The organism is Marinobacter sp. UBA5687 (genome assembly GCF_002420325.1).
Lineage (GTDB): Bacteria > Pseudomonadota > Gammaproteobacteria > Pseudomonadales > Oleiphilaceae > Marinobacter > Marinobacter nauticus.
Genome location: NZ_DIHV01000063.1, coordinates 1 through 44,706, shown reverse-complemented (window position 1 = coordinate 44,706; position 44,706 = coordinate 1). Strand labels below are relative to the sequence as shown.

Annotated in this window: 37 protein-coding genes and 1 pseudogene; 16 read left to right on the top strand and 22 right to left on the bottom strand. The window is 56.1% G+C overall.

Annotation, left to right across the window (positions count from 1 at the left end; all coding sequences use genetic code 11):
* Positions 1–632, bottom strand: a 632-nt coding sequence (locus tag B3Y70_RS06790; RefSeq protein WP_422655531.1) for a putative selenate ABC transporter substrate-binding protein, incomplete at its 3' end; no start/stop codon positions are given.
* A 170-nt stretch (positions 633–802) separates the two neighbouring features.
* Between B3Y70_RS06790 and senB the strand changes: the two genes are divergently transcribed.
* A complete protein-coding gene (gene senB / locus B3Y70_RS06785; RefSeq protein WP_288589454.1) occupies positions 803–1,768 on the top strand; it encodes a selenoneine biosynthesis selenosugar synthase SenB in 966 nt (321 codons plus the stop codon).
* A gap of 48 nt (positions 1,769–1,816) precedes the next feature.
* Here senB and B3Y70_RS06780 read toward each other — a convergent pair whose 3' ends face one another.
* From B3Y70_RS06780 to B3Y70_RS06770, 3 genes are all read right to left on the bottom strand, one after another.
* Positions 1,817–2,449, bottom strand: a complete 633-nt coding sequence (locus B3Y70_RS06780; RefSeq protein ID WP_288589452.1) for a helix-hairpin-helix domain-containing protein — start codon at positions 2,447–2,449, stop codon at positions 1,817–1,819.
* Between the two features lie 46 nt (positions 2,450–2,495).
* Positions 2,496–2,894 carry a hypothetical protein gene (locus B3Y70_RS06775; RefSeq protein ID WP_014421463.1) on the bottom strand — a complete coding sequence of 133 codons (399 nt, stop codon included), beginning with the start codon at positions 2,892–2,894 and terminating at the stop codon, positions 2,496–2,498.
* 160 nt (positions 2,895–3,054) lie between these two features.
* Positions 3,055–4,575, bottom strand: coding sequence for a bifunctional GNAT family N-acetyltransferase/carbon-nitrogen hydrolase family protein (locus B3Y70_RS06770; protein WP_011784929.1), 1,521 nt, complete (start codon positions 4,573–4,575; stop codon positions 3,055–3,057).
* A 156-nt stretch (positions 4,576–4,731) separates the two neighbouring features.
* Here B3Y70_RS06770 and B3Y70_RS06765 point away from each other — a divergent pair, with 156 nt between their 5' ends.
* Entirely contained in the window at positions 4,732–6,618 is a 1,887-nt protein-coding gene (locus tag B3Y70_RS06765; protein WP_014421464.1) for a methyl-accepting chemotaxis protein, read from the top strand.
* A 24-nt stretch (positions 6,619–6,642) separates the two neighbouring features.
* Here B3Y70_RS06765 and B3Y70_RS06760 read toward each other — a convergent pair whose 3' ends face one another.
* Positions 6,643–7,557 (bottom strand): transporter substrate-binding domain-containing protein, encoded by a 915-nt coding sequence (locus B3Y70_RS06760; protein WP_011784928.1) that lies wholly within the window; start codon positions 7,555–7,557, stop codon positions 6,643–6,645.
* Positions 7,558–7,755: 198 nt separating this feature from the next.
* On the opposite strand from B3Y70_RS06760, the gene B3Y70_RS06755 reads away from it, so the two are divergent.
* Positions 7,756–8,310 (top strand): YiiD C-terminal domain-containing protein, encoded by a 555-nt coding sequence (locus B3Y70_RS06755; protein ID WP_014421467.1) that lies wholly within the window; start codon positions 7,756–7,758, stop codon positions 8,308–8,310.
* Here B3Y70_RS06755 and recQ read toward each other — a convergent pair.
* Entirely contained in the window at positions 8,294–10,171 is a 1,878-nt protein-coding gene (gene recQ / locus B3Y70_RS06750; RefSeq protein WP_288589451.1) for a DNA helicase RecQ, read from the bottom strand. The two genes, B3Y70_RS06755 and recQ, sit on opposite strands and share 17 nt — an antisense overlap.
* 167 nt (positions 10,172–10,338) lie before the next feature.
* On the opposite strand from recQ, the gene B3Y70_RS06745 reads away from it, so the two are divergent.
* A complete protein-coding gene (locus tag B3Y70_RS06745) occupies positions 10,339–11,544 on the top strand; it encodes a lysophospholipid acyltransferase family protein (protein WP_288589450.1) in 1,206 nt (401 codons plus the stop codon).
* Between the two features lie 3 nt (positions 11,545–11,547).
* Here the strand turns inward: B3Y70_RS06745 and glgP (B3Y70_RS06740) are convergent, their stop codons facing one another.
* Genes glgP (B3Y70_RS06740) through glgB form a run of 3 tightly spaced genes read right to left on the bottom strand, consistent with a single transcriptional unit; the run spans position 11,548 to position 17,491 of the window.
* On the bottom strand, positions 11,548–14,100 hold the full coding sequence (gene glgP / locus B3Y70_RS06740; RefSeq protein WP_288589448.1) for an alpha-glucan family phosphorylase: 2,553 nt from the start codon (positions 14,098–14,100) through the stop codon (positions 11,548–11,550).
* 32 nt (positions 14,101–14,132) lie between these two features.
* On the bottom strand, positions 14,133–15,599 hold the full coding sequence (gene glgA / locus B3Y70_RS06735; RefSeq protein WP_286896037.1) for a glycogen synthase GlgA: 1,467 nt from the start codon (positions 15,597–15,599) through the stop codon (positions 14,133–14,135).
* Complete coding sequence (gene glgB / locus B3Y70_RS06730; protein ID WP_286896036.1) at positions 15,596–17,491, bottom strand: 1,4-alpha-glucan branching protein GlgB; 1,896 nt, start codon at positions 17,489–17,491, stop codon at positions 15,596–15,598. The genes glgA and glgB overlap by 4 nt, the downstream gene beginning before the upstream one ends.
* A 177-nt stretch (positions 17,492–17,668) precedes the next feature.
* On the opposite strand from glgB, the gene glgC reads away from it, so the two are divergent.
* From glgC to glgP (B3Y70_RS06700), 6 genes are all read left to right on the top strand, one after another.
* Positions 17,669–18,934, top strand: a complete 1,266-nt coding sequence (gene glgC, locus B3Y70_RS06725) for a glucose-1-phosphate adenylyltransferase (protein ID WP_286896034.1) — start codon at positions 17,669–17,671, stop codon at positions 18,932–18,934.
* The gene (locus tag B3Y70_RS06720) at positions 18,924–20,636 is read left to right on the top strand and encodes a glycoside hydrolase (RefSeq protein ID WP_153740067.1); all 1,713 of its coding nucleotides are present in this window, start codon (positions 18,924–18,926) and stop codon (positions 20,634–20,636) included. The genes glgC and B3Y70_RS06720 overlap by 11 nt, the downstream gene beginning before the upstream one ends.
* Positions 20,633–22,105, top strand: coding sequence for a 4-alpha-glucanotransferase (malQ, locus tag B3Y70_RS06715; RefSeq protein ID WP_286896031.1), 1,473 nt, complete (start codon positions 20,633–20,635; stop codon positions 22,103–22,105). The genes B3Y70_RS06720 and malQ overlap by 4 nt, the downstream gene beginning before the upstream one ends.
* 105 nt (positions 22,106–22,210) lie before the next feature.
* Complete coding sequence (locus B3Y70_RS06710; RefSeq protein ID WP_014421476.1) at positions 22,211–22,573, top strand: PilZ domain-containing protein; 363 nt, start codon at positions 22,211–22,213, stop codon at positions 22,571–22,573.
* A gap of 42 nt (positions 22,574–22,615) precedes the next feature.
* Entirely contained in the window at positions 22,616–23,386 is a 771-nt protein-coding gene (locus B3Y70_RS06705; protein ID WP_286896029.1) for an SDR family NAD(P)-dependent oxidoreductase, read from the top strand.
* A 13-nt stretch (positions 23,387–23,399) separates the two neighbouring features.
* A complete protein-coding gene (gene glgP, locus B3Y70_RS06700; protein WP_278350606.1) occupies positions 23,400–25,904 on the top strand; it encodes an alpha-glucan family phosphorylase in 2,505 nt (834 codons plus the stop codon).
* Here glgP (B3Y70_RS06700) and B3Y70_RS06695 read toward each other — a convergent pair whose 3' ends face one another.
* Positions 25,905–27,323, bottom strand: a complete 1,419-nt coding sequence (locus B3Y70_RS06695; protein ID WP_121206494.1) for a TrkH family potassium uptake protein — start codon at positions 27,321–27,323, stop codon at positions 25,905–25,907.
* A 251-nt stretch (positions 27,324–27,574) separates the two neighbouring features.
* Between B3Y70_RS06695 and B3Y70_RS06690 the strand changes: the two genes are divergently transcribed.
* A complete protein-coding gene (locus B3Y70_RS06690) occupies positions 27,575–28,114 on the top strand; it encodes a porin family protein (protein ID WP_011784914.1) in 540 nt (179 codons plus the stop codon).
* 49 nt (positions 28,115–28,163) lie between these two features.
* Here B3Y70_RS06690 and nhaD read toward each other — a convergent pair whose 3' ends face one another.
* Positions 28,164–29,417 (bottom strand): sodium:proton antiporter NhaD, encoded by a 1,254-nt coding sequence (gene nhaD, locus B3Y70_RS06685; RefSeq protein WP_228223621.1) that lies wholly within the window; start codon positions 29,415–29,417, stop codon positions 28,164–28,166.
* A 171-nt stretch (positions 29,418–29,588) separates the two neighbouring features.
* On the opposite strand from nhaD, the gene B3Y70_RS06680 reads away from it, so the two are divergent.
* Together B3Y70_RS06680 and B3Y70_RS06675 are read left to right on the top strand one after the other, a co-directional pair.
* A complete protein-coding gene (locus tag B3Y70_RS06680) occupies positions 29,589–30,116 on the top strand; it encodes a hypothetical protein (protein WP_278350604.1) in 528 nt (175 codons plus the stop codon).
* Between the two features lie 12 nt (positions 30,117–30,128).
* Positions 30,129–30,620 (top strand): MipA/OmpV family protein, encoded by a 492-nt coding sequence (locus B3Y70_RS06675; protein ID WP_278350725.1) that lies wholly within the window; start codon positions 30,129–30,131, stop codon positions 30,618–30,620.
* 340 nt (positions 30,621–30,960) lie between these two features.
* Here B3Y70_RS06675 and B3Y70_RS06670 read toward each other — a convergent pair whose 3' ends face one another.
* Complete coding sequence (locus B3Y70_RS06670; protein ID WP_286896023.1) at positions 30,961–31,248, bottom strand: hypothetical protein; 288 nt, start codon at positions 31,246–31,248, stop codon at positions 30,961–30,963.
* Positions 31,249–31,889: 641 nt separating this feature from the next.
* On the opposite strand from B3Y70_RS06670, the pseudogene B3Y70_RS17590 reads away from it, so the two are divergent.
* The 3 genes and pseudogenes from B3Y70_RS17590 to B3Y70_RS06655 form a co-directional block, all read left to right on the top strand.
* Positions 31,890–32,000, top strand: a pseudogene (locus B3Y70_RS17590) (IS5/IS1182 family transposase); the annotation flags it as partial.
* A 275-nt stretch (positions 32,001–32,275) separates the two neighbouring features.
* On the top strand, positions 32,276–33,340 hold the full coding sequence (locus tag B3Y70_RS06660) for a TolC family protein (RefSeq protein WP_014420759.1): 1,065 nt from the start codon (positions 32,276–32,278) through the stop codon (positions 33,338–33,340).
* Positions 33,297–33,911, top strand: coding sequence for a substrate binding domain-containing protein (locus B3Y70_RS06655; protein ID WP_227716182.1), 615 nt, complete (start codon positions 33,297–33,299; stop codon positions 33,909–33,911). The genes B3Y70_RS06660 and B3Y70_RS06655 overlap by 44 nt, the downstream gene beginning before the upstream one ends.
* A gap of 15 nt (positions 33,912–33,926) precedes the next feature.
* Here B3Y70_RS06655 and B3Y70_RS06650 read toward each other — a convergent pair whose 3' ends face one another.
* From B3Y70_RS06650 to B3Y70_RS06605, 10 genes are all read right to left on the bottom strand, one after another.
* Complete coding sequence (locus B3Y70_RS06650; protein ID WP_011784908.1) at positions 33,927–36,977, bottom strand: efflux RND transporter permease subunit; 3,051 nt, start codon at positions 36,975–36,977, stop codon at positions 33,927–33,929.
* 1 nt (position 36,978) lies between these two features.
* Positions 36,979–38,133, bottom strand: coding sequence for an efflux RND transporter periplasmic adaptor subunit (locus B3Y70_RS06645; protein ID WP_008172291.1), 1,155 nt, complete (start codon positions 38,131–38,133; stop codon positions 36,979–36,981).
* A 23-nt stretch (positions 38,134–38,156) separates the two neighbouring features.
* Positions 38,157–38,693, bottom strand: a complete 537-nt coding sequence (locus B3Y70_RS06640) for a TetR/AcrR family transcriptional regulator (protein WP_014420756.1) — start codon at positions 38,691–38,693, stop codon at positions 38,157–38,159.
* A 64-nt stretch (positions 38,694–38,757) separates the two neighbouring features.
* Entirely contained in the window at positions 38,758–39,285 is a 528-nt protein-coding gene (locus tag B3Y70_RS06635) for a MerR family transcriptional regulator (protein WP_011784906.1), read from the bottom strand.
* Between the two features lie 50 nt (positions 39,286–39,335).
* Positions 39,336–40,139 (bottom strand): prolipoprotein diacylglyceryl transferase, encoded by an 804-nt coding sequence (gene lgt, locus B3Y70_RS06630; RefSeq protein ID WP_053115065.1) that lies wholly within the window; start codon positions 40,137–40,139, stop codon positions 39,336–39,338.
* Positions 40,140–40,178: 39 nt separating this feature from the next.
* Positions 40,179–41,063 (bottom strand): c-type cytochrome biogenesis protein CcmI, encoded by an 885-nt coding sequence (gene ccmI, locus B3Y70_RS06625; RefSeq protein ID WP_169054510.1) that lies wholly within the window; start codon positions 41,061–41,063, stop codon positions 40,179–40,181.
* 2 nt (positions 41,064–41,065) lie between these two features.
* Positions 41,066–41,554: a cytochrome c-type biogenesis protein gene (locus B3Y70_RS06620; RefSeq protein ID WP_011784903.1), complete on the bottom strand. Its 489-nt coding sequence runs from the start codon at positions 41,552–41,554 to the stop codon at positions 41,066–41,068.
* Complete coding sequence (locus tag B3Y70_RS06615) at positions 41,545–42,069, bottom strand: DsbE family thiol:disulfide interchange protein (RefSeq protein ID WP_011784902.1); 525 nt, start codon at positions 42,067–42,069, stop codon at positions 41,545–41,547. Before B3Y70_RS06615 ends, B3Y70_RS06620 begins: the two co-directional genes overlap by 10 nt.
* Complete coding sequence (locus B3Y70_RS06610; RefSeq protein WP_058089887.1) at positions 42,066–44,063, bottom strand: heme lyase CcmF/NrfE family subunit; 1,998 nt, start codon at positions 44,061–44,063, stop codon at positions 42,066–42,068. The genes B3Y70_RS06615 and B3Y70_RS06610 overlap by 4 nt, the downstream gene beginning before the upstream one ends.
* 108 nt (positions 44,064–44,171) lie before the next feature.
* Positions 44,172–44,706: peroxiredoxin (locus tag B3Y70_RS06605; RefSeq protein ID WP_288589441.1), on the bottom strand; the 535-nt coding region annotated here is incomplete at its 5' end.

The following is a 44,706-nucleotide window of genomic DNA, read 5'->3' as shown; positions in this document are numbered from 1 at the left end:
TTGCCGTTTTCCAGTTCTTTTTCCCAAACCTGGAAGTTCAGGGCGCCCACTTCATAGGTTCCGGCCTCGACCAGGCGAAGGGTACGGGTATGGTTGCCACTGAATCCAACCCGGGAGAACAGGGAATCCGGCGCTTCATTGAAGACATCTCGAATGTAGAACTCCGGCATCAGGCGGCCCGAGGTCGAACCTTTTGAACCGAAGGTAAAGGTTTTGCCGCGCAGCTCGTCTTCCAGCTCATCCAGACTGTTGGCCGGCTGAATTCCAGTGCTGGTATTGGCGATAAAGTAGGTCTCGAAGGCTTCGTCTTCAACGCCTTGGGCAATGGCTTCGGAACCCGGAACCAGTCGGCGGGCCTGAACACCAGACAAGCCCCCAAACCACGCCAGTTGTACCTGATTGTTGCGGAAGGCCGATACCGCAGCGGCGTAGGATTTCACCGGGATGTAACGCACCTCAACATCCAGTTGCGCCTCAAGATAGTCAGCCACGCCACGAAAGCGCTCGACCAGTTTGGTTTCATCTTCATCCGGAATGGCGGTGAATACGAAAGTGTCTGCCTGAACAGTGGTAGCCGCTGCCAGGGAAAGCAGGCCCGTCGCCAGCCATTTTCTGAGGTTGCTGATTGCCATCATCAATCATTCCTTTGCGAGGTGGGGGTTGGTGAAAAACGTTGCCATGTACTTGAAAACCCAGTCAGGATAACGTGATTTCCATCAAGTCTGAACCGGTATACGAGGGAAGGCTTTACCTGGCGCAGTGCCACATGCAGAATTTTTCAAAATCAGAACAAGTGACCGCCATGCGATTGACCATAGTAACTCCAGCCGGCCCGGATTCAAAAGCAGGTAATCGGGCCACCGCGCTGCGTTGGAAGAGTCTGCTGGAAGCCACCAGTCACCAGGTGGAAGTGGTGACGGAATATCAGGGCCAGGAAACGGACTGCCTGATTGCCCTGCACGCCTGGCGAAGTGCTGACGCGGTTAAGCGGTACCGGGAAACATGGCCGGAGAAACCTTTGATAGTAGTACTCACCGGCACAGACATATACCGCTTTCAGCACGAGTTTCCGGACATCACACGGGCCTCCATGGACGCCGCTGACCTGTTGATCGGGTTGCATGATCTGGTGGCCGAGGATATTCCCGAACGCTACCGCGATAAATTGCTGTGCCTGCGGCAATCGGCGCCCAAGCCGTCAGTGGCGGGCAGCGCCCGGGCAGAAAAGGACCAGTTCCACGTTTGCGTTATTGGCCATCTGCGTGAAGAAAAGGACTCTCTGCGTGCTGCCTGGGCGTGCTACCACCTTCCTGAGCAATCCCGCATCGTGGTTTCCTGCGCCGGCAAGGCTCACAACGAGTCCTGGCGGGAAAAGGCGCTGGAAGAAAGCCGGTCCAATCCTCGGTTTCATTATCTGGGTGAGTTGGACAAGCCTAAGCTGGAGCACCTGATGGCCGTGAGTAATCTTATGGTGATCAGCTCCATCATGGAGGGTGGGGCGAATGTGGTGTCGGAAGCCTGTCGGGCGGGCTTACCGATTCTTGCCTCTGACATTCCCGGCAACCGTGGTTTGCTGGGCGATGACTATCCCGGCTATTTTCCGGTTAAAGACGATAAAGCTCTGGCGAGGCTGATGTTACATGCGGAAACCGACGCGGAATTCCTGGGGGATTTGCGGGCGAAGGTAAATGTCCTCGCGTCTGGGTTTTCCCCGGAGAGCGAGCTGGAAAGCCTCGAACTCGCCCTGGTCAGATGCAAAAAAGGGTAGGCCGAGGGCCTACCCTTTATTTCAAGGCATTGGGTTGCGAGATAGGTTTCAGAGTACCTTTTTCGCTTCGGCAGACAACTCGCTGAACCCTTTCAGGCTCTTGAATGCTTCCAGTTTCTGCTTGTCCGCATCGCTGGGGTTGGCAACCTGCTCGATGGAGGTAATGCCAGCCTCTTTCATTTTCTTTGCGGTTGCCGGGCCAATGCCCTTCACGCGGGTAAGGTCAGACTTGTCTGCCGGCTTGGCCGATTTCTTCGGAGCTGCGGCCTTGGGCTTGGCAGTGCTCGTTTTCTTGGCGGCCGGCTTGGCAGCGGCGGTTTTCTTGGCCGGAGCCGCTTTCTTGGTACCACTGGCCTTCGAGGTTGATTCGCCGGACTTGGACACTGACTTGCCAGTTTCCTTTGAAGCGATACCCAGGCGCTCCAGCAATGCCGACTGCAGTTCGTGGAATTCATTCATGCGGCGCTCAAATTCGTCGTTAAAGCGCTTCATTTCACGATCACGAAGCTCATCCATGTCTTTCAGGAGCTTGCGTACCGGCTCCTGAACCTGGTTCTGCAGGTTGTCGAACTGCTTCAGTGCGTCGTTAATCAGCCCTTCGATCTGGGCGGATGTTTTCTCGAACTCTTTGTTTACTTTCTTGACGATCTTATCAACGCTTGGCTTGGCTTTCTTTGCCATGGAGTGTCTCCTTACGGAAGGGAAGTGCGGGTGAAGTGAACGGGCATCAGGCCATTTGTCGCATACCGGAAGCGGGACTCGACCCACGCCGGGATTTCAGGCTCTGTTTCTTGAGAACAACTTCTCTTATGCGCCGCAGTTTGTCAGAGAGCGGCGATTCGTCTCGAGCATTTAGCTCAACAAAATCAAGTGAGTAGAAGAAGTTGCTACAGTGTTTTCTCTTTTCGGTAACCAGGCCGGTCAGGCCTTCGGCACGGATTTCTTCAAACGGCATATCCATAACAAGGTCGAGAACCACGGTATCCCCGGGTTCAAACAGTTTGTCCGTTTTCATCACGCAGCCGTAACTGTCGAGTTCATAAAGTCGCGCTTCAACGGTTTCCTTGCGAAAAATGCCGTGTCGGATTCGGAAACGCGCGACCAGGTCCGGTAGTTCTTCGTTCATGGAACGCTTGCTCTGCTATTGAGGTCGGCCAGATATATACTGAACATTAATTAAACAATAGACGGGCCAGAAACTTTTGGCAATGCCGTCAGCTATCTACCGCAGCCCGTTCATGGAAATAATCAGGATTTGGCCCCCTGTGCGGGGCCAAATCTGCCCATTACCGGGTTTTCAGCTCGTAAAGGTCAACACGTCGATCTTTCAGATTGGTGACAGAACCTTCGTTTCTGACCAGTTTGAGCTTTTCCAGATCCATATCTGAAAACATGATCATTTCGGTGTTCGGTGTGGTTTCTGCCATCACTGCATCATGAGGGAATGCGAAATCCGACGGCGAGAATACCGAAGACTGGGCGTACTGAACATCCAGGTTTTCCACTTTCGGCAGGTTGCCCACGCTGCCGGTAATCACCACGTAGCACTCGTTTTCTATGGCCCGGGCCTGGGCACAATGGCGCACGCGCAAATAGCCGTTCTTGGTATCGGTCCAGAAGGGGACACAGATAATGTCCACATCCTGACTGGCGGCGATACGGCCCAGTTCCGGAAACTCAATGTCGTAGCAGATCATGATGGCGACACGGCCGGCATCGGTATCGAATACCTGGAATTTATCACCACCCTCAATAACCCAGTCGCGACGTTCGTGAGGGGTGATGTGGACCTTGCGCTGCTCGTCTACACGACCGTCACGGTGGCACAGGTATGAGACGTTGTAGACCCGGTCATCTTCAATCAGCGGCATGGAGCCGGTGATAATGTTGATGTTGTAACTGACGGCCATTTCCGACATTTCGTTGCGGAACTGTTCGGTAAAGCCGGCGAGGAACCGAATGGCACGGGTCTGATCCATCTGGTCGGTCAGCCCCATCAGCGGCGCGTTGAAAAATTCCGGGAACAGGGCAAAGTCGCTTTTATAATCCGACAGTGCGTCCACGAAGTACTCAACCTGCTTGAGCACCTCCTCCACCGAGGTGAATTCCCGCATCTGCCACTGCACCGCCCCCATGCGCACCTGGGTTTTTTTGACGTTGAGTACCGATGAGGGAGGCGTATAGAGAATGTTTCTCCACTCCAGCAACGTCGCATATCCGAGGGATTTCTGGTCTTCCGGCAGGTATTTGTGCATCAGCCGGGTAACCTGGAAATCGTTGGAAAGCTGGAACGTCAGGATCGGGTCGTAGATTTCCTTGCGATCAACGCGCTGAATGTATTCTTCCGGAGTGTATTGCTCGGCGTACTTGAAGTAGCTGGGAATCCGCCCGCCGGCGAGGATGGCCCGCAGGTTCATGGAACGACAGAGCTCTTTTCGTGCTTCATACAAGCGACGCCCCAGTCGATAGCCCCGGTATTCGGGGTCTATAAACACATCCAGGCCGTAAAGCGAATCGCCGTTGGGGTTGTGCCAGATTTTTTCGTTACGCAGAATCAGGTCGTCGTAGGCGTGAGGGTTGCTGAATCTTTCGTATTTCACGCATACCGTGAGCGCCACCGCCACCAACTGGCCGTTGTCTTCGATACAGATCTGGCCATCCGGGAATTGTTCTACCAGAGCCTTGATGGTTTCTTTTGGCCACGCGCCACCAATGTCGTCGTAAACCCGATCCATCAACTCTTGCAACTGGCCGTAGTCATCAAGGGTCAGGTTACGCAGATTCAGGTGGAGCTCTTCATGGGCCATAGGGTTCTCCCTGTCGTGTCTGGCGAATGTGCTGTGATCTCAGCATTCTAGCAAAGAGTGTTCAAGACTTCGCAGGATCTGCCGTTAGTAAGTATGTTTCGACTACACTAAATGATAAATGCAATTTGTTTTTGACCCTGATTGGAGGCCGTCAGCTTGAACCTATCATTCGCCCAGAAATTGCTGATCGCAATTGGCTCCCTGATCGTGTTGATTATGGGCGCCCTGACAATTTCCAACGATATTCGGCTCCGCTCAACGACTGATCGCTACGTTAGCGCGCTGATGAGCGATGCAGTGGCCCAGAGTACGTCGAGTATTGCCGATTGGCTCAATACGCGCCTGGATATGGCGGAAGCGACGGCGAAGGCGCTGGAACGGACTCGCAACGACGATAACGCCCGCGTTCTTATGGAAGCCATGACCGAAGGTGGCAACATCAAGGACGTGTACGCCGGCACCGAAGATGGCCGCATGCTGATGCGAAGTGCCGAAGTAGAGGCCACGCTTCCACCCGATTATGACCCCCGGGTACGCCCCTGGTACCAGAAAGCCCAGCGTTTGGGGCAGGCGTCGTTTACCGATCCGTACCTGGATGCAACCTCGGACGAGACCATTATTTCCGCCATGGCGCCAATCAAGCGGGGCAATTATGTTGGCGTGGCCGGTATGGATATCAGTCTCAACACAATCGATCAGATGCTATCGACCATTACCCTGGCAGAGACGGGCTATGCGGCGTTAATCAACAATTCCGGCACGGTCCTGTTTCACCCCAACAGCGAGATTGTTGGCAAGAACATCAGCGGCATGATCGGTCAGCAGCCGGTTCTGGACGGTTCTCTGCAGGGATTTGAGAGCGAGGGTGCCGAGTGGAGTGTCAGCTTTCACCCCATCAGCGAAGCCCGGGCCGTGGACTGGTACCTGGCTACGTTCGTGAATGAAAACCTGATCAGTGCTCCCATCGTCGAGGCTCGGACTATGGGCCTGATCATCGCCGGGGTAGGGCTGATTGTTGCGCTTGTCTTGCTCTACTTTGCGATTAGCTTCCTTCTTGCGCCGGTTCGCAGGCTTAATGGCGCCATGTCTCGCATCGCTTCCGGAGATGCGGATCTTACCAAGCGTCTTGATGACTCTGCGTCTGATGAGTTTGGGCAGTTGGCGCGCAGCTTCAATAGCTTTGTTGAGAACATCCAGCAGGTTGTAAAAGAAGTAAAAGAGGGCAGCGACGAACTGGAGGAGAACGTAAAGTCGCTCCGACAGACGTCCAGCGACAGTCGCTCCAGTGTTGAAAACCAGCAGCATGAGATCGATATGATCGCGACGGCAATTAACGAAATGTCCGCGGCGGCGGGTGAGATTGCCCAGAATGCCCAGCAAACTGCGGAAGCCGCAGAGAATGCAGACCAGGAAAGCCGGGGTTCCCTGGAGACCGTCACCGCCTCGCGGGATGCGGTGCAGAAGCTGGTGGGTGAGATAAACGCCGCCGCCGAGGTTATCGACACCCTTGGTAAGGATGTTTCGTCGATTACGACTGTGCTTGAAGTCATTCAGGGCATTGCGGAACAAACCAATCTGCTGGCACTGAACGCGGCCATTGAAGCGGCACGGGCAGGGGATGCGGGACGCGGATTTGCGGTGGTGGCCGATGAGGTTCGGAATCTCGCTCAGCGTACCCAGTCTTCCACTGAAGAAATCAACAACATGATCGAGCGGCTGCAGAAAGGCGCCAACGATGCGGTAGACGTTATGAAAGCTTCTACGGCGGTATCCAACGTGAGTATGGAAAAAGCGCAGGATGCGATGGAGTCTCTGAACCGGATTGTGGAGGCGATTACCGCCATCAGTCAGATGACCTCACAGATCGCCACGGCCTCCGAGGAGCAGACATCGGTGACCGAAGAGTTGAATGCGTCCATCACCCGCATTGCTGACCAGGGCCAGGAAGCGGCCAAGGCGGCCAGCGAGAACGATGTTTACAGTGGCCACATCGAGACTATCGGCAGTGTGCTGAATGACAAGGTAACCCGTTTCCGGGTGTAATTCGTGGCGGCCAGGGATGGCCCGCTAGTCTCCGACACTCAGTAGCTCAACGCGGCGCTCCAGGTTTTCCAGGGTTCGACGCCCGACATATCTGGATTCTTCACTAAGATACGGATTCTCCAACGTGATTACTGTGCGCCGATCAAGGCCCAGTGATGATACCGCTCTGCCAAACCAGTTTTTCAGATACACCGCGAAGCTGCCGTCCAGGATCGCTCGCTCCAGACCCAGTTGCAGGCGTTGCGCGGTTTCGTGATCGTCCGGGGCCACAAAAAGGTAGGATGGCATGGCGTAGGCCAGCAGGATGTTTGGCTCGATTACCAGGTCGTCGGCTTTGTTATGTTCGAGGTCGAACAGCACTTCGCTCACACCGCGGGCGTAACAGTCGAAGCGTTTATTGCGAAGCATACCAAAGAGTATTTCATAGCGGGTGTGGGTGATCACGGTAATGCCGTTAGCTTCGAGAATCGGGGTGTCTGGCCAGTGTGCGCCCTGGCCAATACGGATATCTCGCTGGCGCAGGTCGTCCAGGCTGGATACCCCCTCAAACAGACTGAGCTGTTCCGGCAACACCAGGCATACCCTGAATCCGAGCAGTCCGCCGTCCACAGGTACCGGAATGGCGTTCAGAAATGTTTCCCGCTCTTCTGATGTCGCCACGTTCGCAATATCCAGAATCCGGCTCTGAGGGTTAGCCAGTTCCCGAAGGGCGCGCCCCTGGCTTATTTCTTCACTGCGGATAATCTGGAACTCACCGTACTCCGAGGTTTTGCGCAATGCGAGTTCAACCAGATTGCGAATCGCCGGGTTATCGTAGTTGCGATACCAGAGTATGTAGTCTCGTGTGGGAGCCGATTTGGATTCGGATTCGGACGCAGCCGTTGGCTGAACGTGAATGCACGCCGCAAGCGCCAGAACTGGCCAGAGGCGCGTTATCATTTTATTGAATGTGTACAACTGCGTGCCCTTTCCCTGTTATCCGGCTGCAAGCAACGGTAACGTTACAGACATTGGCTACAGCTTAGATCAGAAAGCGTTATTCGAAACGTACAGGTTTCAAAAAAACTGTAAAAGATTCTTGAAGTAGCCGTATCTGACTGTAAAGATCGCATTTTCTGTACTTCAGGATATGGCTTTATGGCTCTTATTGATTCTCTGATTGGCACCGCCGGCCAATGGGTAAGCTCCAGTGACCCCAAGGCGACGCTGCTGCAACCGCTGGAATGGCTCAAGAAGACCGGCAGTTATGCCGCGGTTAACCGCATTATTGGTATGGCGATACCGTTCGCGCCACGTAATCACTTCAGCGTTGAGGAGCTTCGCCCGGGCTACGTCAAAGCCCGCGTGCGCCTCAAGGGCAATAAAAACCACTTTGGTAGCCTGTATGCTGGCGCCTATTTCCTGGTGGCGGAGATTCCCGGTGGGGTGTTAACCCTTTTCGACCTTGGCCCTGCCTATACGCCAATTCTGAAGGAAATGACACTGGAGTTTCTGCAGCCGGCCAATTCAGATGTGACCGTGGAATTTGAACTACCACCAGAGGCGGTGGCTGCCATCCTTGCCGATGCAGACGCCACCGGTAGGGCTAAATTTACTCTGGAAGGCATTCTGAGAGATGAAGAAGGCAACCACGTTGCCACCTCCATCGCCCATTACCGGGTGCGCAAGAAGGGGTTCAAGCCTCAGAATTGATAGAGCGTAGCGCCTGCAGGAAAACATCGCCATACTTTTCCAGCTTGGCGGCGCCCACGCCGCTGACCTCGGCCAGCTCCTCCAGGGTGGAAGGGCGGCGTTCAAGCATGTCGAACAGGGTTGTGTCGTGGAAGATCACGTAGGGCGGCACGCCCTGCTTGTCCGCCAGCTCTTTGCGGCAGGCCCGCAACGCATCCCACCCGGCGTGGTCGGTAATCTGGTCCCGCACGTTCTGGCCGCTCCGGCGGCTCGTTGATGACTTACCACCAGCGGTGTTGCGGACCACCGGGTCTTTCCGGAGTTCAATCGCCTGTGCGCCCTTGAGCAGGGGGCGGCAGCGCTCGGTTAGCTGAAGCGCGCCATAGCCCTCAGGGTCTGCCCGCAGGTATCCGTTCGCCACCAGTTGCCGGAATACCGACTTCCATTCGTTCGCTGACAGTTCCTGACCGATGCCATAGGTGGTGATCGCCTGGTGGCCGGATTGCAGGATTCGTTCATTCTCTGACCCGCGAAGTACATCAATGACATAGTTAACGCCAAAGCGCTGGCCGGTGCGGTAGACGCAGGAGAGGGCCTTCTGCACCGCCACCGTGCCATCCCAGGTTTCCGGAGGGTTCAGGCAGGTATCGCAGTTTCCGCAGGGAGTCTCCAGATTGTCTCCGAAATAATGCAACAACACTTGTCGCCGGCACTGGGTCACTTCGCACAGCCCAAGCATGGCATCCAGCTTCTGTCGCTCAACCCGCTTGAACTGATCGTTACCCTGAGAGGCCTCCAGCATCTGCCGGAGTTTGATGACATCCTGCAGGCCATAGACCATCCACGCGGTGGACGGTTTGCCATCCCGGCCCGCCCGGCCCGTTTCCTGGTAATAGGCTTCCAGGCTTTTGGGGAGGTCCAGGTGGGCGACAAAACGCACATCAGGTTTATCGATGCCCATGCCAAAGGCAATGGTTGCCACCACAATAACGCCATCTTCCCTGAGAAAGCGCTCCTGATTGCGGGCGCGGTCTTCGGCGCTCAGCCCGGCATGGTAGGGCAGTGCGGTATAGCCCTTGCTGCTCAGTAATCGGGCTGTGGCATCGACCTTGTTTCGGGACAAGCAATAGACAATACCGCAATCACCTTCATGCTCTGCTTTAATAAAGTCCAACAACTGCTTGTTTGCGTTGGTCTTTGGCGTAATCCGATACTGAATATTGGGGCGATCAAAGCCACTGATGAAATGCCGGGCGGTGGTCAGCGACAGCCGTTCCGCAATCTCTTTTCGCGTGCGCTCATCAGCGGTCGCTGTCAGTGCGATACGGGGGATGCCGGGAAATTCCTGGGCCAGCATGCTCAGTTGAAGGTAGTCGGACCGGAAATCGTGCCCCCACTGGGAGACGCAGTGAGCCTCGTCTATGGCAAACAACGACAGGGACGCGTTATGCAGCAGCTCAATGGTTCGCGGCTGAATCAGCCGCTCCGGCGCGCAATAGAGCAGGTCCAGCTTGCCGGTCGCCAGGGCGTATTCGGTGGCACGGGCCTGTTCGAAATCCATGGTGGAATTCAGGAACGCCGCTTTCACTCCAAGCTCCCGCAACGCCGCCACCTGATCCTGCATAAGCGCGATCAGCGGTGAGATAACAATAGCGGTGCCGGGCCGAACCAGAGCGGGGACCTGATAACACAGGGATTTACCACCCCCGGTGGGCATCAACACAAGGGCATCACCACCGTTGACCACTTCCCGGACAATATCCCCCTGCAGGGGCCGAAAACTCTCGTAACCAAATACCTCGTGCAGAACCTGCTCCGGATTTCGGCCCGCAGCGGTGGGTGGTTCAGTGGCGAGTTGGTCGAAGTCCTGGTCCATGTACATTCAGTGGTCGGCTCGTGGCGGAGTGATTAAGCAGCGCGATTCTACCAGATCCTTCCGGATGTTTGGTCAACTGGCCATTCGGGTGGAGGCAAACCGGCAAGAGAAAGGATACAATAGCGCCCCTTTCGTACACTGTGATCAACGCTGCGAACAACAACAGGGCTTGCATGCAGGAATTTGACGCAATCCGTCCCTATTCGGATGAAGAAACCGCGCCAACCATCCAGAGGTTGGTTAACGACCGGGAATTCCTGGATATGGTTGGGCGGTTCAAGTCGCCAACCGTTGCAAAATGGGCGCCGGGCGTTCTGAGGATGTTCATTCGCCGCTGGCTGGTCAGCCATTTCGGGCATTACACCCGGGTAGATGATATGCAGGCCGGGGTTTCGAAATACGTCGGAGAACTGGTGGAAAATACCACCACCCGCGTCACCCACAGTGGCCTGGAAAATCTCAGCAAGAACAGCGCCCATCTGTTTATTTCCAATCACCGGGACATTGTTTTTGACCCGATGGTGGTCAACTACCTGCTGTTCCAGAACGGCTTCCACACAACCCGGATTGCCATTGGCGACAACCTGCTCTCCAATCGGGTGTTTGCGGAAATGATGCGGCTGAACAAGAGTTTTGTGGTGCGCCGTAACATGACCAGCCCAAGGGAAATGCGTGATGCCTACCTCACGCTTTCCGGCTTCATCAATCACAGCATTGATACCAATCACAGCATCTGGATTGCTCAGCGCGAAGGCCGCGCCAAAGACGGCATTGACGCTACCGACCCGGCGATCATCAAGATGTTCTACATGAGCCGGAAAAAATCGGGGCTGGCGTTCGATGAAGCCATGAACCGCCTTCACATCGTGCCGGTATCCATTGCCTACGAATACGACCCCTGCGATGCCGACAAGGCCAAAGAACTGGAAGTGCGGGGCCGGACCGGCGCCTATCAGAAGACCGAAGGCGAAGACACAGACCAGATCGTTAAAGGGCTGACGGGCTTTAAAGGCCACGTTCATGTTCATTTCGGGGCCCCGATTGCCGATTCACCGGACAACCCGAAAGCACTGGCCGCACGCATTGACCATGAAATGCACGCCAATTACCACCTGCACGCCTCCAATCTGGTGGCGTACCAGATGCGGGGAGTTCATCCGGATGCCCATGAGACTCCGGGCAGTGTGAGCGAGAGCGTGGTAACCGCCGAGACCTGGTCTCCGGCCGATATGGACGCTGCCACGGCAGAAATGGAGCGCCGGCTGGAGGCCTGTGACCCGGCGATCCGCCCTTATTTGCTGGATATGTATGCCAATCCGGTGGTCAATGCACTGGCCGCGAATAACAACGAGCAACCGCTGAACTCGACTACCGACTAAGTGTCATGCCCAGAGCATGGCCCCCATCTCCAGCGGGTGGGTTAGCGCCTTGTGGTGCGGGTAGATGCGCAATCGCAGTGTTTGCAACCCCGGGTAGGGTGGCTGGACCCGGGTTTTGAACAGGGTTTTACCGTCTTTCTCTCCGCTGGCTTCCAGCACAAATGCGTCTGGCCCGGGGCCAGTGTGAGTGCCGGTGCATTCAGGCTCAACCAGGCATTCCACCCGTACATCATCGGGCGCCAGACCATTCAGAGCCACCGACACTTTCAGCTCCACGGATTCATCCCAGTGACAGCGATCTGACACGCAGCCGTCCACATGGATGGACACGCCGTTCCAGGCCTCGTGCACCCGGGCTTTCCACTCTGCCAGTTCCTGCGCCAGTGCGGCATTGTTGTCTCTCAACCGCGCGCCCTGCCGGGTGGCTGGCTGATAATAGTTGCGAACATAGTCCATCACCATACGCTGCGCATTGAACCGGGGCGTAATGGTTTTCATGGACGCTTTGGAACGGCTTACCCAGCCCTGGGAGTAGCCCTGTGAGGCTCGGTTGTAATAGAGCGGAATCACTTCCCGCTCCAACAGGTCCAACAGGTCCCGGGCTTCCTCGCGGTTGCGAAACTCCACATCCAGTTCGATGTCCCGCGGCGTAATCGCCCAGCCATTGGTTTCGTCGTAGCCTTCACCCCACCAGCCGTCCAGCACGCTCAGGTTCAGGGCACCATTAACGGCCGCTTTTTCGCCAGAGGTGCCGCTGGCTTCCTTGGGGTATTCCGGCGTGTTGAGCCAGACATCAACACCGCTCAATAACCGGCGCGCCATGGCCTGATCATAATCCTCCAACAGGATAATGTGCCCCATCAGGTTGGGCTGCATGGAGAGGTCGTGTATGACCTTGATCAGTTGTTGCCCGGGTTTGTCCTGGGGATGGGCCTTGCCGGCAAATACCAGCACAACCGGCTGCTCCGGATTGGTGAGCAGCCGTTCCAGGCGGGCCAGATCGGAGAAAATCAGCGTAGCTCGCTTATAGGTAGCAAAGCGGCGGGCGAAGCCGACCACCAGCGCGTCATTTTCCGGCGACACCAGCTTGCGGGCCATTCGCTCAGTGACTGAATGGCCCGTGCCATTGCGCTTGTGCTGGCGTTTCAGGCGCCGCACGATGAACTCGGCCATCTGCTGTTTCAGGGCCTTGTGAACGCTCCAGTAATGGTAGTCCGGGATCTTGTCGATGAACTGCCAGAACGTCGGGTTTCGCAGTTCACTTTTCCAGGTCGGCGCCTGGATATCGAATAGACTTGCCCATTCCGGCGCCAGGAACGTTGGCACGTGAACACCATTGGTGATATAGCCAAGGGGATTCTCGGCCGCCGGTATCTGTGGCCAGATATCGCCTTCCATCCGAGCGGCTACACCGCCGTGAATCCGGCTTACGCCGTTATGAAACCGGGAGCCCCGAAGGCCGAGACTCGTCATATTGAAGCTTTGATCACCATTTTTGCTGCCGAGCCCGAAAACGGCATCGAATTCCTGCCCGGAGTGGTCCAGGAAAGGCGACAGGAAGTGCTCCACCAGGTCGCGGGGGAAGATATCGTGGCCCGCCGGCACCGGAGTATGGGTGGTAAACAAGGTGCATCCGGCTACCGACTCAAGGGCGGCACCAAAAGACAGCCCTTCGGCCATGGCCATACGGCAACGTTCCAGTATCTGGAAGGCTGCGTGGCCCTCGTTGATATGCCACACCGTAGGCTGAATACCCAGGGCGGCCAGTGCCCGGGTGCCCCCAATGCCAAGCAACATTTCCTGGCTGATGCGGGTAGCGGAGTCGCCACCATAAAGCTGTAAGGTAAGTTCCCGGTCTTCATCTGTATTTTCCGCGGTGTTGGTGTCCAGCAGGTACAGGGAAATATGCCCGACCCTGGCCAGCCAAACCCGTGCATGCACTTCGCGCCCCGGGAAGGGCACAGAGACGGTCAGTGCCTTGTCATCTACCTCTACCGGCGTGATTGGCAGCTCATCGCTGGAGTGGCACTGATAACGGGCAATCTGGTGCCCCTGGGCATCAATGGTCTGAATGAAATAACCCTGCTGATACAGTAGCCCGACGGCGACAAAGGGTAACCCCAGGTCACTGGCCGCCTTGCAATGGTCACCAGCCAGTATGCCAAGGCCCCCGGAGTAGATCGGGAAACTCTCGTGAAACCCGAACTCGGCGCAAAAGTAGGCGACAAGGCTATCTTCAGGGTTCAGTGCCTCCAGCACTTCGGTGCCGGGTTCGGATTCAAGATAAGCGTCGTAAGCGGATAATACTCGACGGTATTCGGCGAGAAAGGCGCGGTCTTCCGATGCCTGATCGAGCCGGGCCTGGGCCACCCGTCGCAGGAACAGTTTCGGGTTGTGCTCCACTTTTTGCCAGAGACGGAGATCAATCCGCGCGAACAGGCTGCGCACGCCATGATCCCAGCTGTAGAACAGGTCATTGGCCAGCGTATCAAGTCGTTCCAGTGCTTCTGGTAGTCTGGGGCGGGCTTCCAGCCGGAATTCAGTTGCGGTGTGCATGGTGATGACCTCCTTGGGCCAGGGGCACCGTGTCAGTCTTCATGTATCCGGTCGTTGCCGGCAATGAGGTTCCGGTAAAGGGCCGCGTATTCGCCGGCCCGGTTCTTCCAGGAATAGTCGCCTTTCATGCCGTTTTCCTGCAATTTGCGCCAGGTTTTCCGGTCCTCCCGCGCTGCCAGCGCACGGGTAATGGCGGCATGTAATGCGTCTGGCGTCGCCTCACGAAACACAAAACCATTGGCTTGTTCCGGTGTTTCCTCATTGGGGTCAAACACCGTATCGTTAAGGCCGCCGACGCCGTGCACCACAGGTACGGTGCCGTATCTCAGGCTGTACATCTGGTTCAGGCCGCAGGGTTCAAACCGGGAAGGCATCAGGAAAATATCGGCCCCGGCGGTTATCCGGTGTGCCAGGCTTTCGTTGTAACCGAGGGTGAGTGAACATTGCCCGGGCCATTCACGAACCATGGCTTTAAGGCTTTCCTGGTAGTGGTGTTCGCCGGAGCCGAGCAGGGCAAACTGACATCCTCGTTCCAGCAACGGCTTGATGACCCCAAGCAGCCAGTCCAGCCCTTTCTGTTCCACCAGGCGCCCGACGAACCCCAGCAATGGAGCCCCGCAAACCTCCAGCCCGAGTTCCTGCTGCAGCCTTGCCTGGCATTGTGATTTGTTGGCGGGGTAGTCCGCGCCGTAGTGAAACTCCAGGTGCGGGTCGTCTTCCGGGTTCCATTGGCGGGTATCAATGCCATTGAGAATGCCCTTCAGCCTGGCGGATTTGTGGCGCAACAAGCCGTCCAGACCATTACCGAACCAGGGTGTCTGGATTTCATCGGCGTAGCTGGGGCTCACGGTGGTGATTGCATCGCTGAACACCAGTCCACCTTTGATAAAGGAAAGTTGCCCGTGGAATTCCAGGAACTCGTAGCGCCACAGGGAATCGGGCAGGCCCAGGGCCCGAAAGGTCTCATGGGAAAACAGCCCCTGGTAAGCAAGATTGTGGATGGTGAACACGGTTTTCGGGGCATCCTGACTGTCCGCCAGGAACACCGGAATCAGTGCGGATTGCCAGTCGTTGCAGTGAACGATGTCCGGGCGCCACGCCAGACCCAGTTGCCCAAGTGCCAACATAGCTCCAATTCGCCCGAACAAGTGAAACCGGTGAGCATTGTCCCACCAGTCTTCACCATTCTCATTCTGATAGGGGCTGTCGCCAGCACGATCGAAAAGAGCCGGGCAATCCACCAACCACAGAGTTACCGCCGTACCCGGCAGACGGGTTTGCCACAGGGAGACATCATACTGACCATACCGGAACCGGGTTTTCCTGCGGGCGCCACCCTCTCGCGCTGCCTTCAGTGCAGCAGGATAGCCGGGCAGCAGAACCTGACAGTCGTAGCCCAGACGGCAGAGTGCCTCAGGAAGGCTGGCGGAAACATCGGCCAGCCCCCCGGTTTTCACGAGAGGAAAAACCTCACTGGTAGCAAACAGCACCCGGGTCATGGCGCGGGCCTCAGCATAACCAGCCCAAGGGGCGGGAGTGTTAACTCCAGGGAACACGGTCGGGCCATCCAGGGTGTGGGCTCAGCTTGCAAGGGCAGGGGGTTGCCGAGGTTGCTGCCGCCATACCAGGTGGAGTCTGAATTAAAAACTTCCTGCCAGTTGCCTCCGCCAGGCAGGCCTATACGGTAGTGATGCCTGGGCACGGGTGTAAAGTTGGCAACAACCACCAGCGACCCATGCTCCGGTGAGCCGGCAATCCGTAGAAAACTGATCACGGATTGGGTGGAATCGTGGCAGTCAATCCACTCGAATCCTTCACCGGTAAAGCTTTTTCGATACAGGGCCGGGTATAGCCGATAGAGGCCGTTAAGGTCCTGGATCAGTTTTCGCAGCCCCTGGTGCTCCGGGTATTGCAATAGATACCAGTCCAGCTCACGGCGTTCGCTCCACTCCTGGCGCTGGCCGAATTCCCCCCCCATGAACAGCAGCTTCGCGCCGGGGTAGGCGAACATGTAGCTGAACAGCAGGCGCAGCGAGGCCCTCTGCTGCCAGTCATCTCCCGGCATTTTCTGAATCAGGCTGGATTTGCCGTGTACAACTTCGTCGTGGGATAGCGGCAGCACGAAATTTTCCGAAAAAGCGTAAAGCAAACCAAAGGTGAGCTTGTCATGGTGATACTGGCGATACACCGGATCCTGTTGCAGGTAATGCAGGGTGTCGTGCATCCAACCCATGTTCCATTTCAGGTTGAAACCGAGCCCGCCAATTTCCGGAGGCCGGGTCACCCTGGGCCAGGACGTGGACTCTTCCGCCATCATCAGTACACCCGGAAACCTGCTCTGGCACACCCGGTTCAGATCCTGGAGGAAACGGATCGCCTCCAGATTCTCATGGCCGCCATGTTCGTTCGGCAGCCATTCACCCTCATTCCGGGAGTAGTTCAGGTACAGCATGGAGGCAACGGCATCCACCCGTAGCCCGTCCATGTGAAAGGTATCCAGCCAGAAAAGCGCACTGCCTATGAGAAAGTTCCGGACTTCGTGGCGACCGTAGTTGTAGATGAGTGTGCCCCAATCCTGGTGACGCCCGCGGCGGGGATCTTCATGTTCATAGAGTGCCGTCCCATCAAATTCGGCGAGGGCGAAGTCGTCGTCGGGGAAATGCCCCGGCACCCAATCGAGAATCACGCCGATGTTGTTCTGATGACACAGGTCGACCAGATATCTAAGATCATCCGGGCTGCCATAACGGCTGGTGGGGGCGTAATAGCCGGTAGTCTGGTAACCCCAGGATTCGTCCAGCGGGTGCTCGGTAATCGGGAGCAGCTCAATATGCGTAAAGCCGGTTTCCAACACGTAGGGCACCAACTGATCGGCCAGCTCCCGATAGGTCAGCCAGCGCCCGGAACCGTGATGGCGCCAGGAGCCCGGATGCACCTCATAGACAGAAATCGGGCTCCGCTGCCAGTCGAACCGGTTTCTGCACTCAAGCCAGTCTCCGTCGCTCCAGGCGTATTGCCCCCGCTCGGTCACCACTGCGGCATTGGAAGGCCGGTGCTCAAAGGCCTGCCCATACGGATCGGTTTTGGTGATGTGGTGGCCGTTTCGGGTTGTGATGGCAAACTTGTAAAGGTCTCCCGGCTTTACTCCCCCAATGAATACCGACCAGACACCATAATCTTTGTTAACCGCCATGGGATGACGGCCGCTGTCCCAGTCGTTGAAGTCGCCGATCACACTCACGGCCTGGGCGTTGGGTGCCCAAACGGCAAAACGGGCGCCTTCGATTCCTCGCTGATTCCCGAGGTGGGCACCCAGAACATTATAGATATGCCAGTGCCTGCCTTCGGCAAACAGGTGCAGGTCGAACTCACTCAGGGCGGGGCTTTCCATAGACCACAGATTCCTGAATAAAAGTGGAAACCAGAGGTTAGACCATCAATCGTTTTTGCGTTTGTACAAAATATGACCTAAGACAATTGTACGTCATAATTCAATGATAGTGTTTTTCTACAAGAGCAAACGTCAAATTTGTGTCGGCGCGTATCCGGTTTAAACAGGGAAGCTGCTATGCAAACCGCCAAGCGTTTCGTCAGTCGTCTTACTCGTCAAACCCTGGCCCTGGTGCTGGCTGGCGGCAGGGGCTCACGGCTTCACGACCTCACAAAATGGCGAGCCAAGCCCGCCGTTCCCTTCGGGGGTAAGTTCAGGATTATCGATTTCCCGTTGTCCAACTGCATCAACTCCGGCATTGGCCAGGTAGGCGTCATCACCCAGTACAAATCCCACTCACTGATACGTCACATTCAGCGCGGCTGGGGATTCCTGAGGGGGGAGCTGGATGAATTTGTGGAACTGTTGCCAGCCCAGCAGCGCATTGAGACCTCCTGGTACGAGGGCACAGCAGACGCCGTGCTCCAGAACCTGGATATTATTCGCAGCCACCAGCCGGAGTACGTGCTGATTCTGGCGGGTGACCATGTCTACAAAATGGATTACGGCACCATGCTGGCTGCCCATGTGGAGCAGGAGGCGGACATTACCGTGGGCTGTATTGAGGTACCCGTTGAAGAAGCCTCGTCGTTCGGGGTGATGTCGGTAGATGAGAATTTCCGCATTATCGAATTCAAGGAAAAGCCGAACCATCCCAAGGCCATACCTGGTAAACCGGGGACAGCGCTAGTGTCGATGGGTATTTACGTGTTCAGCACGAAAGTTCTGTTTGATGAACTGCTGCGGGATCACAAGATGGACGGTAAATCCTCCCATGATTTCGGCAAGGATATTATTCCTTCGGTGATCAAGCGCCTTCGGGTGGCGGCTTTCCCGTTCCGGGACCCGGTCAACAACAAGGTGGCATACTGGCGCGATGTCGGAACCATCGATTCTCTGTGGCAGGCCAACCTGGAACTGATCGGCATCAGCCCGGAACTGAATCTGTACGATTCGGACTGGCCGATCTGGACCTACCAGGAACAGTTACCGCCGGCCAAGTTCGTGTTCGATGATGACAACCGTCGGGGCACGGCCGTCGATTCCATGGTGGCCGGCGGCTGCATCGTTTCTGGCGCTCACGTTCGACACTCGCTGTTGTTCTCCCAGGTTCGGGTGCATTCCTTCAGTGAGGTGGAGGACTCTGTAATCTTCCCGGACGTGGACATTGGACGCGATTGCCACATTCGCAAAGCGGTGATTGACCGCGGCTGCCGGATTCCGGAAGGCACCCGGGTTGGTTTTGATCGGACAGCAGATGAAAAACGCTTCCACGTGTCGTCTAAAGGTGTTGTGCTGATCACTCCCGAGATGCTCGGGCAGGATTATCCCCATGGCCTCTGACCCCCGCACGCCAGTGGTACTTTGCTGGCATATGCACCAGCCGGATTATCAGGATCACAGCAATGGGCAGTTCCTGTTCCCCTGGGTCTATCTGCACTGCATCAAGGATTATGTGGACATGGCTGCGCACCTGGAAGCCCACCCGGATGCCCGTGCGGTGGTGAACTTCGCGCCGGTGCTGCTGGAACAGATTGAGACCTATCTGTACCACATTGAGCGATGGCGCCATGGAGGGCAAACCATCGGCGATCCTCTGCTTGCGGCTCTGGTTGATCCGGCGCTGCCGGAACCTGGCTCACCGGCATTTCTGGATTTGATGGAAAAGTGCCTGAGGGCAAACGCCGAGCGGATTATCAAGCGTTTTCCCGCCTATGCTCGGTTGGCGGAAGTGGCCGATCTATACCGAACCCGGCCCGACATTCAGCGTTATCTTTCTACCCAGTTTCTTGCCGATCTGCTGGTGTGGTACCACCTGGGCTGGATGGCGGAAACCGTGCGCCGCAAACATGGCGTGGTACAAAGCCTTCAGGAAAAGGCCCATCAGTACACACTGGACGATCGCAAGGCATTGCTGGACGTGATCGCAGAATTGATGGCCAGCATAGGCCCTCGCTACCGTCACCTGGCGCATACAGGCCAGGTGGAACTGGCCATGAGCCCCTGGGCCCATCCCATCGTGCCTCTGCTGCTGGATTTCAGTGCCGCCCGAGAAGCGATGCCAGACATCGCGCTTCCGGAGCATGACCACTATCCAGGGGGGAAAGAGCGGGCCATCTGGCATCTGGCCGAGGGCAGGCGAGCCTTCAAACGCTTTTTCGGCACCGAACCTGCGGGTTGTTGGGCCTCTGAAGGTGGGTTGAGCCAGGCCACGCTGCTGTTGCTTGGCGAGCAAGGCTTTCGATGGACCGCTTCCGGCGATTCAGTCATCAATAACAGCATCAACAAGGCCAGGGCGAATAAATCCTTGCCTGAAGCTGCCAGCATCCATCAGCCGTACCGGTTTACTGATGCCAATGTAACGGCTTTTTTTCGTGACGATGGGTTATCGGATCTGATTGGTTTTACCTATGCCGACTGGCACGCCAGGGACGCGGTTGGCGACCTGGTGCATCACATGGAAAACATCGCCAGAGAAGACAAGAACCCGGTGATCTCGGTGATTCTGGACGGCGAGAATGCCTGGGAGTACTACCCGGAGAACGGCTTCCATTTTCTTGACGAGCTGTACCGGGTGCTTGAGAAACACCCGAAACTGCGGCTGACCACTTATTCGACCCTTCAGGAAGAGCATTACACAGAGCCTGTGCAACTCCCGGAACTGGTGGCTGGAAGCTGGATTTATGGAACCTTTTCCACCTGGATAGGCGACTCCGACAAAAACCGGGCCTGGGACCTGCTGTGTGAGGCCAAGCAGCATTTTGACCGGGCGCTTGATAATGGCTCCCTCAACATGGATCAGAAGCAGGCGGCCACACATCAGCTCGGATTGTGTGAAGGCTCGGACTGGTTCTGGTGGTTTGGCGATTACAACCCGGCAGCGGTGGTTCGGGATTTCGAGCAGCTGTATCGCCGGCACCTGGCCAACCTTTATGAGCGTATTGGCTACCCGGCGCCGTCCAGCCTGTTCCAGCCCCTGAGCCAGGGTGGAGGGGAGCCCGCCAAGGGCGGTGCCATGCGGCCGGGGCATGAGGCTGATTCATGACTGTAGAAATGCCATCCAATCCGGTTTTGGCAAGGCGGCGTGCCGGTGTGCTGTTGCACCCGACCGCATTACCTGGCGTTTCCGGCAAGCTGGGCGCCGCTGCCCGGCAGTTTGTGGATGTTCTGGCCGAGGCAGGCATCACGGTGTGGCAGACACTGCCATTGGGGCCCACTCATGCAGACCTTTCGCCGTACCAGTCGCTCTCGGCCCATGCCGGGAACCCCGTTCTGATCGACCTTGAGGAACTGGTGGCGCCCGGTCTTCTCGATAGCCAGGAACTTACCGCCTTTACCCGTACCGAAGCCCTGGAACATGCCAGCCAGCGATTCCATGCCGGTCGCTATCGTGAGTCAGAAGCGCTCAACGCACAGGCCTATCAGAATTTTCTGGAGCACCATCAGTGGCTGGATGATTTTGCGCTGTTCATGACAGCCAGAGAGGCGTTTCCGGGCGTGAACTGGCTGGACTGGCCCGACGACCTGCGGGATCACAAGCCGGCCGCCCTGGAAGCCCTGAGAGAATCCCACCAAAGTACACTGGAACGGGTGTGCCTGGAGCAGTACCTGTTTTTCATACAATGGACAGCGGTGCGTCATTATGCGGCCGAACGGGGCATCTGGCTGTTTGGCGACATCCCCATTTTCGTCGCTCACGACAGCGCCGATGTCTGGGCCGCACCCCACCTGTACAAGCTTGATGGTGAAGGTAAGCCCAGAGTGGTTGCCGGGGTGCCCCCGGACTATTTCTCCCCCGAGGGTCAGCACTGGGGAAACCCGCTATTCGACTGGCAGCGAATGGAGGAGGACCGATACCACTGGTGGGTGCAGCGCCTGGCCAGCCAGCAGGAACGGTTCGATCTCCTTAGAATTGACCATTTCCGGGGGCTGCAGGCTTACTGGGAGATTCCGGCGGAGAATCCGCGCCCGGTCGATGGCTACTGGGTGCCGGGCCCGGCCGATGATTTTCTGGAAACCTGCTTCCGGGAGTTACCCCGTTTGCCGCTGGTTGCCGAGAACCTCGGCATCATCGGGGAAGATGTGGAAGCCCTTCGACACCGTTTCCGGTTACCGGGTATGACCGTCATACAATTCGGTTTTGATGGCAGCGCCGCCAACCCCCATCTATTGCATAACCACAAGGAATGGGATCTGGTCTATACCGGTACCCACGACAACGACACCACAATGGGCTGGTACCAGAGCCTGGATGAGCGAACCCGGGAGCATGTTAACCGGTATCTGAGAATTAACAGCCCGGATATGCCATGGCCCGTGATACAGGCTGCGATGGGCTCGGTATCACGACTGGTGATCGTCCCGATACAGGATCTTCTGGCTCTTGGATCCGAGGCACGCTTCAACACGCCCGGCACGATCCAGGGTAACTGGAAATGGACCTTACCCGAGGATTATCGAGCGAGGATCGACCTGCCAGGGCTGAGAAATATTGTGAACCTATACGGTCGATAGCCGAGTGATCACCCTCTTGATCAGAATCAAGATGGTTAATATTTAATCAGGTGTAAAGTGGAGGAGTTGCGGTATCCACTCGGCAAGCTGACAGGAGGAAACGGCATGGAACACCGGCTAAGCCAACGGGTAGAAGGCGGGTTGCCCATTCTGGTCTACAAACGTGGCATGCCAGTAGCGACTGGTATGATCCGGGATGCATCCCGACGTGGTCTGTTTATTGCGACCGATTATTCGGATGTGAGACTGAACCAGACGATCGAGCTGTCCTTCCGGTTTCCGGAACGTTCGGAGCGGGGGCACTGCACGCTGAGCGCCCATGTGGTTAGGACTGATGATGGCGGTCTGGGGGTTGATTTTGACGGCGTTGAGAACGATGCGCTGACAATTTCTGAACTGATTGCCTGCCTGCAGGAACAGGCGTCTACAGACCTTCTTGCCGGGCGAGTTCGCAAGCAAATGCACTGACTTCAATAATGACAACAACTGATTCTGTAAGGGACGACTGACATGGCACGACTTGAAGGAAAAGTAGCTGCGGTAACCGGCGGCGCACTGGGCATTGGCAAAGCAACGGTTGAACGGATGGCAGAAGAGGGCGCTGCCGTTGGCATTCTTGACTGCCTGGATAGCGAAGGCGAGACCCTCGCCAAATCACTCAGCGACAAAGGCTACAAGGTTGGTTACTGGCACTGTGATGTGACCAATGAACAGCAGGTGAAAGCCGCTCTGGACGGAGTGGCCGGGCACTTCGGAGCGCTAAACGTCGTGGTTAGTAACGCTGGCATGTCCGGCGCCAACAAGCCGACCCACGAAGTGACCGAGGAAGAATGGGACAAGGTACAGGCGGTTAACGTAAAAGGGGTGTTTTTCTGCACCAAACACGCCATTCCTCACATGAAGAAGGCCGGCGGCGGCAGCATCATCAATCTGTCTTCCATTTACGGCCTGATCGGCGCGCCGGACGCACCTCCATACCATGCGTCCAAGGGTGCTGTCCGGTTGATGACCAAAACAGATGCGATGCTCTACGCCCCGGACAACATAAGGGTGAATTCCGTGCATCCGGGCTTTATCTGGACCCCGATGGTCGAAAACCACCTGAAAACCACCGGCCAGGATCTGGAAGCTGCCAAGCAGGCCACCGCCGCTTTACATCCTCTTGGCCATATGGGCGAGCCGAACGACATTGCCTGGGGCATTGTTTTCCTCGCCTCTGATGAGTCCAAATTCATGACCGGGAGCGAACTGGTTATCGACGGCGGCTATACCGCGCATTAACGGCTGAAGCCCCATGACTCTGGCCGCGTATACTATGAGGGCCCTGCCAGCACAGATGTCAGGGCTGATGGCGATTGCACTGGATTTGCAGTGGAGCTGGCACCACGGATGTGATGAGTTGTGGCGGCAGCTCGATGAAGAGATCTGGGAGGCAACCCATAACGCCTGGCTGGTGCTGAACAGCGCTTCGGCAGAACGGCTGCAACAGCTGGCCGAAGACCCCGAATTCCTGGCCCAGTACCAGCAACAACTGAATCGCCATGAAGCCTTCAACCAGTGCCCGACCTGGTATTCTGAAAACTGCGGCAACCAGCTGGCCACTGGCGTCGCCTGGTTCTGCATGGAGTATGGGGTGTCGGAATCCCTGCCGTTATACAGCGGCGGCCTGGGCGTTCTGGCCGGCGATTTCCTGAAGGCTTCCAGCGATCTGGGTGTGCCGGTCACAGCCGTGGGCTTGCTCTACCAGCAGGGCTATTTCCGGCAGGCCCTGAACGCTGAGGGGGAGCAGCTGGAGTTTCACCCCTATAACGATCCGACCATGCTCCCGGTTACTCCGTTACGGGACAGCAACGGAGAATGGGCAAGGGTAAACGTACCTTTTCCCGGCCGTACAGTTCGCCTGAGGGCCTGGAAAGGACAGGTGGGGCGCTGTGAATTGTTGCTGCTCGACAGCAATGACCCCCGGAATGAGCCCGGCGACCGGGGTATTACCAGCGAACTCTACAGTGGCGATCCGGAAAAACGCCTGCAACAGGAAATGGTGCTTGGAATTGGCGGCTGGCGCTTGTTGGCACAGTTGGGGCGCCAACCCGCTCTGTGCCACATTAACGAAGGCCACAGCGCATTGGCGCTGGTTGAGCGCGCGGTGCACTGGCAACAGCAGAATGAGACCAGTTTTGAAGTGGCGCGGCTGGCAACCAGAGCCACCAACCTTTTTACCACCCACACTTCGGTAGCTGCAGGTTTTGACCGGTTCCCGACGAAACTTGCCCGATTGTACCTGGAGCCCTGGTTGCAGGAGATCGGCCAGTCGCTGGAGACCATACTGACTGTTGCCAATGGCGGTTCAAGCGATTTGAACATGTCGGGGCTTGCGCTAGGTATGAGCGGTCGTTTTAACGGTGTCAGCCAGATTCACAAACAGGTCACTCAATCCATTTTCCAGCCGTGGTTCGGGCGCTGGCCGGCGGCCGATGTGCCAGCAGAATACGTTACCAATGGTGTGCATACCCCGAGCTGGGATTCTCCGGAGGCGGACGAATTATGGACGTCGGCCTGTGGCCAGGACCGCTGGCGACAGCCTATGAAGGACCTTCGCCCGCTGAAAGGGACTACTGACCATGATCTCTGGCAGATGCGCAGAAACCAGCGACACCGATTGGTGTATTACCTGCGCGCGCGATTGCAGAGCCAGCATTGTGAGCACAACTACGGCAACAGCGAGGAAGCGGCGTGTGGTCTGCTTCTGGATACTGAGTCTCTGACGTTAGGCTTTGCCCGCCGCTTTACCAATTACAAGCGCCCGGACTTACTGCTGACAGATCCGGAACGACTGATCCGACTCCTCAGCAATCGGGACCGGCCCCTGCAGATTGTATTGGCGGGGAAGGCCCACCCCCACGACAACGAAGGCAAGGACATCATCAAACGCTGGAAGCAGTTCACCCGCCTGCCGGAAGTAGAGGGGCGCGCGGTATTCATTGAAGACTATGACATGGCGGTGGCTAGCGAACTGATTCAGGGCGTGGACGTTTGGCTTAATTGCCCGCGCCACCCCTGGGAAGCCTGTGGTACCAGCGGCATGAAGGTGCTGGTAAATGGTGGCCTGAACCTGTCGCAGTATGATGGCTGGTGGGCGGAAGCCTGGCAGCCGGAGCTGGGCTGGGCCATTCGGCCGGGAGCCACCTTCGAGGAGTTGAGCCAGACGGATAAACACGATGAGGCTGATGCCGAAGAACTCTATCAGTTGCTGGAGAATCACGTTGTACCGGAATTCTACCTGCGTAATGAACAGGGTTTACCGGCCAACTGGCTGGAGAGAGTTCGGGCCAGCATGAACGAATTAACTGCACGATACTCGGCCAACCGCATGGTTCGGGAATATGTCACGGATTTCTATCTGCCCATGGTGGCCCAGGGCGCGGAGCGCACCGCTGTAGGTGCTGACGAACTTGTTTCTGTGAAAGAAACCATAGCCCGACACTGGCCACGCCTGAGGTTTGGCGCAATGGACGCCCGGGAGGAAGGCCAAAAACTGCGTTTCGATCTGGATGTGTATCTGGATGGCCTGAGCCCGGAACTGGTCGCCGTAGAGTTGGTGGCAGAATCCTCAAACTCCGGCCCACGCCTGGTGCAGTCTATGGCGTTCAGCGGGCCACTACAGGAAGCCGAACAGACGTACCGATATTACTGCACGGTGCCACCACGCCCGCTAGAGCATTTCACTCCACGCATCCGCATTCATGAACCCAGGCTAAACCTGCCCCTGGAAGACGCTCACATTCTCTGGCTGCGCTGATCAGCCACGCCAGAAGCCCGGTGAGAGCACGATCACCACGCTCAGGATTTCCAGACGCCCCATCAGCATGCCCACTGACAGAATCCACTTGGCGGCGTCGGGCAGAGGCGAGAAGTTCCCGGCGGGGCCAATGATATCGCCAAGGCCGGGACCAACGTTGGTCAGTGAGGTGAGGGCGCCGGAAAGTGCAGTGACAAAGTCGAGCTGAAGGGATGCCAGCAACACGGTGATCACCAGCAGACACAACAGGAAGATGAAGGTATAGGCAATCATCGAGGAGATGATTTCGTCGCTGACGGCACGGCCGTTGTAGTTACGGGTAAATACGGCCCGTGGGTGCAACAGCCGCATTAACTGCTCTCGCAGAATGATCAGCGATAGCTGGAACCGGAAGATTTTCATGCCACCGGCGGTTGAGCCTGAGCAGCCGCCCACAAACATGAGGAAGAAGAACACCACAAAGGCCAGAGGCCCCCAGGCGGAGTAATCTTCAGACGCGTAGCCCGTGGTCGTAACAACGGAAGTCACATTAAAAAGCGTGGCTGCGTAATTGTGAATCGGATCGAAGGGTACCGGGGATACCCACCAGCGATAGAGCGTGAGCATGGCCGGCACCGCGAACAGAATCCCCAGGAACAGACGAACCTGCTGGTCACGGAACAGGACCCCATGCTGGCCGTGCATTTCCCGCACAAACAGGAAGAACGGCAGGCTGCCGATGATCATGAAAAAGGTGGCTTCCAGCAGGATAAGGTCGTTGAACTTACCCATGGACAGGTCTGAGGTTGAAAAGCCGCCTGTGGCAATGCTGGTCAGGCCATGGTTGAACGCGTCAAACAAAGACATACCAGACAGCCAGTAGGTGACAACCGCAACCACGGAAAACACCAGATACACCAACAGCAGGCCCCGGCTGAGAGTCTTCATGCGTGGCAGAGCCTTTTCCGTCCACTCAGACGATTCGGTAGCGAACAGGCGCATCCCGCCTACCCGCAGGAAAGGCAGCACGGCAACGAACATGCCGATAATCCCGATACCGCCCAGCCACTGAAGGATCGAGCGCCAGAGCAGCAGATCCTTGTCCATCGTGTCCAGGCCGGTGAACACAGTAGCCCCCGTGGTGGTGATACCGGAAGTGCCCTCAAAAAACGCATCTGCCGCCGAGATGTCGTTATCGCTCAGGTAAAAGGGAAGGGCAGATAGAAGGGCGATGACAAACCAGCTGGAGACCGTGAGCACGAACATATAGCGCGGTTTCAGTTCGCGGGGTTCACGGTAGGTCAGCAACAGCCCCAGAACACCAAGCACGCAAACAATAGCCGCCGATTCGGCAAACGCGATGGCATTGGGTGCACCGGAAGGGGTGGCAGCCAACAGCAGTACCGGTAACGTCATGAAAACACTCAGAAGTATAAACATGACGCTGACAATGAAGACGACAGGGGCTAGGTTTCTCAAGGCACGCTCAAGCCAGCTGACAAAAAGACGGCGTCAGCATACCCGCGGGCTTGCTTAACCGCAAGGAAACAGGCCCCGGACAGAAGTATTAACCCGGAATTAAATCGGCGTAAAAAATGGGTAAATACGGAACGCACCTATGGCGGGAATCGTCGGACTGATGCACGTTTACTGTCAGGCCGTGAAGGCCTGTATGAACAGGGAGAAAGACTATGAAGACCACAAGAAAGGTTCTTGTTGCATCAACTGCCTTCGCCGGGCTGGCCCTGGCTGGGCTTGCTTCTGCCCAGGATATGTATAAATCCGGTGTTGGCGGGCTCTACGCCGGCCTGAATTACACCTTCATGGAAACCGATTTCGATGGCCTGGCAGAAGCCGACACCGGCACCTTGTCTGGCAAGGTCGGCGTTATGGCTACGGACTATTTCGGTGTTGAGGCCCGAGCGGGCTTTGGTGTGGATGACGATCGGATTGCCGGCGTTGACGTTAAAATCGACAACTTCTTCGGTGGTTACGGCACGGTGAACGTGGTGAACGAGAGCCCGGTAACACCCTACGCTGTTTTCGGTTTCACTCGTATTGAAGCTGAGGCAGGCTCAGTGGAAGACGATGATTCCGATTTCTCGTACGGTGCCGGCCTGAATGTGAAGTTCGCCAAGAACCTGTCAGGCAACCTCGAATACATGCGTTACTACGATGACGATGATATTACCGTAGATGGCATCGGCCTGGGCGTTCAGGTCAACTTCTGACGATGAGATAACCAATGCCTGCGGGGCGGGACCTCGCAGGCATTCGACGTTAGCCGTTCATCACAGAGCCAAGCAGAATGACCCCGGCATAGCCCACTGTGTACGCGGCCAGAAGGTGTAGCGCGTACTTCAGGTAAGCCACAAACGTGAGCCCCTCAATTTTGCTCATGGCTACAATTCCCGCCGCAGAACCGATTACCAGCAACGAACCACCGACGCCAACTGCATAGGTTAGCCCCATCCATTCCCCGGGGCTCATGTCGATACCGGACTTCAGCAGTGCGGCCGTTAAAGGCACGTTATCGATGACCGCGGAGAAAATGCCCATCAGATAGTTGGCGTACACCGGGGGCATGACATCATAGATTGCCACCAGTGAATCCAGAGCATGAATTTCTTTTAGCATACCCACCAGAAGCAGGATTCCCAGGAAGAACAGCAGGGTTTCAAACTCGATAACCCGGATGTATTCGAGAATCGGGTCCAGATCCGAGTCGTCGCTCATGAAGCGGGACACCAGGAACATGATGGAAAGACCAAAAAGGAAGGTCAGCACTGGCGGAATACTGAATAACGCGTTGCCAGTAATGGTGGCAATGATTGTAACCAGAAACAGGCCCGCGATTACCGCGTCTACGGTTCGGACTTCATTGGAACTGGCTTTCAGGGTAACGGTGCCGGACAGACCGCCAGAAAGAAGCACGGCCAGCAAAAACACCGTGATTGAAGCGGGAATGGCCAGTGTCAGCAGCGTCAGGATTTCCACTTTGTCTGCCAGGAAGATCATCAGCGTGGTGACATCGCCGGTGATCAGTGAAACGCCGCCGGAGTTCACTGCAAATACAACCAAAACAATAAATTGTAACCGCTTCTTCAGATCCAGGCTTAAAGAGAGAATCAGGGAGCAGGAAACCAGTGTTGCTGTGATGTTATCGGCCAGGGAAGAAAACACGAAGCAGAACAGACCGGTCAGAAACAGCAATCGCCGCTCGGTGACCTGACGAGGCATGATCAGGTAGATCATGTTTTCGATCATGCCTTTCTTGTTCAGGTAGGCCACAAATGTCATCGCCGCCACGAGAAACAGCCATAACCCGGCGATCTCGGCAATGCTTTCCGAAAGGCCAGAGGAAACTGCAGCGGTTTCGTCTACACCGGAACTGAACAGAAACAGGAGAACCCAGCTGAGCGTGCCAAAGAACAGTGTGGTTTTTGCCTTGTTGACGTGAATGACTTCTTCAAAGATGACGCCGAGCAGCGCCAAGATGGCAACAGCAATCAGAACAGCTTCAAGAATCGGCATTTTGGAATCCTGAACCCCGGGGAAGATTAGGCAGCGATTCTAAACCCATTAGCGGGAGCCTCCAAGATTAGTAAACTACGGAACACTGCCTATACTTGAATCTGACGCACATCAAAAGGGCATTCGCTCTTTCTGTTATTGATGGAACAGTCACAACGGGGAGAGAAAGTCATGAAACACAGTTTGAGAACGCTGGTCTGTGCCACCCTGATTTCGCTGCCACTCGCTACCTTTGCCCAGGGTGGATCCGGGCAGGGCAGTCAGGCAGGAATGATGAACCAGGAACGGATTCAGCAAATGCAGCAGAACATGGATCGAATGAACCAGACCATGCAGCAGATGCAGAATGCGACGACCAGAGAAGAACGTCAACGCCTGCGGCAGGAACATATGGAGCACATGCAGGAACACCTGCAGATTATGCGAGAGTCCGGAATGGGTCCAGGCATGATGGGCCAGGGCGCGGGAATGATGGGGCAAGGCATGGGAATGAACGGCCAGGGCCCCGGCATGGGCAACCGAAATCCTGGTCAGGGCCAGATGAAGAATCAGGGGCCTGGCAACAGCGGTCAGGGAATGCGGCAAGGCAACCCGGCCATGACCGAAGATCAGCGGCTGCAGCGCATGGAACAACGGATGGACCAGATGCAGTTGATGATGGAACAAATGCTTCAGAATCAGCGCCAGGGAAACCAGTAACGCCGAAAACCAATCAAAGAAGAGAGTGACTCTGAAGATGGAAGGCTGGATGGTTTAGGTGAGTCGGATTCCGGCGTAGCAGTACTGCTGGAAGCACGTTACGCGCTTACAAACGACTGGCGTTACTTTTTGGATGGGCGCGTATCAGCAGGAGAGATTGGTACGCTCGGAATTTTCGGCGCAGGAACGTGCTTGGTGTGCCAGGCTGATGGTACTGGCTGGGAAGTGGGTGCTGCCGTGACTTTCCACGATAGCAAGCTCGCAAACCGGTACTTTGGCGTAACCACACAACAATCCATCGATTCGGGGCTGCCGGAAACTGATGTTGATAGTGGGTATAGATCAACAGGGGTTAATGTCAGCTACCGCAATTACCTGGGCCAGAACTGGCAGATCTTCGGAGAAGCTCTGTACGAAGCGTTCGGGAGTGATGTATCCGACAGCCCAATCACTCGAAATGATTATGAGGCGGAAATAGGCGCTGGCTTCATTTACGTTTTTTAGGTTTGGCTTGGTGGCGTACGCAGGGATGCGCTCAACGCCTGTACCAAAGAGGTGGCAGTGACAGCTTCCATAACGTGCGTGAGCTATGCATCCGAACATCCTATTTAACATAATATACATTATGCGCAGTCTGGTATCCGTTCAAATAACAGTATTACGGATTCTATCTTTGCATTCTCTCCTTGCATCCTAGCGGCTTACCAGGAGCTTAGCCGATGAGCAAACCGGCCAGCCACCCGCGCTTACTCCCGAACAGTTCGCCCACCTGTTAGGCATTATCCAGAAGCATCGATACCCGAAAAAGAACACGGCGCCGACTCGTATCAGCTTCAAGCTCGGACTACGAGTCCAGGATATCGCGCTTATCCAGATAAAAGACGTCGCCGAGCTTGGCCCTGTGAGTACGGATTCTGGTCAGCGCTCTTTCAAACTTACGGAAATCCTTGCGTTGCCTTCGGCTTACACTAAGTGTGCCGATGCGTTGAAGCGGTCCAAATCCACGTATCAGCCGCGTCGAATCAGTTTTGGTGTTCACGATTTCCACCATCTTGTTCAGCGAATTGAAATCATGGCCAAGGCCGGCGCCGAGATCAAACCGAAGGATTTTTATCCTGAGGTCAAAAAGCATCGTGGTAAATCGCGTGATCTTCCAATGAAGAAAGCCTCTATTCCCCCAGTACTCTCCAGGAACACTTTGCCCACATGCAGAGGCATTGGGCAGGTATTGAGCGAGCCTGCTCCCACAGCGGCCGGAGGACGTTAATAACGCATATCATTCATGAAAAAAGAAGTCAGTTAAAGTCGCGCGAAAAATCGCTGGGCATGTCTCACCGTCAACCACGCTCATTTACTAAGAACCTCCCGAGGAGCCACTGAAGGAAGCGTTGCAAGATGCCGGGTACAAATATCTTGGTTAGTACGGCAACCGAATCAACTTTAAAGAGCAGTTGTTATTATTGTTCAACCACCTCAAACGCACTCTGGTTTGCGTACCTGACAGGTAATATTTTTCAGCCCATTTGTTATGTGTCTTGTTGATAGCGCCGGACACCGACAGCCGCCCTGCCCCTCCAGATCACGAGTCATATTCCCAATCTGGCCAACCAAACGTAGATTTCATGGCTATTGGGGATGCATTGATGCCTGAATGCGAAGTTGGGTTTGGTCGCAAAGCGAACATTCAGCTTGGAAGATAGCGCCAGCCTAACGGGCCGATTCGTGGAATTGCACTGGAACACTCTGGTCCAGTTGACGGACTTTTTGAACTCGGAGCATCCCTTTCGCACCATCAAGCGGCAGTTAAGTTATGCCAAAGTCCGCGATCGCAGCCTGTCGAAGAACACCAACCTGTTCTACCTGTTCGCGGCGCTCAGCAACATGCGGAGTGACAGGTTCGCCGTTTTTAAGCCATTTTATGCGTCCTTCACCGCAGTAGTTCTTGTACTCTTCCGCCACGTCGGGGCGGCGGCTGCTTCGAATGCTTCTTTGGTCTTCGTGACACGCGCATGGCCCTGTTCTTCATGGAGCATCCATTGGTCGTCGCCGTAGATAATAGGCAGGTCCATGAAGGTCTTAACCCTCCATTAACCACCTCCTAGATAGTCTGTATCCCGTCGTTTACCGCAGATTTGACCGCGCCCGAATGGACTTTACCTATGTATCGCTTGCCCTGCTCGAAAGTAGTGCTGACTGCTTTATGCTGCCTGGTTATTGCAGGCTGCAGTTCGTTGTCCACGAGAACGGACTATCTCGCTCAGGCCGATTCCGAGCGTCAGAACGTCGTCTCCAAGTTTGAGATGGAGGTTGGTCTCGAAACAGCCTACCTGAATGAGCTGGTCAACAGCCATGACCTGGACGCGCTTATTGTCGAAGCGCGCGCGGCCAATCCTGATTTCCAGCAAACACGGCTTTCACTCCAAATTCTCCGTGCTCAATACCGAGCGACTCAGGCGGATCAACTCCCCGACGTCGAGGCTGGATTCGTCGCGAATAACACTGACGGTCTAGATACTGCCTACACCGGCACCGTCAGCATCAGCTGGGAGCTGGATTTGTGGTCGAAGATTTCTGATGAGGCGTCGGCTGCCGCCAGTGACGTTGCTGAACAGCTGGCTCTCTACCAAGCTGCGCGGGATACGCTCGCAGCCGAGGTCATGCAGGGCTGGTTGAAACTGGTGAATCTGAATCGCTCCGTTGCCATCGAAAAGCAACGCGCGGAGCTATTGGAAAAAAACGAACAGTGGATTCTTCAGCGTTACCGCTCGGGACTGGGTGACCTTGAAGATCTGGACAGCGCCCAAAGCTCTGCGGCCAGTGCCAGGGCGACATTGATTGCAGTTCAGGAATCCCTGCAGCAACAGCAAAGGGCGTTGAACCTGTTGCTCGGGCGAAGCCAGGCTAGCACGGTCATTTCCGCCGACTATCCGCAGGTTCTTTTACCCCTGTCCGACCTTGCAGAGCAAACATTGCAGCGTCGCCCGGACCTTAAAGCGGCCTATATGGCTATCAGGGCAAATGATTTTCGAACGTCCGTTGCCTACAAGGACATGCTGCCATCCATCAACCTGGAAACAGCGCTTAGCGAAACAGGCACATCGCCCAGTGACGCCCTATTGCGCAACCCGGTGTGGTCATTGCTCGGTCAGCTACCGCGTTGTGCCCTGGATCGACGAATTGATGGCAACGCATCCAGGTTTGAATCTCAGAGTTCAGATTACTGACACCAACGTGGACTTTTACCGGGATTCGGTCGACATGGCGCTTCGCTACGGCGCGCCCAGTGACACCAACCTGTATGGCTTCAAAATTTGCGATGTGCCGCGCCTGCTTTGCGCATCTCCTGATTACCTTTCGCGTCATGGTCGCCCCATTCATCCTGATGACCTTGAGAACCACAACGGACTGTTCTATCAGTTGCAGGACATCCCATTTGACCTCTGGACGTTCAAACGGGGAGACGAGGAATATCGAGTCAAAATGACGGGCGATCGCGCCTCAAACGATGGCGATCTGGTTCGCCGGTGGTGCGTCGCTGGTCGCGGTCTTGCGATAAAATCGTGTCTTGATATGTCGGATGATCTGCTTGCAGGCCGTGTCACCACAATCATGCCGGACTATGCGCCGCCGGTATCCGAGCTGTGGCTGATTTGTCCTACCCGACAGTCAATAACGCCGGCAATGAGGTTGTTGAGGGATGACCTGCGTGCAAAAGTAGGCGAACTGATGAATGCAATGATTGCCGGAGGCTTTTTTCCTCCGGATCGCTTGTCCGGAGGAAAAAAAGACGCCTGAAAAACAGCGGGTGCGTTATTGATGATAAGAAATTCTCATTAACGTGCAGTACACCACTGGCAGCACCACTAACGTCAATACCGTTGCAACACCCAAACCGCACACGATAACCACCGCCATGCTCGCGAAGAAGGCATCGCTGAACAGAGGAATCATTCCCAACATGGTGGTTACGGCCGCCATAAGCACAGGTCGTACCCGGCTTACCGCGGCCTCAACCACCGCAGTGAATGCATCATCCTGCTGTTCTAACTGAATATTGATCTCCTCAACCAGCACAATGGCATTCTTCAGTACCATACCGATCAGACTCAGAGTCCCGAGCAGCGCCATGAATGTAAAAGGCGCGCCGAGCAATACCAGTCCACCAATGATTCCAATCATCATGAGAGGAACAATCATCCAGATAGACAGAGCCTGTCGGAAGCTACCGAACAACAGCATCGAAATAATGAACATCCCCAGCAGTCCAAGAGGCAGCGAGGAGAAAAGCGAAGTCTGAGCTTCGGATGAGGTCTCGTACTCTCCACCCCACTCAATCGAATAGCCGTGGGGAAGCTCCAGCGCGTCGACCTGCGGGCGGATCCTCTCCAGCACACTCGCCGCCGTCTCCCCCGACAAAGGCATGGGTTCGGCATAAACCGCCAACATCCGCTCCCTGTTTCTGCGTTTTATCAACGGATCCCGCAGTTCCGTATTGATGGCATTGATGACGTTGCCCGCGCTGACATAGCGGCCCTGCTCTTCACTCCAGACATTGATCGAGGTAAGGTTTTCGATGTCAAAACGCTGCTCCTCTCTTGACCGCATAATGATCGGAATGAGGTCGCTCCCCTCACGGTACACTCCAACCTGCTGCCCCTGATTATTCAGCAACAACGCCTGGTGCAGTGATTCGCGAGATACGCCAAGGCGCCGGGCCTGTTCTTCGAGGAACTCCGGTACGATCACGGCTTCCCGATTACCCCAGGACAAGCGCACGCTGTCGGCCAGAGGTTCATTTTCAAAAATTGCCTGCACGCGCACACCGATTTTCCGGAGTTCTTCGGGATCTTCTCCAAAGATACGAGCTTCAAGACTGGCTTTGGCTGAGGGCCCCACCTGCAAAGCCTGCACTTTGTAATGCACGTTCGGGAAGTCTGTACGCAGTTGCTCAATGACTTCCTCCATACGGGCCTCTCTCGACGCCTTATCCCGGGTCTCTACGATCAATTGGCCAAAACTGGCGTATCGCTGCTCCGGTGAATACGTCAACGTAAAACGCTGGGCTCCGCCACCGGTGACACTGGTCACCTGAACGACCTGGTCCATGTCATTCACGCGCGATTCCAGCCGCTTTACGGTCTCTTCGGTTTGCAAGATGTCGGCGCCCTCGGGCAACCAAAGGTCAACAAAGAAGAGTGGCGTTGTGGCATTCGGGAAGAAAGCATTCTTAACCTGTCCCGAGAACGATAGAACCCCAGCCAGAAGCGCGATCGCAAGTGTTAATGTCACGAAGCGATAATGAATCGCGTAGGTCAGCAGGCGGCGGAAGACGACGAAAACAATTCCCTTATAGGGGTCGTTATCGGATGACTGCCCGACACTCTCGAGCTTGTCGGGATAGAACATATCAAAGAAAAACGGGGTCAGAGTGAGTGCCGTCAGCCAGCTCAGGAAAAGCGAGTAGCACAGAACCCAGAACAGGGAGCCAATGAATTCTCCGGTGGTGTCTGGTGAAAGGCCGATAGGAGCAAAGGCCGTAATGGCAATCACGGTAGCGCCGAGCAGCGGGTACCGGTTCTGCGAGACCACTTCTTTGGCTGCCTGCCTTTTGGACTTGCCCTTGGAAAGGCCAATCATCATGCCCTCGGTGACGACGATGGCATTATCGACCAGCATCCCCAGCGCAATGATCAGCGCACCCAATGAAATCTTCTGGAGCTGAATACCGTGTATTGCCATAAGCACGAATGTACCCATGATGGTAATCAGCAGGATCAGCCCCATGAGCAGGCCACTTCGCAGCCCCATGAACAGCAAAAGCACAATAATGACAATGCCCACCGCCTGAGCAAGGTTCATGAGAAAAGCAGATACTGCCTCCTCGACTACTTCAGGCTGGTTATACACTGTGTTCAGTGTCATGCCGATGGGTTGCTGTTTTTCCAGGCGTTTCAAAGCCTCATTGAGACTCTCACCTACATCAACAACGTTGGTGCCCTCTGCAAATGACACGCCGATGGTCAAAGCAGGCAATCCGTCAGAGTGGTAAAGCAAGGCGGGTGAGTCATTGGTCACCCTGCGAACTTCGGCCAGATCGCTGAGCCGGATAATACCCGAATCAGCGCTTCCAACTGCCAGTTGCTCAAGTGCCTGAACGGAATCAAGCTGACCGGTTGGCTGAACGGATAACGACAGCCCTTCACTGCGCAGGTGGCCAGCGTTGCCCACCGTATTCTGCGCATTCAGAAGGCTTGCCAGGTATTCTGGCGAGATGCCAAGAGCACGCATACGGTCACGGTCCAGTGACACGATCATCTGCTCGTCGACACGACCACCGATACTGACTTTTGCGACGCCCTCCAACAATCGCAGTTCTCGCTGAATGAGATCCGCATGGTCACCAAGATCTTTCAGCGAGTAGCCGTCACCACGCAACGTGAGCAGCAGGCCGAAGACATCGCCAAAGTCATCGTTCACGATGGACGTGTTCACGCCTGGTGGCAGACCAGGCTGGGCATCATTAATCTTTCGCCGAAGGATATCCCAATACTGGTCTAACTCCCCTTCTCTGACCGTCTTCTTGAGTTGGACAGTAATCTGCGACAAGCCGTCCGAGTTCACCGAAGTAATGTCATCGATGCCCGGCATCTGCTGGATCGCTTTTTCCAGAGGCAGCGTAACCTCCTCCTCGACTTCAAGAGGCGTTGCTCCGGGATATTGGGTGGTCACCAAGGCGGAACGTAACGTGAACTCCGGGAATTCAAGCTGGCCAAGACCCAGAAACGCGAACATGCCCCCAACCCCAAGCAACAGCGTGACCATCCAGCTGATGGACTTCCGATCAAGAAAATAATCGACCATCTCAGAGCCCGCCCTCTTTTTCCCAGGGACGGACCGAACGATCCCTGTTCATCCGGTGAGCGCCGGCAACCACGATTCTGTCGCCCGGGCTGAGCTCTCCCCGAACAAGCACGCCATCGTTCATTTTCTTACCCGGCTCGACATCCACCGGCTCGACGCTGCCCGTGTTATCGCCATTCTCACCATCGGCAGCAGCCACGTATCGCCAAACCACGCTAGTGCCGGGTTCTGCGTCAGGTGTTACAAGCGCCGCGGTTGGTATCAGCCACGACGGGGCGCTCTCTCCAGCCAATGTGCCGTAATCAAGCAGAACGGTCGCGCTCATCCCCGAAAGCACTGTGATGTCCTCGGGTTCAGGGAGCGTTACGGTAACCTCATAACTGAGCGACCCCTGAGAGGCATTGCTGTCATGCTCTTTGTAGCTCGCGGCGTAGCGTTTATCGGGAAGCTCGGGAAACTGTACCCACGCGATAGTGTTGCCATTGGCGCGAACGTTCCTGGATCTCTGTGGTTGAAGGCGGCGGACCTGTTGTTCAGGCATCTGGAACGAGACGTCGATAGAGCCGGGCCGTTGCAGTTCGGCAATGGCCTGCTGCGCTGATACAACCTGAAAGACATCCACCGGCACCCGTGAAATGACGCCATCAAATGGCGCTTTGAGAACGGTATAGGAAAGTTGGTCCTCCGCGCTGGCCAGTTGCGCTCTGGCAGAGAGGTACTCGGCCTCGGCCTCATCGAAACGGGCCTGACTGATGGCCTGGCGCTCCAACGATATTCGCATTCGCTCGAAGGTGGCCTGTGCCAGATTGAAATTTGACCGGGCGTTTTCCAGGCGGGTTCTTGCGTCCCGATCGTCCAGGCGGGCAACGACCTCCCCTTTTTCCACAGTGTCGCCTGCTTTAACGGCCAGCTCCGTCAGCTCTCCTCCCACTCTGAAAGAGAGTTCTGAATGGTCAGACGCCGAGACTCTGCCCGGATACTGATTGAGCGTGCCTGACTGCGCCTGCTCCAGCGTCATGAGCTTTACCGGGTAGACAGTTTGCTGTGTCAGAGGGGGCGCCTCCGCCGAACATCCCATCACCAGGAGGCTCGAAAGCATTGCAAGCGCTTGTAGGCCTCTCAAGGGCATGGCGGTACTGACCATCTTGAATTTCATAACGCGTCACTCTCCAGAAAAAATTAGGTATTCCGACGATCGGCAACCGCATCCCAAGCCATATTAAACGCTAATTCGATATGCTCATCGGTACCTTCGAACGACCCTTGCAGGCATCGTTGAACGAGGTGGTAAATCGGGCGGAACATAAACGTTTCGAGAAGTGGAAAAGGTACCGGTTTGATCAGCCCGGATTGCTTTCCCTGATCAACTGCATTCAAAAGATTTGCGGCTCGGCTTTCGTTTCGTGCCTGGATCTCGGGAGTCATCCAAGCAGAATGCGTGAACGTCTCGTGGTAGCGGAATAGTTCCGGACGCTCAAGGCCGATCCGGAACAGTGTGTGCCACTGGCGTCGCAGTCCTTCACGCAGATCTTTCCCGCGAGAAAAACTGTCCAGCGCCGCATCAATGACCTGATCGCTGACGTAATAAAATGTCGCCAATAAAAGCTGTTCTTTATCTTCGTAATAGATGTACAGCGTGGCTGGTGACAAACCCGCAGCCTTGGCTATCTTGCCAACCGAGGTTGCTGAAAAACCGTGATCTGCTACTTCCCTCACGGTAGCTTCCAGGAAGGCTATTCGTTTCGAGTCGTCTCTTTGCCGCATTTGTCTGCTCAACGCTTCAAATTGGTCGGCCTAAAATAAATGCACGTTCACTTATTTTCAAACCGAAAATATAGGCGTATACCGAAGTAGGTGCCCTACTGAATTCCTGGACAGAATGGCCATTGGGGGCTCCATCAGGCATCTGTCTCCAAACCTGGACTGTAGTTTTCATGTCGTCACGAAGTCTCTTGAGCTCCTTTAACTCCTGATCCAGTCTGCAAAGGCGGTCTGTGAATAGCTCCTTCAGGTCGCTGCCAGCCAAGCCACCCTCCGTCCCATGACTTAGAATGACTTTGACTTCACGCAGGTTGAATCCCAGCTTGTTTGCCACGCGAACAAACCGTAAGCGCCACAGGTCTTCCGAATTATACAAGTTGTAGCCATTTCGGGGATCTTTTCGTGGCCGAAGTAACCCTTCACGGTTATAGAAACGAACGGTGTCCGGAGAGACATCCGCCAAGTTTGCAATTTCATTGACTTTCATCGTGCCCACATCGCTCGCATGAAACAGATCCCGATATATCAGAGGAGAAAACGCCAGCATGACCACTCTGAAACTCTCTCAATTTGTTATTGCATAAATGAAGTCGACCTTTATCCGCCCGTCGCCACCTTTACGTTATTGATCGGTTGGCTTTTCGACCAAGCGACTAACCCAAGGCCTCCAAGGATCATCGGCAAGGTCAACAACTGCCCCATGGTCACCCAGTCAAGGGCAATGAACCCCAGTTGCGGGTCGGGGAGGCGAACAAACTCGACCGCAAAACGGAAAATTCCGTAGAGCAACAGGAACAGGCCGGACGTTGCGCCCATCCGACGAGGGTGGCGTGAGAACCACCACAGCACCACAAACAGCACAACACCTTCCAGGGCAAACTCGTACAATGACGACGGGTGACGTGGCGCCGACCCCATATTCGGGAACACCATGGCCCAGGGCACGTCGCTGACCCGCCCCGGGAGCTCGTGGTTGATAAAGTTGCCAAGGCGACCCGCCCCCAGGCCAATTGGCACCAGTGGCGCTATAAAATCCGTGAGTTGGAAAAACCGCAGGTTCTGCTTGCGGGCGAAGACCAAGGCTGCAATCAGGACGCCGGTCAAGCCGCCGTGAAAACTCATGCCCCCTTCCCAGACCTTGAACAGCCAAAGCGGATTGTCTGCCAGCTTGTCAAAACCGTAGAAGAGCGCATAACCGACGCGGCCACCGAGAATGACGCCCATCGCGCAGTAGAAAATCAATGTTTCAACAGCGTCTGCGTTCAACCCGAGTCGATGAGCCCGACGACGCCCCAGCCACCAGGCCGCGAGAAAACCGACAAGGTACATCAGGCCGTACCAATGGATTTTCAGTGGGCCCAGTGCAATGGCTACCGGGTCTATTTGAGGATACTGAAGCATAAGCTTCCCTGATTTCGTGTGTGAACGTGCGTTAGGGTTTCAATCAGTAACACGTTCCGCTCCATTGGCTGTCTCCTCCAATCGTTGCCTGGCAACAGCGATACCGCTGCGCATGGCCTGTGCGGACTCGTTATCGCCGAAGCCAGCCAATGCCCGGCGCCAGTAATTGATCGCCTGTTCATAGCGGCCGTCGTCAAAGGCCTCGACCCCCAGTATGCCCAGCGCCGTTGGCTCACGTGGATCCTTGTCGAGTATTTCGTCGATCAGCGCATGCACTTCATCGGTCAGGCTGCGCCCGGCCACAAAGAATTTTATCTGAGCCAGTTGGGCCAGAAGATCTACTCTGCGGCCTTCCAGTTCGATCAGTCGTTCCAGGGCGTCAATCGCCTGACCCGGTTGACCGATCTTCTGGTAAAGCGGAAACAGCAAGGACCAGACCTTGGGATTATCCGGCTGAGTCCCGGCTTCCTCTTCGAGCCGACCAACCAGGGTTTTCATTGAGGCACCGGGCGTGTTGAGCACGTCCTGCTGGGCGGCATGCAGCGCCAGATCGCCATCGGCACCCAGCCATCGATAGCCGATCATGCTGGCAGCCATGACTGCCGTTATCACCAGTGGAATCATCAAACGTCCTGACAGGGGGCGCCTGAGAGGCATTCGGCGATGGGCCTCGGTGTCCTCCAGCAGATTGCGGTCCAGCTCGTGGCGGCCTTCTTCAAAACGGGCGACGTCAATCTCGCCGCGATCGCGGGCGCTTTTCAGGGCTGAAAGCCGGCGTTCATAGACGGCCAGGTTTTGCGCCTCAGCGTGATCATCGGCCTCAAACCGCTGCTGCCAGTCATGGATCGCCCTTGCTCTTCGCAACGGTAGACTCAGGAACCACAGCGCTATAAGCAACAGTGTGCCGATACTTAACCAGAGCATAGTCATTCCGACCTCTCACGATGACGATGAATCAAAGAGGACAGGCGGGTACGCTCCTCCTCGGAGAGCGGCCGCACTCGCCGGTGCCTGCGTGCCCGGACAAAGGCAATCACAACCAGGGCGCCTCCTGCTACCAGCGCTGCCGGCAATGCCCAAAGCAGCCACGTGCGCCCGTCAAGGCGCGGATTGTAAAGAACGAACTCGCCAAAACGATTAGCCATGAAATCAAGAATTTCCTTATCCGCACGCCCCTCATGAAGCATCAGCGCTACCCGCTCCCGCATGTCCGCCGCCACCGGCGAATCGGAGCTGTCGATGGCTTGAGCATCACATTTAGGGCACCGCAATGACGCCGTAAGGTCGCGATAACGCTCCGCCATCACCGGATCCTCGAAATGACGCGCATCAATTGCCGTATCCGCCATCGACTGGAACGAGGCCATCAAAAGCACGATGACCACACAGCAACGGATCTTCAGGGTTAGCGCCATTTCTCTACCTCCATCATGACTTCATCCACCTGGGCGGGCGTTATGTACCCAACGTGCTTGTATCGAACGATACCGTCTGCGTCGACCAGGAAGGTTTCGGGCACGCCATACACGCCAATTTCAAAACCCAGGTCACCGGCAGGATCGAAGATGTTGACCTCGAAAGGTTTTCCGAACTCTTCGAGAAACTGTCGCCCCAGGTCACGGGCGTCTTTATAGTTGATGCCCACCATCTGAATGCCGCGCTCGGAGAGCGCCAGTAGCTGGGGCATTTCCTCCTTGCAGGTCGGGCACCAGGATGCCCAGACATTGACCAGAGATATCTGCCCGCGAAGCAGGGATTCATCCACCTCGGTATCAGGGTCCTCCAGCGTCGGGAGCGTGAACGCGGGAAACGCCTGGCCTATCAGGGCTGACTCGCGAGCACTGGGATCCAGCGAAAGCCCCCGGTACAAAAAGAAGGCCAGGCCAAGGAACACCACAAACGGAAGCAGCAGCAACAGGCGACGCATCATGCGCGAACCTCGCGTGCCGGCCTCATCGATTCGCGGTCAGCTGCGGCTGCACGGCGGCGACGGTAGCGACGGTCTGCCACGGCCAGCACGCCCCCGGAGGCCATCAGCAGCGCACCCAGCCAAAGCCAGCGTACAAATGGCTTGACCTGTAGGCGCATTGCCCAGCTGCCGTCGTCCAGTTCCTCCCCCATGGCCACGTAAAGGTCCCGCAACAGGCCGGGGTCGAGTGCGACATCGGTCATCGGCTGCCCTCGGGCAATGTACAGGCGCTTCTCCGGGTACAGGGTGGTGACAATCCGGCCTTCACGGGCAACCTCGATGGTCGCCGTATCGGCGAGGAAGTTGGGCCCCCGACGCTCGCCCAGTTCGGTCAGCGTAAAATCGTACCCGCCCAGATTCACCTGCTCACCGATATCAAGCCGCACATTACGCTCCATGGCGTAGTTCGACACCATCACCACGCCCACGATGGTGACGGCCAGGCCCACGTGGCCGACCACCATGCCCCAGTATGAAGGGGTCAACTTACGCAATCCGGACAGCGCAGAGGACGCATTGCGGACTTTATCAAACAGGTCGCGCACCAACGCCAGTACTACCCACAGGGCCGCCACCATCCCCAGCGCCACGGCGACATTCCACTGGCCGTTGTAAAGAAACGGTATCGATATCGCAATCGCCAGTGCGGCCAAGCCCGCCCCCAGTAGTCGCCGGAACAGCTCCCGACCGGGCATCTGCTTCCAGCGTGAGACCGGCCCCAGCCCCATAAAGGCACACAGCATGACGGTCAGTGGCACGAACAGGCTATTAAAGTAAGGCGCGCCGATACTGACCTTGCCCAGCCCGAGTGCATCCAGGATCAAGGGGTACAGGGTGCCCATCAGGACCGTGATCGTCATGATGACCAGCAAAATATTGTTGATCAGCAACAGAGCATCCCGGGAAAGCCAGCTAAAGCCCGCATTGGCGCTCATTCGCGGCGCCCGTAGCGCAAAGATCAAAAGCGAGACGCCGACCGTTATTCCCAGCAACGCCAGAATGAAGAGCCCCCGAGATGGATCATTGGCAAAGGCATGAACCGAGGTCAGTACCCCTGAGCGCACCAGGAAGGTGCCCAGTAACGAGAGTGAGAACGTGAAAATCGCCAGCAGTGCCGTCCAGCTCTTGAACGTGCCGCGTTTTTCCGTGACCGCCAGTGAATGTATCAGCGCTGTCCCGCTCAGCCAGGGCAGGAGCGATGCATTTTCCACCGGATCCCAGAACCACCAGCCGCCCCAACCCAGCTCATAGTAGGCCCACCAGCTACCCAGAGCGATGCCGAGGGTCAGAAAGGCCCAGGCAATGTTGGTCCACGGCCGAACCCAGCGCGTCCAGGCCGCATCGAGACGCCCTTCGATCAGCGCAGCGATGGCAAAAGCAAAGACCACTGAAAAACCCACATAGCCCATGTAAAGCATCGGCGGATGGATGATCAGGCCAACATCCTGCAACAACGGATTCAGATCGGCACCGTCGGCTGGCATGCCCGGCAACAGGCGATCAAAGGGACTGGACGTAACGACGATGAAAAGCAGGAACCCTGCGCTGACGACACCCAGAACTCCCAGAACCCGTGCCAGCATATCCCGTGGCAACTGGCGGGAAAACAGACTGACGGCAAAGCCCCAGCCACTGAGAATCAGACTCCATAACAGCACCGAGCCTTCATGAGAGCCCCAGACGGCGGTGAACTTGTAGTACCAGGGCAGCATCGAGTTGGAATTACGGGCCACATAATCCACGCTGAAATCATCCAGAAGAAAACTGGCGGTCAGGCTGGCATAAGAAACCAGTAGAAAAACAAATTGCCCCCATGCCATGGGCTCTGCAAATGCCATCCACAACGGGCGCCGGGTGGCGGCTCCCAGCAAGGGCACGGTCGCCTGAAGCAGCGACAGGCAAAGTGCAATCAATAACGCGAAGAGACCAACTTCAGGGATTGTCAGGGTAAGCATTTCGGGGCCGTGTTCGGTTGCGGGTTCGGCGATGACCGAACCTATCGGTGAAGGTTTCTCAGGTATTGCTTCGTCAGCCAGCCACAAGGCCAGCTGACGAATTCTCTATTACTTCCGACCAGGTTGGCGGGTAACGCGCAGATACGGTGTCTGCTCATCCCATCCGTCGGGGAAGCGCTCTTTGGCCTCTTCGTTGGAGAGCGACGGAACGATGATCACATCCTCGCCATTCTTCCAGTCCACCGGCGTGGCCACTTTGTGGTTGTCGGTCAGTTGGAGCGAATCAATGACGCGCAGGATCTCGTCCAGATTGCGCCCGGTGCTGGGCGGATACGTCAGCATCAGGCGGATTTTTTTCGCGGAATCGATAATGAATACCGTTCGAACAGTCACCTTGGGATCGGCTTTTGGATGGATCATTCCGTACTGGTCGGCAACCACCTGATCCTTGTCTGCCAACAGGGGAAAATTGAGCCCCTTGCCCTGGGTTTTCTCGATATCCTTCGCCCAGTCTTTATGGGAGTCGAGCGGGTCGACGGAGACCCCGATCAGCTTCACACCGCGACTGGCGAACTCGTCCTTACGCTTGGCGAAGGCGCCGAGCTCTGTGGTACAGACAGGGGTGTAGTCGGCGGGGTGTGAA

Coding starts and splice junctions, on each gene's coding strand:
- senB (WP_288589454.1), top strand. CDS start 803: ATGCGATTGACCATAGTAACTCCAGCCGGCCCGGATTCAAAAGCAGGT.
- B3Y70_RS06780 (WP_288589452.1), bottom strand. CDS start 2,449: ATGGCAAAGAAAGCCAAGCCAAGCGTTGATAAGATCGTCAAGAAAGTA.
- B3Y70_RS06775 (WP_014421463.1), bottom strand. CDS start 2,894: ATGAACGAAGAACTACCGGACCTGGTCGCGCGTTTCCGAATCCGACAC.
- B3Y70_RS06770 (WP_011784929.1), bottom strand. CDS start 4,575: ATGGCCCATGAAGAGCTCCACCTGAATCTGCGTAACCTGACCCTTGAT.
- B3Y70_RS06760 (WP_011784928.1), bottom strand. CDS start 7,557: ATGATAACGCGCCTCTGGCCAGTTCTGGCGCTTGCGGCGTGCATTCAC.
- B3Y70_RS06755 (WP_014421467.1), top strand. CDS start 7,756: ATGGCTCTTATTGATTCTCTGATTGGCACCGCCGGCCAATGGGTAAGC.
- recQ (WP_288589451.1), bottom strand. CDS start 10,171: ATGTACATGGACCAGGACTTCGACCAACTCGCCACTGAACCACCCACC.
- B3Y70_RS06745 (WP_288589450.1), top strand. CDS start 10,339: ATGCAGGAATTTGACGCAATCCGTCCCTATTCGGATGAAGAAACCGCG.
- glgP (WP_288589448.1), bottom strand. CDS start 14,100: ATGCACACCGCAACTGAATTCCGGCTGGAAGCCCGCCCCAGACTACCA.
- glgA (WP_286896037.1), bottom strand. CDS start 15,599: ATGACCCGGGTGCTGTTTGCTACCAGTGAGGTTTTTCCTCTCGTGAAA.
- glgB (WP_286896036.1), bottom strand. CDS start 17,491: ATGGAAAGCCCCGCCCTGAGTGAGTTCGACCTGCACCTGTTTGCCGAA.
- glgC (WP_286896034.1), top strand. CDS start 17,669: ATGCAAACCGCCAAGCGTTTCGTCAGTCGTCTTACTCGTCAAACCCTG.
- B3Y70_RS06720 (WP_153740067.1), top strand. CDS start 18,924: ATGGCCTCTGACCCCCGCACGCCAGTGGTACTTTGCTGGCATATGCAC.
- malQ (WP_286896031.1), top strand. CDS start 20,633: ATGACTGTAGAAATGCCATCCAATCCGGTTTTGGCAAGGCGGCGTGCC.
- B3Y70_RS06710 (WP_014421476.1), top strand. CDS start 22,211: ATGGAACACCGGCTAAGCCAACGGGTAGAAGGCGGGTTGCCCATTCTG.
- B3Y70_RS06705 (WP_286896029.1), top strand. CDS start 22,616: ATGGCACGACTTGAAGGAAAAGTAGCTGCGGTAACCGGCGGCGCACTG.
- glgP (WP_278350606.1), top strand. CDS start 23,400: ATGACTCTGGCCGCGTATACTATGAGGGCCCTGCCAGCACAGATGTCA.
- B3Y70_RS06695 (WP_121206494.1), bottom strand. CDS start 27,323: ATGTTTATACTTCTGAGTGTTTTCATGACGTTACCGGTACTGCTGTTG.
- B3Y70_RS06690 (WP_011784914.1), top strand. CDS start 27,575: ATGAAGACCACAAGAAAGGTTCTTGTTGCATCAACTGCCTTCGCCGGG.
- nhaD (WP_228223621.1), bottom strand. CDS start 29,417: ATGCCGATTCTTGAAGCTGTTCTGATTGCTGTTGCCATCTTGGCGCTG.
- B3Y70_RS06680 (WP_278350604.1), top strand. CDS start 29,589: ATGAAACACAGTTTGAGAACGCTGGTCTGTGCCACCCTGATTTCGCTG.
- B3Y70_RS06670 (WP_286896023.1), bottom strand. CDS start 31,248: ATGCTTTTTGACCTCAGGATAAAAATCCTTCGGTTTGATCTCGGCGCC.
- B3Y70_RS06660 (WP_014420759.1), top strand. CDS start 32,276: ATGTATCGCTTGCCCTGCTCGAAAGTAGTGCTGACTGCTTTATGCTGC.
- B3Y70_RS06655 (WP_227716182.1), top strand. CDS start 33,297: ATGGCAACGCATCCAGGTTTGAATCTCAGAGTTCAGATTACTGACACC.
- B3Y70_RS06650 (WP_011784908.1), bottom strand. CDS start 36,977: ATGGTCGATTATTTTCTTGATCGGAAGTCCATCAGCTGGATGGTCACG.
- B3Y70_RS06645 (WP_008172291.1), bottom strand. CDS start 38,133: ATGAAATTCAAGATGGTCAGTACCGCCATGCCCTTGAGAGGCCTACAA.
- B3Y70_RS06635 (WP_011784906.1), bottom strand. CDS start 39,285: ATGCTGGCGTTTTCTCCTCTGATATATCGGGATCTGTTTCATGCGAGC.
- lgt (WP_053115065.1), bottom strand. CDS start 40,139: ATGCTTCAGTATCCTCAAATAGACCCGGTAGCCATTGCACTGGGCCCA.
- ccmI (WP_169054510.1), bottom strand. CDS start 41,063: ATGCTCTGGTTAAGTATCGGCACACTGTTGCTTATAGCGCTGTGGTTC.
- B3Y70_RS06620 (WP_011784903.1), bottom strand. CDS start 41,554: ATGGCGCTAACCCTGAAGATCCGTTGCTGTGTGGTCATCGTGCTTTTG.
- B3Y70_RS06615 (WP_011784902.1), bottom strand. CDS start 42,069: ATGATGCGTCGCCTGTTGCTGCTGCTTCCGTTTGTGGTGTTCCTTGGC.
- B3Y70_RS06610 (WP_058089887.1), bottom strand. CDS start 44,063: ATGCTTACCCTGACAATCCCTGAAGTTGGTCTCTTCGCGTTATTGATT.